Raw genomic sequence first — 57,671 nt, 5'->3', positions numbered from 1 at the left:
TTCCCCTTTATCGATATGCAGGGAAACATTATTTAGCGCTTTAACGTCTTTATACTGTTTCACAAGCTGCGTGACGCGTAATATATTTTTTTCTTTCATATCTCACTCCTATATCAACACTTTTTTCTGCGTATCTAACAATCGATCAGGCGTTTTCCGTAAAGAAGGAATGGCGTTAAACAGTTTTTTTGTGTAAAAATGACGCGGAGTGTGAAGCAGAGATTCGATACTGTTTTCTTCCACGATTTCTCCTGCTAGCATAATGGCTGCCCGGTCCGCATATTTCCGCACATGACGCAAATCATGAGTAATAAACAGAATGGCACAGCCAGCTTCTTCTTTCAGCTTATACAGCAGCTGAAGAACTTCAGCTGCTGCCACGCTATCTAAAGCCGTAGTTGGTTCATCTGCGATAATCAAGGCAGGCTTCATCACCAGCGCTAAAGCAATCGCTGCTCGCTGAAGCTGTCCTCCGCTCAGCTGAGAAGCATAGCTTTTATATACGCGTTCATTAGGTAAATTCACAGCTTTTAAAGCCTGAAAAATGGCGGCTTTCCTGTCTTTTTTAGACAGCTTACTATGTGTACGAATCGTTTCATCAAACTGCTTTCCAATTGTTAAAAAAGGAGTAAAAGCACTTCGATAGTCTTGAAAGATATACGAAATATCTTTTCCAAGGATAGGCGCCTCTCCTTTCTGCTTAAAGATAATAGATCCTCCTTTAAGCGTTACACCTGAAGGCAGCAGTCCTCCTATCGAAGCAGCAGTGATACTTTTACCGCTTCCGCTTTCTCCAACAAGCGCCATCCACTGTCCTTGCTCGATTATAAAAGAAACGTCTTTTACGATTTGTTTTGTTTTATTATAAATGGCTAAATGCTTTACTTCTAAAACGATGACGGCCACCTCTTTTATCGATTAACTTGATATTTCCCTCGAATATATTCACCTAAAGCTGTAAACGTCAGCACAAATAAAATAATGGTCACACCTGGTATCAACATTAGCTGCGGAGCATTGTAAAAGTAAGCCCTGCCTTCATTTAGCATCGTTCCCCATTCCGGAGTAGGCGGCTGAGTCCCTAGTCCAATATAGGATAATGAGGCCATCATTAAAATGATTTTCCCTATATCCAGCGTAGCAAGAACAAGAATATGTCCCCCGACGTGAGGAAGAAAGTGGCGAAAGATTAAAGGTAGTGTTCCCACTCCGTTTAATTTAGCGATCAGCACATATTCTTTTGACTTTTCTTGAAGCACAATACTCCGCACTACCCTTGCATAACTAACCCACTTTACAATAACCATCGCAGCAATTAAGTTCAATAATCCAGGCCCTAACAGTCCGCTTAAGACAATGGCTGCAATATAATCAGGAAAAGCTAAAAAAGCATCTACAATTCTCATTAAAAAGCGATCTATCTTTCCTCCAATATACCCTGCAACTAAACCAACCGGGACTCCAATCAAAAGAGAGAGCCCTAAGACAAGACAACTAGTTCCAATTGTAGTCTGAGCTCCAGCTATGATTCGTGAAAAAAGATCTCTGCCTAAGTGATCAGTTCCTAACCAGTGATCACCGGTGGCTTTTTGAAGCCGGTCTTGCATATTGACTTGTGTGGGGTCCATTGGTATTAGCTGACTTCCAAACAGACAAAATAAAATAAGCACAATACCACACATGCTTATTACTACAAAAAGAAGCTGCGGCTTTTTCACGTTTTATCCCCTCCCTTTACATAGAGCTGGGGATTTACATATTTGTAGCTCAAATCCACAAGTGAATTGATTAAAACAACAAACAGGCCCATCCACAAAATATACCCTTGAATCACAGGATAATCACGATTCATAATCGCATCAATAACTAATTTTCCAATTCCAGGATAAGCAAAAAGCACTTCAATAATAACCGTTCCTCCAAGTAAACTCCCTAAGCTTGTCCCTAAAATGGTAAGAATGGGTGTTAAGCTATACCGAAACGCATGGAAAATAAAAATGCGGCTTTCACTTATTCCTCTTGCTCGAGCAGATCGTACAAAATCTTGTTTCAATCCTTCTAGCAGACTAGCTCTAATCATTCGCATATACACAGCGGACATGGCAAAACCAAGTGTTAAAGAAGGCAGCACAAGATGGGCTGCTGTGCCTGTACCCATTGAAGGAAGCCATTGAAGACGTACAGAGAACAGCTGTATAAACAAAAGACCGAGCCAAAAGCTTGGAATAGACGCTCCAATTAAAGAAATACTTCTGCTGAGATAATCAATCCACTTATTTGGATATAGTGCTGACAGCGTTCCGAGTGGCACAGCTATTAACAGCATCACAACCAAAGATGCAACCGTCAAGCGCAGCGTAGCCGGAAACTTCTCTACCAATTCATCAATGACGGGCTCTTTTGTCATATACGAAGATCCTAAATCAAACTGAAAAAAACGCGTCAGCCATTTTCCATATTGAATATATACAGGTTCGTTAAACCCTAGCTCTGTTCTCAAACTATTTATTTGTTCCTCAGACACTGCCACGTCATCTACGCGAAGCATTTGCTTAACCGGATCTCCTGGAGCTAGCTTCATTAAAACAAAGCTGAGAAACGATAGTATAACTAAAAAGATGAGTAATTCTATTATTCTTTTACCAATTAATTTCATATCTACTTCACATCTAAATCCTTTGTTATCACATAGTATTCACTTTTGGCTGTAACCCAATTTTTCACATTGTCTCTATAGGCTACAAAATTGTTCGGGTGAACAATCGAAGAATGCAGCGTTTCCTTTTCTGCTATTTCTCCGGCTTGTCTTGCTAACTTATTGCGCTGTTTTTGATCAACGGTTTTATTAAGCTCATCAATAATGGAAGCTAATGCTGGTTCATGAAAATGTCCAACATTAAATGCCCCTCCCTCCGTATAAAGAGCATTAAAGAAATATCCTGCATCTCCTCGCGGCGCGGTTACTAGGCTGTATGTAACGATTCCCCAATCATCTTTTGTTGTCATATACTCATCCATATTTTCCACTTGTTGAATGTTTATTTTTACACCAATCTTTTTGGCTTCTGACTGAAGCATTTGTGACATTAAAGGCAGTTCTGGACGATAAGGGTATGTAACAAGCTTAAAGGAAAGCTGTTTTCCATTTTTTATTGCTTTTCCATCCTTGAGTATATAACCGGCTTTTTCTAAATATTTTTGAGCCTCACTTGGTCCATAGGTTTTCGTTTTTTGATCGTTCGAAAAATCCAAACTATCTAAAAATGGACCTGCTGCTGGTGAACCTTGACCTGCGAGCGCTGTGTTGACAACATCCGTGGGATTTAATAATACATCAAACGCTTTTCTCACATTTTTATCTTTAAACGCTTCTTGCCTTGAATTATAGAAAAGCATTTGATTTCTGAGGCTCGGCTGTATATCTACTACAATAGATGAATCTTGTTTTAAAGTATTTAAGCTTTCAATTGCCGGACGATATACAATATCAGCTTCACCTGATTGTAAAGCAGACGTGCGTGCATTTTCATCATCATTAAATGTTAACACAACTTCATCCAATTTTGGTTCCCCGCCCCAGTATTCTTTATATTTTTTTACTTTCATTTCATTATCAGGTTTAAACGAAGCTACTTTAAATGGCCCTGTTCCCACGGGTTTACTTTTTGTATCTGGAGCATCTACATCAATAATTGCTGTGTTTGGATGAACAAGTTCAGAAGGCAGCGTGGCAAGCGGCTCTGTTGTTGTAATGGTTAAGATTTGGCCACTGGCTTTCATTTCTTTAATTTTAAGTGCACTTTTCATTGCTTCGCTTTCTTTTATCGTTCTTTCTAACGAATGTTTCACGGCTTCAGCATTCAGATCCTTGCCATTTTGAAACGTAATCCCGCCTCTAATCTCAAATATCCAGGTCGTCCCATTATCTTCTGTTTTCCATTTCTTTGCGAGCCATGGTTCAATCTGTAATTGCTCATTCACTTTGACTAGTGTTTCCGCAATGCCGGCTCTTACAGTGGTGTAATTTAACTGTGGATCGAGCGTGTCACTTGGAAAATTCGATACAAAAGTAAGTGATTTTGTTTCCCTCTCTTGTCCGGTACTCGCGGATTTACTCGAACATGCCGCTAGCATACCTATCGTAGCAAGCGTTAAGCATAGCAGACTTATCTTTTTTTTCATATAAACCCTTCCTTTATTAAAAGCTATCCTTTTTTATGTACGGTCTCTAACTATAATTCCCCTCCTTTAAATCGTAACGATTATTATTATCATAAAAAGTTTAATTTGTTTACCTTACTTTGTCAACAAAGGTTTTTAAAGGATACAGGTGCTCTAACATCTGTTTTCATCCGTTATGATGATTGAATTTATTGATAACGTATACAAATGAGCAAAAAAAAACAAAGCCTTCTCGAGGCTTTGTTTATGCAGGGTATTTTTTTCTTTTATATTTCCACATCATGTATCGATAACGAATCGTGCAGCCTATACAATACCCCATCAGCGCTACACCTGCAGCAAGAATCACCATTATACTAAATACATAGCCGACAAGCGTATAACCCATTAAAAAGGAAATGAAAGCAATCCCAATGCATATCGTTGCAATCCATTGATTAAAAAGCTGCTGAGCCCGGTCTTCCATTTGATAAGAAGAAGCAGGCTTTCGGAGAAGAGTTTTCCCTGCCATAATTACGGGATTACGCTTTGTTGCAAGTGTGACTACTCCAACGAGAAAAGGCAAAAGTAAAAGCCACTTTGCCGCAAGTAAAGCGATCAAAACCGTTATAACGATAAAGAGTTGATTAAGCTGAACTAATGGTTTGGGAATGCTCATGGAACTCCTCCTTCTTAAAACCTATTATACAAATTGGTTTACTAATTTAAAAGAAAAAGCACTCCAAATGAGCGATAAGACTTATATAAAAAAGTTACATAATTTCACTAACGTACTTTAAAATCAGTATCGTAAATAAAATAAAGACAACGTATCGTAAAGAACGGATTCGACGTTGAAGAAGACGTTTTACATGCCTTTTATTACGCATATGGGTTCTTCCTTTCGTATATTGAATTGTCTTTAGACACACTTATATCATACTTTTTAGGAAAACACTAACGTCAGAAAAAATTGCCAAGAATTGCGGCTTTATGCGCTTAAAAAGCCTTTTCCAATTACATCTCGTACATCGTGTACAATCACAAATGCTTCATCATCAATTTTTTTAATCAGCTTTTTAAGCTTAATAAGCTCTTGCTTGTTAATAACGACATACAAAATTTCTTTTGACTCTTTTGTATAGTTCCCTCGACCGTTTAGAATCGTTACACCTCGATCAAGCTGTTCATTGATTTGGTCCGCTACTTCGTTTTTGTTGCTTGAAATAACGGTAACGGCCTTTTTGGCATCAAATCCTTCAATAACGAAGTCAATTACTTTTGTTGTAATGTAAAGCATGACGATCGTAAATAGTAACTTTTCGATTCCAATAATAAAATAAGAAGCCAATACCACTAGTAAATCAACAATTAAAAGTGCACGACTGACTTTCCAGTTTAAAAACTTATTTAGAATTCGAGCAATAATGGCTGACCCTGCTGTTGTTCCACCAACTCGCAAAATCATCCCAATTCCAACGCCTAGCAGTACACCGGCAAAAACCATGCCAATGAGCTCTTCGCGAAGATGAAGACCCCAGCCTTCAGTTACGTGAAGAAAAATAGATGTAGTGATAATCGTAATCATTGTATAGACGATGGTTTTTTTCTCTAAAAATTTATACCCTACGATAAGCAAGATACCGTTTAGAATAAAGTTAGTGATGCCCGTTGAAAGATGCGTTGTATAATATAAAATAATGGATATACCCGTAACGCCGCCTTCACCCAGTCCTATTGGAATGACGAACATGTTAACTGCAAGTGAAAATACAAACGAACCTATTAATAAAAAGATGACATCTTTTACTGTTTTACTCATCAATTAAACCCTCCTCGGCATAAAAATTCACATAAAAAAGCCCCTTCTCCAAAAGAGAAGAGACGCTTATGTTTAGTTTTTATATTACGTATTCTTAAATTGCCATGTATGACTATAATATGTTCACATACGTTTGTCAAACGGAAAGTTTATGCATTATGTGTAACCAAGGCTATGAGTCATTTATCTTTTATGTATACTAGGAATGTTTTAATTTATTTAAGCAAAGACGGATGCAGGAATTAGTCGACTCAATTAATTCTTTATCGCCTTTTTTCAATCGAATTTCTAACGCGCGTTGAAAATAGTGATGTGCTCTGGAAACAACCCGCTGATCAAGTAAACATTTTCCATAATGCTGATAGACAAAGTCTTCATATATGTGAAGGTCTTCATCTGCTTTTAATTGTTCAATGAGTAGCTGAAACGTTTCATTCGCCTTATCCCACTGTTCTTGCCAGTGATATGTATGTCCAAGTCGGATCGTATTCAAAAATTCACCTATTGTATCAGCATGTCGGTCATATAGATAAATGGCCAGCTGCAAGTGTCTTTCACTGCTCGTTAATTCTCCAAGTATGCGCTCATATACACCAATATGTCCATATGTTTTAGCAGCGGCACACTCATCCTCTTCTTCAAGAGCTCGTTTCTTTAAATAGATGATTCCCTGCTTCATTTGGTGTGGGTTAACCGGAACTTCTCGAAGCTGTTCATTAAATCGATAACTCATATTAAACGGAAGATCTCTGATGTTCATGCACGCTCCTTTCATGTGGCACATCAGCAAACATACTTTCATGACCGCTTGCTTATGGTCCATTGGATGTAGGATTCTTTCCATTTTGATACGTTTACGCGATTTACAGGAAAGCTCAGCAAAAGTGCTGAGCTGTTGGTTCTTATTATTTTACTTATATATCCATTTTATCACAAAAAATACTACCGTAAAGATGATCAGGCAGTCTTCATATAAAAAAATGGTTTTTTATCAATAAAAATGGTTTTATGCTCTTGAAAGCCTATACGCTGATACAATTTTTTGGCTTCTATGTTATTGTATTCAACGTTTAACGATAAAAACATCTTACGCTTTTTGGCTTCTTGCTTGGCTACATTTAAAAGAGCCGTTCCTATCCCTTTTCCGCGGTAATCTTCGTCTACACATAGAGAATCAATATAATAATCTCCATGTTCCGTTTCTATATCAATTTCCCACGCTGGATTATTAAGTTTCGCACGCACAAAACGCTTAACTGGTTCATAAAGCGTTTGTAACATACTTCCTTCGTAGCAAAGCATAAGTCCAACTACCTTCTCATCGACTTCTGCGACTGTAATATGATGATAGCTATAGCGATTCTTCTCAGACAGAATAAACGCTTTAAGTCTTAAAAGCGCTTCTTCATTCGTTGTAGCCGCCGTATGAGAGCGTGCAATACTCCCAAGCATGTCATAAAGTAATTCCGTTACAGCAGAAGCATCTTCTTTTCTTGCTTTCCTTATTTTCACGATTTTCAAACTCCCTTTATTCTCTTCGCTTGCGTTATTTGTAGCAAAACTTCTTACCTATCTACTTTAACACGAAAAAGAAAAGAAAGAAAAAAATTAACTCCTAATCTTCCTTTCATTGTATAATTAATGTATATTTTCAAATGAATGGATGATGACTATGAAAAAACACCGTCAGCAGAAAGATACTACGGTAAGTGGATGGGGATTTTTAGCAGAAATTCTTTTACAAGTGCCTCAGCTGCTCATATGGCCCCTGCGTCTTCTTATACGGATTGGTCGCTCTTTGTTGGATGGTATTTAGCCACTCCTATACAAATACTTACTTAACTCAAAAAAAAAGAAATTCAGCAGTTACTGAATTTCTTTATTAGTTTTTTGCTTTTTTGTATCCTGCTTCTTGTGCATCTTTTTCAGTACAGAACCAAATGACGTTGTTCATTGTTTGATTGTAGTGTGCCCCTGTTGGCACGTGATAAATTTTAGAGTTTTGATTTCCTTTTATTTTACCTTCGCAGCTTGTGGCAGATTGAGTATCTTTTTGATTAGAAGAGGACTGATTTTTTATAGCATCCGTATTATATCCTTTTTCTTGGGCATAGTTTTCAATACTCCAGATGCCTTTTTCGCTTTTTCGAGCCTGCTCCTGTATTTTCTTAAATTCGTCTACGTACTTTGTGTTAGGAGGAAATACCGCTACGCGGGCTAGCCCTTTTGCTAGCAGCTCTTCATTGTATAGCTCATTGTCTATCCATATATACGCAAGTAACCGTCCATATTGATCACGTTCTTGCACATCAAATTCAAGAGTGATCTCCTTCCCTTCTAGCCTTTTTTTCGTGTAAGCAGATGCTTCTGGACCAAAGGGCTGTACGCCTAGTTTGGGATGCTTTGTTTCTGGGGTATCGACAAGAAGTAGTCGTACGCGATCCGTCTTTCCGTTCAGCATTTTTACTTTAAGCGTATCGCCATCCACCACTCTTTCTACCGTAGCTGCCTCACCTACTACGTCTTCACGACTTGCTTTAGAAGGACTATGGTCTTCTTCTTGATCTGATGAACCTTCTACTTGAACTTCTTGTTTTGTATCCGTAGAAGGTGTGCTTGAATGACTTGCCTGCTCATCACTGCATCCAGTAAGAAGCAGCATAAACATCGCGATCATGATGTAAATAATTGCTTTTATTTCTTTCAAAACCCGGGTCCTCCTTTAACACATTCCCTATCTACTATATAAAAGTAAAATGATTTTATAAATAGTGTAAATCACCTAAAAACAAAAACTCGTGAAAATACCTTTCACGAGTTTTTCGCGCAGCCTGTTTTAAAGTCATTATTTTAAATAGCATCTATTTTATTTTTATTTCACGAACACATTTTTCGTTTTTGTGTATCCAGATTTTTAATCATGAAGATATTTTACACTACAAATACATTTATCGTCTACCGGCTTATAAGAATAAGGAATAGCCGCACAAATAGAATAAGTGTGAATATTTCAATATCATAACTGACTGCCATGATGACTATTTTTTTGTAACATAAATAAGAGCCCTTACTAACAATAGCTAATAGGACTCTTCAAACCTTTGTTTTTACGATCGAATTTTTTGTTTGCGCATCCACTGGGTAGCGACCCACTTTTCTCCTTTTATAACAGGAGCTCCTCCGTGGAGAGTACGGTCATTAAGTTCAGCATCACTATAAAAATATTCAAAGTACACGGCCATTCCCTTTGTCGGAGATACGGAAAGACCCAGCTTAGGAAAATAAGTTTCTCCTCCTTCTTCCACATTATTTAAGTACATAACCAATGTACTAATACGGTTATTTTTAGATGCTTTACTTGCAGAAGTGAAATAGTCGTGATGCGCTTTGTATTCTTGATCAGGCAAGTATTTTAAAACTTGAAGGCCTTCAGCATATTCAATAGACGGTCCCATTATCTTAGAAAGTCTCTTTTCAATTTGATGTACAAGCTCGTTTTCACTTTCTTCAAAAAACATGCCGCTGCTCGTTCGAATACTGTTTACTTCACGTTCAGCTCCAATTTTTGATCGCTGCATTTTATCTTTGGATAGCTGTATAAGTTCGTCACATTCTTCGGTACTTAGGACATTTCCTAAAACTAGAACAAGAGGCTCTTCAAATCGAGCAACAATATTGATCTCTCTGTCTTCTAATTTAATTTTATTCCCTGAATGGCTAAAAATCGTTTGTTCTTTCGTTAGTAAAGATGTATTAGTTGTAATCATCTTTTATCGGCTCCTCAAAATAGCTATTTTCCAATTCTTCACTCTATTATATGTAAACGCTTACTAATAAGAATTATATCATGTATACGAAGTAAATTCTGCTAGCAAAGGAAATAAATAAAAAGAAGCCCGTTATATAACGGAGCTCCTTCATTTTTTCTTATAGATTTCACTTATATTTTAAACACTTTATAAAGCAGCCTAAAAAAATTCTTTTAATCTAAAGCATACGTGCCAAAGGCCGCCTAAAATCATCGGTACGCAAGTTCTTTTTTACTTAAATTCAGCGTTTGTGCTGTAAAAGCATGAATTTCGTTAAAAAGCGCTGGATTTTCTACCAGTGACAAGCCGTAAGAAGGAATCATTTCTTTTATTTTTGGTTCCCAGTTCTTCATATGCTGCGGGAAACATTTTTCTAACACTTCAAGCATAACATGAACGGCAGTCGAAGCGCCTGGCGAGGCCCCGAGCAATGCAGCAACGGAACCATCCGCTGAACTCACAACTTCTGTACCGAATTGAAGAGTTCCTTTACCTCCGGCTTCCGTATCTTTGATTACCTGTACACGCTGACCCGCTACGACGATATCCCAGTCTTCGCTTTTTGCGTTTGGAATAAATTCGCGAAGTTCTTCCATACGCTTTTCATTTGACAATAGCACCTGTTGAATTAAGTATTTCGTTAAGCCCATCTCTTTGACGCCTGCTGCTAACATCGTTAAGATATTATTCGGTTTTACAGAATTGATTAAATCCAAATTTGAACCCGTTTTTAAGAACTTTGGTGAAAATCCGGCAAAAGGTCCAAACAGCAGTGTTTTGTTGCGGTCGATATAGCGTGTATCAAGATGTGGAACCGACATCGGCGGAGCGCCAACCTTTGCTTTTCCGTACACTTTCCCGTGATGCTGCGCTACAACTTCGGGATTATTGCATACCATAAATAACCCGCTTACCGGGAACCCTCCAATATGTTTGGACTCAGGAATACCCGTTTTTTGGAGTAAAGACAGACTTCCGCCTCCTCCTCCGATAAAAACAAAGTTCGCCGTGTGATATTCCTGTTTGCCGCTATGAATATCATGTACTTTTACTTCCCACGAGCCGTCTGCGGTACGTGTCAGATTTTCAACGCTGTGGTTATAGTTTATTTCTACGCTTTTACTTTTTAAATGTGTAAACAACATACGAGTTAAAGCTCCAAAGTTCACGTCCGTTCCTGAGTCAATTTTGGTTGCCGCAATTGCTTCAGTCGATGTACGGCCTTTCATAACAAGCGGCATCCATTCTTTTAACTTTTCAGGACGATCCGAATACTCCATCCCTTGAAACAACGGATTATTTGATAGCGCTTCAAAACGTTTTTTCAAAAAGGATACGTTCTTTTCTCCTTGTACGAAACTCATATGAGGGATTGGCATAATAAACTCTTGCGGATGATGAATTAAATTACTGCTTACAAGGTACGACCAAAACTGTCTTGAAAGCTGAAACTGTTCATTAATTCGCACTGCTTTCGTAATATCTATAGATCCGTCAGCTTGTTCAGATGTATAGTTCAACTCGCACAGGGCAGCATGCCCAGTCCCTGCATTATTCCATTCATTGGAGCTTTCTTCTCCTGCATCTGCGAGTTTTTCAAATACTTTGATTTCCCATTCCGGCACTAACTCTTTTAGTAAAGATCCCAGCGTTGCGCTCATCACTCCGGCCCCAATTAAGATAACGTCTGTTTTTTTATATACATTGCTCATCACAATCTTCCTTATCTTTTATATTTTAAAAAAGCACCTTTTAGCAACACGCCTGTTCTACCTGACTCTCTATAAATTGAGTATGTCTGACAAGTTGTCTGTCTTACATAATGGGAGTTTTTATACATACCCTTTCACCTTGTCCTTTTTTAACATGCTCAATATCACTTCAGCGGTTTCTTCAACTGCTTTACCTGAGACATTAACAATAGGACAACCAATGCGCTTCATAATTTTCTCAGCATAGTCCAGCTCTTCAAGGATTCGATCTACATTGGCATAATTGGCTTGAGACGCTAAACCTAAATTTTTTAATCGTTCTTTTCGGATTTCATTGAGCTTATCCGGTGTAATAACTAAACCAATACATTTATTTTTTGGAATAGTAAAAAGTTCATCAGGAGGCGTCACTTCTGGAACTAACGGTATATTCGCTACTTTAAGACTTTTATGAGCTAAATACATAGAAAGTGGCGTCTTAGATGTTCTCGAAACACCAATCAACACTAAATCAGCTCGCTTGATGCCTCTGAAGTCTTGTCCATCATCATATTTAACAGCGAATTCAACTGCTTCTACTCTTCGAAAATAGTTATCGTCTAATTTTCTTGTTAATCTCGGTTGAAGATTAGGTTCTTTATTAAAAGTTTGGCTAAAGGCACTCATAAGAGGGGTCATCAAATCAATGGCTACAATTCCTTCTTCTTGTGCCGTTTGGTCAAGATACTGTTTTAAAGGTGGGATGACGATAGTATACGCAATGATGGCTTCGTTACACCTTGCTTCGGCAATGATATTATCAATATTTTCCTCATTTTCTACGTAAGAAGTATTTTGAATTTCAATATCTTCTCCACTAAATTGAGTTAAAACTGCTTTTACCATCAGCTCAGCCGTTTCACCTACTGAGTCGGAAACTATATAGACAATTTTTCTTTTATTCACATTAAATCTTCCTATTCTTTGATTTTGATAGTTTAATAACGCTAATATTTTTATTTAGCAGCTTACAAGATACACAATTTAATAGTAATGAATAGATAAATATGCTGGTCACTGTGATTATAAACACTTTAACAAAACAATTAAATTAAGAATTTATGTCATACTAATTATGAAATAAAGATAAATATGTTATACTATTTTCATTAAATGTTATATTAGCATTAAATATACGGAGATACAATCCCTTTTCTGCGCATTTTATAAAAAGTTTGAAGAAAGAAAAAGTTTAGATTTTAAAATGTTTTATGCTTTGGCATGGTGGCACTCATCAGGGCTGAGAGGTGTTTTGCAGGGATAGGTACGAGGATAGTTATATAATTATGTTGTTTATAAATAAAAATAATGAACGGTTTACTTTTCACCTTATGTATACTAAAAACATCGCCTAAAAGACGATGTTTTGAAGAGCTGGTTATAATGCATTGTCGTGAAATAGATTCATTTTTATAAAACGGGATTACTTCTAGTAGATTTTTGTAATAAAAATTTAGAAAGATAATGAGATACGCCGTTTTCGTCACAGTTAAATTCCGTTATGTCATCGACAATTTCTTTAATATGATCCGGCGCGTTTTTCATAGCTACAGCGTAGCTGGCAAACTGAAACATTGGTAAATCATTGTTGCTGTCGCCAATTGCTAGAATGTCTTGCTCGGGCAAATTAAAATGTTTTAGCATTTGCTGAATTCCCGTTGCTTTATTTACGTTTGCCACCATCACTTCGACATTGTGTTTAGATGAAGTAGAAGTTGTAAAGTCTGTTTCTTGCTTGAGTTTTTCAAGCTCTTCTTTCCATTTATCGATATGCTCGTGCGTTCTTGCAAAGAAATAGAACTTTGAAAATTCACTTCCTTCTACGGAATCTTTCCAGTCAATTTCTTCTTTAATTGCTTGTTTACGAGAAAGCCATTCGTTAATTTCCACACTGTCTGGCTTTGGCTCTTTAATTTCATTTTCAACATACGGCTGATCTTGTTTTAACGTCACGCGAGGTGTGCCATACGGGAAAAGCTCGTAGTATACCTTGTTCGCTCTTGCTTTTTCAATAATAGTTTCCACCAATTGAAGTGAAAGCGAATGCTGAAAGACTGATTCTTTTCCTACGTATCCTGCCATACCATTTGATGTGATAAATCCATCTACTTGAAAGCCTTCAGGAACTAACTCTTCTATTTCATCAAACGCTCTTCCCGTAGCAATAAAAACAAAAATTCCCTGTTTGCGTAGTTCGTCAACGGTTTCTTTTGTTTGAATACTTACTTTGTTGGAGCGATTTAATATCGTACCGTCCATATCTAAAAAAATTGCTTTAGGTTTTAACAACATATTTATTCCCCCTATTTGTAAAAAGAGTGTACTTGGCAAGTATAAACTTTTCCATTTTCAAACTCAATGAATGTACTTTGCTTTTCTCTTTTATAAAGCTACTATAATACTCTCCTTACATCTAAAATTGTACAAGCGCTATAAAGAAAGAATTTTATATTTGCAATAAGCCTTTATATACTAATAGCTGGTTAGGCTAATTTGATATAAAACAGCATTCACAAAAACGAATTTTCCTTTTAGCCTTTAGAGTATCGTTCAAAAAAGATATAATAAGAGTGTTATAGATTAAATACATACAGAGGAGGTCAACATGAACGAACCATCCAATTTTTCTCCTTACCTTATTAAACAAATCAGCGATGCAATCGATGACAATATCAAAGCAAAGTGCATAGACTTTTTATATGATTCTCATTCGTTTTTTTCGAATGAAAAAGATTTTATAGAAGACTACATTTTAAATATATTGCAAGATACGTTTGTTTTAGAGAATAAATTAATAAATCCTAAGGAAATACGAAACCCAGCCTACAAAAGAAGACAATCAAATAAGAAAAACTGGCTGCAAACATTAAAAAAAGATATTAAAGCAGAAAAGCCTAATCCTATTTTTGAAGACATTGAATTAGCCAAAAAAGTGATGGATAAAAAAGTGGATACCGAACACTTAAAAAAGCTGTTTGGCGTGGAAAAACCTGAAGATATTTTAAAGATAAAGTTAAAAGAAGTAGAGGCATGGGCTAAAAGCAAAAAAACAAACATTACCGATTTTCCTTATTTAGATTCAAAAATGAATTATCAAATAGAGAAAGCATTTCACACGGACTTTACTTTTTTAATTGCGGAAATCATCTTAGAAAAATACAATGGAAATTTAAGCAACTGGATTGATAAACGATTAAATTCGTGGGTAGAGGCGCCTATCTTCTCAAACGAAAGTCATTCTCTTAAAACCAATATGGAAGTTAAAACAAACTCCCAAGAAGTCGTTTTATATAATGACTATAAAGTTGATGAAGAATATTTCATTCGCACCATTATCCCTGTGAATGATAATCAAACGGTTCTTTCCAAACGAAATATGGTTTTAGACCCAAAAGATTCCCAAATTATCCAGTTTGCTCTTTCACAGCGCGACGAGATGTTTTATAAAGAAAAAACGGTGACTCTTGATTTAGCGGATATCGTGAAAGAAATTTATAATTCAAAAGGTGTAAAAAACTATGAAGCCGTTGAAGCCCGCATTATGAAAATTGCCAGGTATCACGTAGAAGGTGTAGCAAAGAAGAAAAATTCCAGAGATACAAAATTTGCGATCAACTTCTTTCAAAAGGCTGTTATTGAAACCGATGAAGTAACGGGCAGACGATATGCAACGATTGTATTTAGCGATGATACGCATCAAGGCTTTTTAAATCAGCAGTTTGTACAAATTTACAGTGACGTTATTAAAAAGTTTAAAGATAACTCGCTGTCTTCTTTACTGCTTTATGCATTTCAAAAAGAGCGTTTAGACTGTTATTTACAAGAAAAGTCTTACACTCATTTTTACCCGTATCAATATTTTGCTTCAAAAGTTCGTTTTCGTTCAAAGAAAATTGATGTAAACCTAAAATTAATTAATGAATCTCTAGCAGAATTTGTTAGCAATCAAGTACTGATCCAAAGTTATCAGCAAAAACTTCAAGGATTTGAAATCTCTTTTATTCCTCTTCAAAATTATGAAATTCAAGACTATTTTGGAGGAGAACATAGAGAAACATTGGAAGGGTAAATCATTCCCTTCCTTTTTTATTTGACATTTTGCCATTTTCGTCTTTTTGATACAAAATCTCCCTCTATTTTCATTTCATAGTTTGGAAGTTTTGTCATTTTTAACGTACTACACAAAAGCTTTTGCCGTTTTTGACGTACTCCTCCGCTACTTTTGCCGTTTTCTGCGTACTAATTACTGTCTTTTGCTGTTTTTGACGTACTACTTTGCTTCTTTTGCTGTTTTTGACGTACTAAATTCATTTTATTTACCCGTCATCACTTATTAAGTGTTAATTATTCTCTTTTTTTCGTAAAACAATCCTACCTTTTGCCGTTTTTGACGTACTCCTTCACTACTTTTGCCGTTTTCTGCGTACTAAACATTGCTTTTCCCTTTGTTATGTCATTTTCAAACCCCATTTTTTATTTTTTTCGCAGCATATATAAAGCTTTTGCCATTTTTGACGTACCAAACGATAACTTTTGCTGTTTTTAGCGTACTACCAGGTCGTTTTTGACGTTTTTCACGTACTAAAAATAGCTTTTGCCATTTTTGACGTACTATTGAAATTCATTGTGTTATTTACAGCGATCAGAGAAGTGATTTTTTTCCCTTTTTTTAGGTGAATCGAGATCACTTTTGCTATTTTTGGCGTACCACTCTTCACTTTTGCTATTTTCGGCGTACTATATTGAGCCTTTTGCCGTTTTTTACGTACTAAAACGCATAAAGTTTTTTTTGATTTTTACTGATCGTAACAAACACTGTTCTACCGGCGCTTGCTTGCTTTTGCCGTTTTTGTCGTACTAAAAAACCTATACGCTGAATCCCTTGCTATGACAGCATTCTTTGAACCTTTTGCCGTTTTTCGCGTACTACTCGTTCGTTTGCGATTCTGTTTCTTATTGATATAATTTTCACAAGGTATTCTTTGTTATTTTACCCTAATAAATTATTGTTGATATGAAATAGATTGGAGGGATTCTCATGATAAAAAAAGAATTTGCGAAAATTGGAAAACAAATTATTCGCCAATTGTCTAGCACCGTAGAAAAATATAAAGATATTGAAGATCACATGGACCTAGACGCTCATGGGAACCCTACAATCAAGACAGTGGCAGAACATCACCGTTTATCTAAATCTCAAATTTCACAATTAATTTTTTATCACTTCCTTCACGTTGATGAAAGAGGTATTATTTGTGATGTTTCTGAAAAAGAGATTGCAGCCGCTTTGAATTGTACAGTTCGAACAGTTCGCAACAACAATGTAGTATTAGCAGAAACAGAATTAATTTCCTATTCTCGCAGCGGCAAAGGAATCAATATTTGTATTGTTCCCTACCCTCAATATTTTGAAGAACACGGCTTTGGGTTTATGGAATTAGAATATACTCGCTTTGAAGAACTTATTCTAATTGAAAACGTAAATGCCCTTCGCTTAGAGCTGCGCAAAGAATTGGTTTATGACAACGATACGATTAAGCGTCAGTTTAATCCTGGAGAAAACACTTCAAAAATTAGCTTTAATGACTATAAAATTTTTACGCCGAAATATACTCACTACAAAGGTATGATGCAAAAAATAGCTGAAACGCAGGCGAGCGCATTTAAAACCGTTGTCCAAGGATCTACTATTTTCTTTGTTTTAAAAGACGGAGCTAAAAATGGCAAGATGTCAAAACAAGAAAAGAGAGATCAATACGATGCGGCGATTCGACGTACTATTGAAGAGACTTTTGTAAAATTATCTGGACACAGCACAGATTCTACAGGAATTGTTATGTCTTCATTCCAAAACGAAGACATCGCTGATTTGGTTCAGCTTTCTTTTGAATATGGTATTGAACGAGTGAAGTCTGCCCTTTATACATTGATTGAACAGGCCTTCTTCAGCCATGATGCTCAAGTCGTTGAAAATTACGGTGGGAAAATCCGTACGCTCATTCGAAAAGAGCTTTCAAAAAATCTTCAAGATCAAGTCCCTGCCGAACTTACAGCTTCATAAGGGGCTTCTTTGGCATGCCTTTTTTTTATTTTCTATCCCTTCTCCTCTCTTTTTGATACAAATAGTACAAACAAGCACCCATTTTTTCAGCTCTCCAATTCCATTATCCTATCCATATAAACGTAACGAGTTTAAATAAATGATATTTCTTGTGTATAACTATGGAATATTACTAAAAAAACACCTTCATACTTATCCACAAAAGAAAGAAAACATATTCAATGACTGTTATATCATCCTCTTTATTAATAAAAACATCCCTTTTATTTTTTTATTAACGATAATTTCAAGGTTATTTACTCTTTAACATAACTACTTTTATCCACAGTGGAAATAATTCATACTTTTAACAGCAATCTTCATACTATTGATTTTAAAATCCATCTATTGTAGAAGAAAAAACATAGTAAATAAAATAGATTTCATATCTACTACGATAAAAAACATCCTTTAGCCAAAGGATGCTGTTCACAAAAAAGGGCTATTTTCCACACAGTTATTTATTGAAAAGCTATTTTCTTTCTAACCCTTGATATCATTGGGTTTTTAGAGGATTTTTCTTTCTTTAATATCTGTATATAATGTTTGCTAATAAGATCTATACTAATCTCTGCTATAAGATTTTATTTAATATTTGTATAAAGAAATGTTTTAAAAATATCTATACCTGAGGATTTTCACTTTTTCTAAATTAAGGAGTTTTCATTACATATACCAAATACAAATAAATTAAAACAATAGTTCAAACGCCTCTTAATAAATTCTAGTAGTATATTTTTTAAAATAAATTATACTATTCAGTAGAGAAAAATTTATAAAGCAAGAAAGGGACTTAGTCATGAAATACATACAGTGGGTACAGCAAACTTTATTTAATACCGGTAGGTGGATTGACATTAGTGAAGTAATCATAAAGATTATCCTCATTTTTATCATTGCTCAAATTGTCATCCGGTTTGCTCGCAGTGTCATTAATAAAATCTTTGATTTCAGATTTAAAACTAAACTGCTGAGGTACAACGAACGAAAAGAAATAACGCTGAAAAAACTTTGTCTGAGCATTGTCATGTACGTTGTGTATTTTATTGCACTTATTACGTCTTTAGAGGCAATCGGAATTAATATGAAAGCACTTTTAGCTGGTATTAGCGTAGCAGGGTTTATTACAGGCTTAGGTGCACAGAATTTGATTAAAGATATTTTAAATGGGTTTTTTATTCTATTTGAAGATCAATTCTCAGTAGGAGATCACGTATCTATAAATGATACGAAAGGAACTGTTGAAGAAATTGGATTGCGCACGACAAAAATTCGCGGAGTTGACGGAGAGTTTTATTTTTTTGCTAATAGTAACATTACAAAAGTAGCGAACTACACGCTCGGTGAAATCCCCGAAATACATACACCTGAACAAATAAAAACTCGTGAAGAATAGCTTCACGAGTTTTTATTTACGACCGTTGTAAAGAATTGATTATATGATGTAAGGTGATAATCTGCTTCAATATCGTTATTTTGAAATGCACATGTTTTAATTCCCAGTTCACGGGCAGGTTTTAAGTCGAGTTCGCGATCCCCAATTACTAAATCGAGCTGATACTTATCGTGAAGATAGGCATAAGCTCCGCTATCAGGCTTTCGTTTGTAGCCATCATCCTTTGTAATAATCTCCGTGAAGTAGTGCTCCATATTAAAAAATGCCAGGATATCAAGCGTAGATTGTCTAGACTTGTGCGTAACAATTACATTTGTATCCGCAAAGCTCAGTACGTCTTCTACGTGAGAAAAAGCAGGCTTATCTTTAGGATTGATTTTTTGTTCGAGCACATGGAAGTGTTTATCAAACAAAGACTTTTCAATATCAAAATGCTTGATTGCTACGTCAGAAGATATTTTCATTTGTTTTAAAATATCATCTTCTGAAATCGTTTGATCTGTTAGTAATTCTTTGAATGCTTTCACGATAGTCGGATAGGTATCAAAGATGGTTCCATCAAAGTCCCATAAAATATTCATTTTCGCTGTCTCTCCTTTTTAAAAACGTAACGATTATACCAAATTTTTCACCGCTTGTCAGTGAATCATTTTGTCGTCGTTGCATTTAAAGTAAAAAAACTCGTTTTATACAAGTTTTTTTACTTTATTAGCTGCTGCTGCACCCACTCCCGCAGCTAGAGCTTGAACAGCTTGAACTGCTGCAGTTTGAACTCGAACAGCTGCTGCCGCTGTCATGATGGTGATGACCTCCATCGTTGTGGTGATGGTGGCGGTTGTCTTCCCAGGGGCTTGAACAGCTATACCCACTGTAAGAGGCTGTCTCTCCCGCATACATCGTCTTTTTATATAGCAACAGTTCATTCATATGGCTTGAAAAGTTGGTGGCTTTGTAGAGAGAATAAAAAACAAAGCCTTGAAGAAGAAGTTCGTTTGATACATTTCCTTTTTTAGCCGCTTTTTTAAAATAAGTTGATCCGCCCGTTTTTTTTCTTTTTCGTGCAGCAGTGACTTCTTCTTTTAACGTTTGAATCAGGGCTCTCTGCTGTTTTTCCCATTTGCCGTTTCTTAAAAAATAGCGATCTAGTAATTCATCTTCTGATAATCTTTGAAAATCTTGAAGCGTACTTTTATCAAGCGGATGCTGAAAAAATTTCCCCCAAAGCAGTCGGCTGTTACCCGTTATGTCAAACAAATGAGCATACATCCAATCGAAGAACGCTCGCTTATCCGGCTGTGGGGATGGAGCTGTTTCTACATTTGGCTGGTGATGCAAAAAGCGGTTGAAAAAGTGTTCTGTAAAACGCTCATAATCTACTGTAAACATAATCATTTCATGCCATACTTCATCCACTTTTGCACTAAACATCGGTACGTCTTTGATGACTGCATTTAATAAAAAGTAGCGCTTCATCTCAAAAAACGTCCATTCCACTTCATCGTCTTTTGTATTTTTTCCTTTCATGCGCTGTTTCACTTGCTGAACATAGGCTACCGGTAAAGAATCTTCTAGTGAATGAACAATATCTTCAAAGCCATTATCTTTATGTATTCCGAGCTCATCTGGAAGCTCCTCTTTATAGAAGCGAAATCTTCTCGACTTTGCAACCCCTTTAATAATCAAAACTAAAAGAATTACCGCTACTACTATAATTGCTGCTATCATCTTCTTCCCCCTGTATCGTATCTATATATTCAATATTTTACCACATTCGTAAAACACAAAAAAAGAGCTCAATTAACTTGAGCTCTCGTCATCATCGGGTATCTCGTCTACCTTTTCTACTTTGACTAGACCTTTCGTGCTATATTCAAGATCAAAGTATGCTTTAACGATATCCCCTTTTTTCAAATTGCTTGGAATCGGTTCATTTAAATTTTTATCGGAAAATTTAATGCCCGTTCCTTCTTTTGTTGTTCCGCTGTATGTACCATTTTCGATTTTTTCAATAGTAATATAATACACTCGATATTTGTGCGCTTCCTCGTCGCCTTTCGCTTTTTCTTTAACGGTTTCTTGTTCAGGAAGCTTACTCAGTGTTTCTTGGGCCTGTCCAGAAGTCGGCTCTGCTGATCGATTTATGAATTGCATCACAACTAACACTAAACATATAACTACTAAAACTAATAATAATATCTTTTTTGCTGATAAAGACAATGAACTGTGCCTCCTTACACCTTTATGTATATCATGCTGCACACAAGAGATTATACACGATAAAGGATTAGAAATTGGAATAAATTCTATAAAAATAGTAAAAATATGAGAAAGTACCTAGAATTTTTTACGCTTTTCTGCACTTTTTTGAGATAGAAAAGAAATTTGGTACCTTATCCTTAAATTGTAACTGATTCACTTCATTTTCGGAAAGAGTTTTGCCCATTTTGTCGTAAAAAAGTCATAATAAGAAGGAATATCACACCATATTGTCGAACGTATGTATATACTTATAATGAACTGCCGAACTGCTTTTCTCTATCCTCATTGTTGAGGCAATATGGCAACTGAAACAGCTTGCTGTTAAATTCAGATTACACATCTATACTCAGGAGGTGGAATGCAAAATGATGTTTGCACTTATTGTTGTGGTTGGTATCGTAGCACTTGGCGTAGCTAGCTTCTACGTCATTAAGCGACCTCAAGGCGCTGTTGATCCTGAGGATCGCAAACCGCTTGTTTCTGTAAACGGGCATGTTAAATTTGCAGAAGGAATTAATCAAATTTCCATATCTAAAATTGACATGTACGATCAGCGTCTTGTTATCAATCAAGTAGCTATTATTCCATTTAACCGTATTCAACGAGCAGAATTTTCAAAGGTTGTCAAAAATGAAAAAGGCCTTCACGGAGCTCCTGTTCAACGCTATTTCGGTGAGTTAACCATCCATTTCACAGACAAGAACGGGCAAGAAACCTACATTCGCTGTGAAACACCGAAAAAAAATCAATTTCACCTCATCTACCAGTACGATTTAATGAAAAGACAATTAAATAAGCGTCTTGGTCTTGAAGATCAGCAGCCTTACCTTACTCTTCAAGAACCATACGAACTATAAGAGAAAACCTCCCTTTTTCACATATTATTTCACTTCCCTGTACATACTAGAAGCGAAACTGAAAATGGGAGGTCATTTCAATGGATTTCGTCCGTTTTTTGCAATATTTTTGTTCAATCGCCGGCGCTCTATGCTTGGGGTTTACCTACTATCACATGTTCAAGCGTGACGCTCCGGTTAAAAAAGAAGAATCACAGCAAGGTGGAACTGAGTGAAGTTCGCCTGCCGTGATTCTTCTTTTTATTTATATATTATTTATTTTTAGCCCAACAATAATTTTTGGTAAGTATATTTGTAATAATATTCTATTTAAATCAATTTTTACGAATTCATTCACTTAACGTATTACTCTCCTCTTTATATAAAAAAACTTATAGCCACTTCCATAAACTGAGAAGTGGCTATAAGTTTTTTATCTTGATTATTTTAAAGACTTCATAGATTAAACTGTTTATTAAAACGCCCAGTTCCCTTTTCTAAACACAGGCTCGCTTGTACCGTCAGCTTTGATGCCGTCGATGTCCATTTCAGCTGAGCCAATCATGAAGTCAACGTGGGTGATGCTGTCGTTTGCTCCGTTTTGTGATAGCTCTTCTTTAGACATCGTTTTTCCGCCTTCTAAACAGAAGGAATACGAGCTGCCGATGGCTAAGTGGTTGGATGCATTTTCGTCAAACAGCGTGTTGTAGAAAATGATGTTTGACTGAGAAATTGGCGATTGATGCGGTACTAAGGCTACTTCTCCTAAGTATTTGGCACCTTCATCTGTTTCAATTAAGTGCTTTAACGTTTCTTCGCCTTCTTCTGCTTTTACATCCACAATTTTTCCGTTTTCAAATGTTAGCGTGAAGTTTTCAATTAAGTTTCCTGCGTAGCTAAGCGGTTTTGTGCTTGTTACTTGACCATTTACGCCGTCTTTTTTTGGAAGTGTAAATACTTCTTCTGTTGGCATATTGGCCATGAACGAGTTGCCGTCTTCATTAACACTGCCTGCGCCCACCCAAATATGTTTGTCAGGAAGTTCAATTGTTAAATCTGTTCCTGGCGCTTTATAGTGAAGCTTAGAAAATCTTTTTTCATTTAAAATGTCTACTTTTGTATGTAATGAAGCATTATGCTCTTCCCATGCGGCCACTGGATCTTCTTGGTCTACGCGCACAGATTTAAAAATAGCTTCCCATAGTTTTTCTTGCTGCTGTTCTTCTGGAACGTCAGGAAATACTTTAGCTGCCCAGTCTTTTGAAGGAACAGCTACGATGGACCAGCTGATTTTATCAGATTGGATCGCTTCACGGAATTTTTTCATTGCTTTTCCGCTTACTTTTTGGAACGCAGCAATACGTTTGCCGTCTACTCCTTTTAATAAGTCAGGACCGCTTGAAATTACGGATAAAACAGCGCCTCCGTTTTTCACAAGCTCTTCTCTTGCCTGAGCTTTCCAAGCAGGAAATTCATTAAATACAGATTCATCCGCTTTTTCATATTTCAAACGAACTAAATGATCGTCATGCCAGTCTACATCAACAGACTTTGCTCCGGCTTCGTACGCTTTTTTCGCAATCTCACGAACAAAATCAGCGGAAGAAATATCAGCATTAATGTTTAATACTTGCCCTTTTTGAATGTTTACACCGACTTTTACAGCTAGCTCGGCGTACTTTTCAATATTGCGCTCAAACTGTTCCATAATTTATCTCCTTTACGTATATATTCTAACAACTTTATTGTATCACGAATAAAACATCAATTAAAAATCCTAGCCTATAGTTTACATAATACAATTACGTTATTTTACAGATTATTATATAGAAAAAGTTTGTTCTCTAAGAATCAGAACAAACTTTTGTCTTTCACAGATTCCGTTTTGTAGCCGAGCCGCTCCGAAATGTTCTTGCCTATATCAACCATGCGTTCTTGAAGGTACGTTAATCGCTCATTGGTCATACGCATCGTAGCACCGGAAATGCTGACTGCAGCAACGACTTGACCAAGGTGATCAAAAATAGGGGCTGCGATGCAAGTAATTCCGTATTCATTTTCTTCTAAATCCAGCGCATATCCCTTTTGCTTCACTTCTGAAAGTTCCCGGAGAAAGCTTTCTTCATCTGTAATGGTGTGATCGGTATGAGCTGGTAAGCCTTTTCTTTCAAGAATGCTTGTTACCGTGTTAAGCGGTAAAAAAGCTAGGATAGCTTTACCGACAGACGTACAGTGCATAGGCGCTCTTTTCCCCACTTTTGAGTGCATGCGCAGCGTCTGATTTCCTTCTAGCTTTTCAATATACACTACTTCACCTTGATCGTAGACAACAAGATGAATAACTTCATTTGTCTCACTTTCAAGTTCTTGCAAAAACGGCTTTGCTTCCGTTCGTAGATCAATAGAATCTAAAAGCTTTGAACTTACTTCTAAAAACTTATACCCAAGCTTGTACCGCCCGCTTTCTTGATCTTGTTCAATATAGCCATACTGAGCAAGAGTAGTTAGAATACGGTATACGGAGCTTTTATTAATGTCCATTTGCTTTGCAATTTCTGTGACGCCTACCCCTTCTCTTTCCATGCTGACAATTGTGACAATGTCCAATGCCCGGCTTACAGACTTAACCATATTTTCTCGCTCCATTTTTCCTCTCTCCTCTATGTGTCATTTTACTGCCGGGCATTTTTTATCACTTTTATACGTTTACACGTTCTTTTTCTGCAACAAACGGATTTTGGAGGGTCCCAATTTCTCGGATGGTGCATGCAATAACATCGTTTGCGCTCACCAGTTCCGCGCCGACCGGACTTCCTGTTAAAACCACATCTCCCGGCTTAAGGGTCATAACAGTAGATAGGTAAGCAATCATTTCTCCAACCGAAATAATCATTAAATCTGTCGAGCTGTTTTGTTTTTCAACGCCATTTAAAAACGCTTTTACATGAATCGACTTAAAATCAAGCTCTGTTTCGATTACGGGGCCAAGAGGCGTAAATGAATCAAAGGATTTTCCAATGGTCCAGTGCCCGTCTTTATGAAAATAATCCGGAGCCGTTACATCGTTTCCAATTGTATACCCAAATATATAGTCCTGTACGTCTTCTACTGCGATGTTCTTCGCTTCTTTTCCAATAACAACTGCAAGCTCAGACTCAAACTTGACGTGCTTAATGGCAGTTGGAATGACAATGTCTTCGTTTGGACCAATCACAGAGGATGTGGGCTTAAAAAAGAAGACAGGAATAGAAGGCATTTCTTTTGGCAGCTCCGACTTTGCAGCTGCATAATTAGCGCCTATTCCAATAATTTGATTCGGCTCTAAAGGAGCCAAAAGCCTTACTTCACTCGGTGAAAAAGTCTGCCCTGTATAGTCCCACTTCTCAAATATATTTCCTTCAATAACGCTGATCGTATCCTCTTTTAGTACACCTGTATGACGGCTATCTTGTATAGCAAACCTTACAAATTTCATGACATAACTCCTTTTCCCATTTGCTTTGTTTTAATAAGGATCGTAGGTAGTCAGGTTCTTAAGATGTAAGTACAGCCTGCCATCTCTATGCTGACAGGCCGTTTTTTTACTGTTTTATAGCTGCTTTTGCCTTTGCTTCGATACGACGGCGGTGTAAAATGGGCTCCGTATAGCCGTTTGGCTGATCATAGCCTTGAAATACTAAATCGCAGGCTGCCTGAAAAGCAATGGATGCGCTGTAGTTCGATGACATTGGCTGATACAGAGGATCATTTTCATTTTGTTGATCCACTACTTTTGCCATTCGCTTTAGCGTTTCCGTTACTTGTTCTTTTGTACAAATCCCATGATGAAGCCAGTTGGCTACGTGCTGACTGGAAATACGAAGCGTTGCCCGGTCTTCCATTAGCCCTACATTATTAATATCCGGTACTTTTGAGCACCCTACTCCTTGGTCGACCCATCTTACTACATAGCCGAGTATTCCTTGAGCGTTGTTGTCTAGCTCCTGCTGGATTTCATCTTTGCTCCAATTTGGTTTTTCGGCCACAGGAATTTGCAAAATGTCATCTTGTAAATCAGTGGACTTAGTAAGCAATTCGTTTTGAACATCTCTTACATCAATTTGATGATAGTGAAGAGCATGAAGCGTTGCTGCGGTTGGTGAAGGCACCCATGCCGTATTCGCTCCTGCTTTTAAATGCCCCACTTTTTGTTTCAGCATTTCGGCCATCATATCCGGCATTGCCCACATTCCTTTTCCGATTTGAGCGCGGCCTTGGAACCCGCTTGCTAACCCTACATTTACATTAGACTGCTCGTAGCCTTGAAGCCATTTAGACGCCTTCATATCATTTTTACGAATAACAGCGCCTGCTTCCATAGAAGTGTGAATTTCGTCACCTGTTCGATCCAAAAATCCAGTATTAATAAACGCCACTCGGTCTTTTACTTCTTTGATGCACGCTTTTAAATTAAGCGTTGTGCGGCGCTCTTCGTCCATTACGCCAATTTTAATCGTATGACGCTCAAGCCCTAGCATATCTTCAATTGAATTAAATAACGTGTTGGCAAAAGCCACTTCTTTGGAGCCGTGCATTTTCGGTTTAACGATATAGATAGAGCTCTTTTTAGAATTTTGATACGTACCGTTTTTAAGCAAGGTGTGTTTGGCAATTAAACTAGTAATCACGCTGTCTAAAATACCTTCATAGATTTCGTTGCCATTTCGATCTAAAACAGCGCTGTTTGTCATTAAATGCCCAACGTTTCGAACAAACATAAGCGAACGGCCAGACAGTGAAATCTTTTCCTTGTGGGGAGAAATATAGGTACGGTCTGGATTTAAACGCCTTGTCATGTTTTGACTTCCTTTTTTAAAAGTAGACGTCAAATCACCTTTCATTAATCCCAGCCAGTTGCGGTAAACGTCTACTTTGTCTTCTGCGTCTACTGCCGCTACTGAATCTTCACAGTCCATAATCGTCGTAAGAGCTGCTTCCATTAAAATATCTTTTACACCCGCATCGTCTGTTTTACCAATCGAATCCGTACGATCAATTTGAACTTCAAAATGCAGGCCGTTGTTTTTGAATAAAAGAGCATCAGGGCTTTCTTCTTCTCCTTGATACCCTACAAATTTATCTTCTTCCTGTAACTCTGTTAAACTGCCATCGTTTAATTGAGCAACAAGCTTTCTATTTTCAAGACTGTACTGAACCACTTCTGCATGAGAAGACTGAACGAGCGGAATAACTTCATCAAGAAAATTCTTTGCAAACGCAATAACTTTTTCTCCTCGAATTGGATTATAAGAACTCGTGCGCGAAGCTCCATTTTCTTCACTGATTGCATCAGTGCCGTAAAGTGCATCGTAGAGACTACCCCAGCGTGCATTAGCAGCGTTAATAGCATACCGAGCGTTATTCACTGGTACCACAAGCTGTGGTCCCGCTTGATAGGCAATTTCGCTGTCTACTCCTTCTGTACCAATAAGAAAATCTTCTGCCTTGTCTTCTAAATAGCCAATTCTCGTTAAAAACGATTTGTATTCGTTAAAGTCACCGTCAGGATTTTCTTGATGCCATGCATTAATTTGAGCTTGAAGCTGATCACGCTTTTCTAACAAACGTTTATTTACGGGTGTTAACTCAGTTACTAACGCTTCAAAATCAGACCAAAAATTTTCTGTACTTAGGCCGCTGCCCGGGAGAGCTTCCTCATTAATAAATTGATAGAGAACTGGAGCTACTTTCAGATTTCCAACTTGTTTGTAATTTGTCACCGTCTGTTTCCTCCTCTTACTTCTTTACATTTTTAAATTTGGACGCGCTTTCAATTCTTTTTGCCAAAATGGTTAAGACGAACATATGCGGTACTGTTTCTTATTACAAAACAGCGTTTTATTTTTGTTAAAAAAATCATATCATCGAGCGAATGTATTTTCAAGAATTTTCTAAAAATAATCCACTTTTTTCTTTTCTTTTTTGACTTCAGCGCAGCGGCTGGGACTTGGAAAAAGCTTTCCTGCATTTAATAGATTTTTAGGATTAAATACTTCTCGTATATTCGTTTGTGCTTGAATTTCATCTTCATTAAAAACAAATCGCATTTCTTCTTTTTTTTCAATGCCCACACCGTGTTCCCCGGTAATCGTTCCTCCTACTTCTGCACATACTTGCAAACATGCGCTTCCGGCTTCGAGTGCTTTTTCAGTTTCCCCCGGCTTTCTAGCATCAAATAATACAAGCGGATGCAAGTTCCCGTCTCCAGCGTGAAAAATATTGGCAATGCGAAGGCCAGATTCTTCGCTAATTTTGTTGATTCGCTTCAGCACTTGAGGCAGTTTACTTCTTGGAATAACGCCGTCTTGTACGAGGTAGTCAGGGGATATAGCTCCCATCGCTCCAAATCCTGTTTTGCGATTTGCCCACCACCTGGCGCGCTCTTCTTCACTTTCAGCTACTTTCACTTCCCGTACGTTTTGTTTTTTGCATACGTCTAAAATACGTATGATTTGCTCTTCGATACCGGCTGAAATGCCGTCTACTTCAATTAATAAAAGAGCTTCAATATCTCTAGGGTGTCCGACTGGAAACGCAGCAGCTTCCACTCCTTCAATGGCGTTTTTATCCATCATTTCAAGCGCAGCGGGCACAATGCCGGCTGATATAATGTCGGATACCGCTTGACTGCCGTCTTCTACGCGGTCGAAATAGGCAAGTACCGTTTGTTTGGCTTCGGGGTTTTTCAAAATGCGCACCGTAATTTTTGTAACGATTCCTAACGTCCCTTCTGATCCTGTTAAAAGTCCTAATAAATCATATCCCGGTTCATCTGGAATACCTTGCTTGCCAAGTTCAATCACATCTCCATTTGGAAGCACCACCTCTAGCCCTAAAATATGGTTGGTAGTTACGCCATATTTTAGACAGTGTGCCCCTCCCGCGTTTTCCGCTACATTTCCACCAATGGTGCAGCAATACTGACTCGAGGGATCGGGTGCATAATAATATCCTTTTTCAGAGATTGAATTAGTTAACTTAAGATTAATAAATCCGGGCTCTACAACGGCACGTCTGTTTTCATAGTCGACGCTAAGCAGCCGCTTCATTTTCACTAAACTAATAACCACTTCGTTATTAAGCGGAATCGCTCCTCCGCTCAGTCCTGTGCCTGCTCCTCTTGCAAGAAAAGGCAAGTCATGTTCATTGCAGTATTTAACAATGCTAGAAACTTCTTTCGTATTTTGAGGAAATACCACTGCTTTAGGCAAATGTCTATGAATGGTAAACCCATCGCAGTCGTACGCAAGTAAATCTTCTTTATGATACAAAATAGAATGAGCATCTACTAGTTGAGAAAGGTTTTTTACGTGAAGATCTTTTATTCTATTTTTCTTCAACACGATGCGCTTCCTCCTCTTCTTTTTGATAGGCCCACTCCAAAAGCTGTACCGTGTGAACAATTTGCTGACTTCGTCCATATTTTTTTACTCCTACTGCCATCTGCAGCATACATCCTGGGTTTCCCATTGAAATCATTTCTACATCATCAGGGATATGTTCCATTTTATTTTGGAGTACGGCTCCCGCCATTTCAGGGTTTGTTAAATTATAAATTCCTGCGCTTCCACAGCATCTGTCTGCGTTAGCCATATGAACCATTTCCACTCCTGGAATAGAAAGCAAAATATCTCTTGGTTCTTCTCTGACTCCTTGACCATGAGCTAAATGACAAGCATCGTGGTACGTAATGCGCGTATACAGCTTCGCCTGCGGAGGGCGATATCCCGTATCGTGAAGGTATTTTGAAATATCCTGGACTTTTTCAGCAAAGACTTCGGCTTTTTCAAGCCACTCTTGCTCTTCTTCTCTAAATAGTTCAGGATACTCTTTTAACATGCAGCCGCATCCCGCAGCGTTTACAATAATAGTATCGGCATGTTGAAACGCCTCTATATTTTTTTTGGCAAGCTGCCTTCCCATGTCTCGGTCTCCTGCATGAACGTGCAAAGCACCACAGCACGTCTGAGACTGAGGAATAACAACGTCGTTGCCGTTTCTTCTTAATACATTAAGAGTCGCTTCGTTAATATCACTGAACATGACGTCCATAATGCAGCCCGTTAAAAAAGCAACTTCGGCTTTTCTTTCGGCTTTTGCTTTTAGAACGCGTTCTTTTTTATATTTTTTTCGAACAGAACGGGTAATTTTAGGCATTACATGTTCCATTTCTGCTAGATGTGTTGGCATCATATTTAACATGCCTGTTGTGCGAACCATTTTTTGCATCCCGCTTTTTTGATACAGCTTCAATAGACTTCCTGCAGCTTCTAAGCGATGAGAATGAGGAAAAAGTTCTTTTAGAAAAAACTTGCTGATCATTCCTTTCCATCCCGTCAAAGGCATCGCCTGACGAATTTGGCCGCGAGCTTCTTCAATGAGTCCGCCAACGTCTACATTTGCAGGACAAGCAGTTGTACAGGCACGGCAGTCCAAACAAGCAAATACAGGATCTGTAAACTGTTCATTCACGCTTATCTTTCCTTCTGCTACCGATTTGATAAGGTGCACGCGTCCTCTTGGTGAATGCTGTTCTTGCCCCGTTATTTCGTAGGTAGGACAAGACTCCAAGCACATTCCGCAGTGTACACAATCCGCCCATTTTTTTTCGTCTGGCGCGTCTTTCCACAAATAATTGCTAACGCTTTGACATGGAGCATCTTTGATATCCGCTTTCGCTGAATTCACTTAGATTCCTCCTATAAATCGTTTATAGTTAAGCACATTTTTAGCGTCCATCTTTGCTTTAATTCCTGCTAGTAACGGAAAATGAGAAGGTTTTCCCCCCCACACATTGACTTTTTGACGCAGTATAAAAGGCAAATGTTTAACGACCACATATCCTCCGTACGTTTTAGCAGTTTCAGTAAATGAAGTAATAACGGAAAGAATGGCATCTTCTGAGCCTTTTATGTAGACCGAGCAAAGACCGTGTCCAACTCCTCCATGTGCTTTTACCAGCATGGGAAGGGATGTTTTTAATGCAGTACTTTTGTTTATCACGTCAAGTACATTCATATTTGGTACGCCAATTTTTAGCGTGGCTTCCGTTTCCTCTTCGGAAGAACAGCATGCACCATTTGGACTAATGTTACTAAAAAATCCCCAAAATACCTCGGCTTCTTTTTCATGAAGCACTTTTAAAATCGTATCAGACGGCTGGATGCTTTTGATGTAATTCTCTTGATAATGAACGGAACTTTCCACATCTTCAAAGCTGATTACAAGCGTAAACAGATGCTGCCCTATTACATCTTCAGCTAGAGAAGGATTTAATAATTCCAAGGAAACGGGCTCTATCATGGAGTCTAAGACTTTGCTAACAAACGCATGAATTTCTTCGATATTGCCTGTTGAAAAAGAAAGAAAAAGAACGCTTTGATACTTGGGCAGCGGACGCAGCTTTAACGTTATTTCGGATATAACGCCGAGCGTTCCCATTGAACCAATAAACAGCTTATTCATATCATAGCCAGCCACGTTCTTGACGACTTTTCCCCCTGAACGAACAATGGTTCCATCTGAATATACGACTCTCATACCGATTACTGCATCTCGAGCTGATCCATAAGACAAGCGCTTTGGGCCACTTTCATTCGCTGCAATAACTCCGCCGATTGTAGCGTAGTCTCCTAGAGCTGGATCAAGTGAAACTTGCTGATTGTACGTTTTTAAATACGTTTGCAGCTCTCCAAACGGCGTACCAGCTTTTACAGTAACCGTCATATCGCCTACTGTATGTTCAACAATTCCGCTGTATTCAGTCAGCGAAAGCAAAAGATCTGCTGTGTCTATAAGCCCGCCAAAGCCTTTTTTGGTACCGTTCCCTTCAATGACGACTTTTTTTCCGTGTTCCGCCGCATACCTTAAAACGGCTGCTATTTCTTGTTCTGAAGTTGGCTTAACATGCACGGACCCGTTATTTCCAAGGAAGTGATTCATATGCTGTTCTTCAAGTGTGAAAGGATGAGATAAAATGGATTTTAAATGACCTGGAAGTTCTAACGTACTCAATAAATTGACTCCTCTCGTTTTGTAATAGCAAACAACGTTTCACTAATAACATACAGAAGTGCCATGTATAATACGACTGAAAGTAGTAGATTAATAAGAAGAATAATTAGTAGGATAGATGAAAAGATATATTTTAAGCGCTTACAATCATTTAATCACCTATTCTTGGGATTTTCAACCAGTATTTTCTTCTTATCAACAAAAAAATGTCCGTTCTTTAGAAAAAAAGTTTCTTTTAGTACTTGCCTATCACGAAAGTATTAGAATATAATGTAAGCGAATTCATTTTTACATAAGTCATCAGATGACCTTATCATCGTAGTTTTAATGGTTTCGTTTTACTAAATTCGTAGTTCACTAATTTGAAAATGAGGTGTTAGTTATGACATGGACACAGCAGTTCACTCCTGTAGGAAACAGCGTCATTTGGTCTTCATTAATCGCTTTAATTCCTATTCTTTACTTCTTTTGGGCTCTGGCTATTAAACGAATGAAAGGTTATATGGCTGGGATTACAACCTTACTGGTCGCACTTGCCGTTGCGATGCTTGCCTATAAAATGCCGGCTAGCATGGCTTTTATGTCAGCTAGTCAAGGAGCTGTATACGGTATACTGCCGATTGGATGGATTATCATTACATCCGTTTTTCTTTACAAACTAACTGTAAAAACCGGTCAGTTTGATATTATTCGTACCTCTGTCGTATCTATTACAGAAGATCGCAGACTTCAAGCTTTGTTAGTTGCTTTTTCGTTTGGGGCTTTTCTTGAAGGTGCTGCTGGTTTTGGTGCACCTGTTGCGATTTCAGCAGCTTTGCTGGTAGGCCTAGGTTTTAATCCGCTGTATGCCGCGGGCTTATGTTTATTAGCAAATACAGCACCCGTTGCTTTTGGTGCAATCGGTATTCCTATCACGGCTATGGAGGGTCCTACTGGAGTAGCGGCAATGGAAATCTCTAAAATGGTAGGCCGCCAGCTTCCTTTTATTTCTGTATTTATTCCGCTATATTTGGTTTTTGTAATGGCTGGATTTAAGAAAACAGTAGAAGTACTCCCTGCTATTCTAGTATCGGGCGTCTCTTTTGCTCTTACACAGTTTGTCAGCTCTAACTTTTTAGGACCTGAACTTCCCGATATTTTATCGGCACTCGTTTCACTTTTTGCGCTCGCTATTTTCTTAAAATTCTGGAAACCGAAAACAACGTTTCGCTTTCAATCTGAAAAAGCAGCACATGAAGTAGCTTCCGCTTCGGCTGAGCCAAGAGAAACTCAAGGTCAGCCCGCATTCACGGGGGCTCAAATTGCAAAGGCGTGGTCACCTTTTTTAATTTTAACGATCTTTATTTCCATATGGGGAATTCCTCAAATTAAAACCGCTCTGACGGGACATTATGAAGGAGCTAACGCTTTTTTGAGCGCTATCAATTCCGTCGGACATTATTTAACGTTTATGCCAGAAGTACCTTGGTTAAATAATTTAATTTTAAATGGAAATGGAGAACCAATTGCGGCAGTGTATAAGTTAGAATTACTAGGCGCTGCGGGCACAGCTATCCTGTTGTCTGCTGTTGTCACAAAATTTATCGTCAACATCTCTTGGAAAGACTGGTTTATTACGTTTAACGAGACGTGCAAAGAATTAGCGCTGCCGCTTCTTACCATTATGTCCGTAGTTGCATTTGCTTACGTGACAAATGCTTCTGGAATGAGTACAACCTTAGGTCTGCTGTTAGCTAAAACAGGCGCGTTATTTCCCTTTTTCTCTCCTGTACTCGGCTGGCTTGGTGTTTTTATTACAGGATCAGATACATCAGCCAACTTATTGTTCGGCAACTTGCAAAAAATCACGGCTACGTCTATTGGAATGGATCCGCTTCTTGCGCTTGCAGCAAACTCTTCGGGTGGAGTAACCGGTAAAATGATTTCACCGCAGTCCATCGCCGTCGCCTGTGCTGCGGTTGGGCTGGCAGGAAAAGAATCCGATTTGCTTCGTTTTACGGTGAAGCACAGCTTATTTTTACTGCTGATTGTCTGCCTACTAACATTTTTACAATCCAATGTATTATCGTGGATGATTCCTTAATCAAAAAAGCTTCCGCAGCTAGAGGTGAACCTCTGCACGGAAGCCTTTTTCTTTTAGTTAAGATCGATTAATGGCATATACAACAAATAAAACTATGTCTAGCAAAATCATGACAACACCGACAAGCAGCCAGATGTTTCCTTGCGTCTTTTTCTCTCCTTCTTGCATTTCAAACGCTCGAATAGCAAATACAATTCCAAGGGTAAACACGAGAAAAAACAGCTGACGGTAATCAAAAAACGACAGTACGACAAAAATTAAAGTGAAAAACACCATAATCATTTCTAAGATCCGATAAGGCTGCTTTTGACATGCTAATAATAGTTTCATTTCTTGACCTACTTTCATTCCGTTTCTAATAGCGTTATTTTACTATTAATTTTAAATGAGATGTTAGTGTTTCGGGCACTGTTCACTGTTTTGTAACAAAAAAAGCGTACGTTAGCTAAACGCACGCTTCTCCTTTTATTCATTTACATTTGGATTCATTGGATTATCCATCCCTGTTTTATCTTGAATTTTTTTATAGATAAAATACGTGTAGACGGCAATTAAAATGGAGAATGCCCACGTAACGGCCTGACGGAATACAATCATGTTCCCGTACCCTTCTACTCCGTACTTTTGAATCAATACGTATTTTACAATTGCTAAAAATACATAGCGACCTGCGAACAGTACTGTAAGCCAGTTCATCATTTTGAATAAATCAGGCTGGTGGAAGAGCTTAAGAGAATCTTCTCGCTTATAGCCCATTAAGTACGCCGTATCTACAAAAAAGTACAAACCAATTGGCTTTTTTATCACAATGGTAAAAAGGACAACTACAGCCAGTCCAATCATAAAGTATACTTGATTGTTTAACATCGTCGCTGCGTTTCCTGAAATTAAATCAATAATGGTACGTGCCAGCAGCGTAATGACAATAAACAATCCTGTTACGTTAAACTGGCGATCTTTAATAAATGTATAAATGGTATACACAAACGCTGGTGCTGTTGAAAGCAAAATGGCATAGTAATCACCAATAATGTCTTTTCCCTGATTCCATATTAGGTAAGGAATAGCGATATAAAAAAGTAAATCAAACCATACTCGTTTTGTATTGTTCATATATAACTCCTTTAAAAACGTTGTTCCTGCTATTATATGGGATACTACGCAAGAAAAAAAGGCTTTTACCTGGAATGTTATGAAATTTTAATCATTTATGTTTAGATCCAAAGCGACAGGGAAAACGATTTCTAGAAAGACTTCAAGAATTATAAACATCGAAACACTTGAGCAGCAATACATGTGCCACAAGTGAAAAATGCTGAAAGGATTGATTCATTATCGCACTTCACCTAACGTACACGTCAGAAATGGAAAAGGCCATGCAGCTTTCTCACGGCGTGGGGTATGCTGAATATAGCCGTAAACTAGACAAACGTCTACAGGTGGAAAAAGAACGGGAAAAAGATTATCAGGCTAGCAAAGATATACTTCGTGATATTAACCAGCATCGATAATAAAAAGCCGCTTGCTACCAAGAGTAGCAAGCGGCTTTTTATTTACAAATGAACCAAAATTATACATAATAAGGAAGTGCGTGTATCAAAGAAAGGAACTTACTTATTATGATGGAAAAATTACTGATTATTTGTGTATTTGTAGGAATTATTCACATGATTGAAACACTAGCCTACTCTGTGAGACTCGCGGGCTTGAAAACTGGAAAACTAGTCGTGGCCCTATCTCTTTTTAATATTATTGTCATCGTTTCAAGAACAGCTAATATGGTGCAAGCTCCGCTGACCGGCAAATTAGGAGATGCGGTCCAGTCTAAAGAAGATTTGCCCCTTCTACTTCATCAGCTTCAAACTATCTTGCTCGCGGCCTCTATTGGGACAATCGCAGGTGCTCTTTTAATTCCTAGCTTTGTATCAATCTTCTCTCGCATGATTTCACACTTAGAAGTAGCAGGATCTGTACCCAAAATGATGAAAAACATTACTTCCATACATACGCTGGAAAAAGCAAAAAAACACGTGAAGCGTCCTAGGTGGATTATGCTGTCTCAGCTGCGAATAGGCGGAGTGCCCAAGCGGTTGCTTCTTTTGAATTTAATGGCTACGACCATTTATACAGTAGGTGTTCTTTCCACTCTTTATGCTTCTACGCTCGAGCCTACCCTTTCTAAATCAATTCTGATGTCTTCTGGTCTTATTAACGGACTAGCGATGATTACCCTTGCTGTGTTTGTAGATCCGCAAGTAGCCATTTTAACTGAAAAGGTAATGAAAGGTGAATCGACTAAGCAATCTACGAATAAAATGGTTGGTACACTCGTCATCTCTCGTTTGTGCGGGACAGTATGTGCCCAGATTCTCTTAGTCCCCGCTGCTCTTTATATTGCGTGGATTTGCAAATTAATTCCTTAGAAAAAAGACTTCGTTTCAGAAGTCTTTTTATACATATTCTACTTTTTTATATCTATAAACAGCAGCAATTAAAAGAAGAAAGCAGCTCACTAATGTAACAACTACGGTATTGGTGACACTTTGTGACCAGTGCAATTGTTCAAGTATATGACCGGCGTATTGTGACAGCGCTGCAGGACTCCACTTTAATTGATTCGTAAACAAAGTACTCAAAAATGAAAGTGACGCAATGATCAATATGCTTACTCCAGCAATTCCTCCGCTTTGTAAAAGAAAGGTTCCAGCTGTCACTAAAACGGACAGAATAAAAATCAGCCACAGACTGTATAAAAGAAAGCTAACTAGCATATGAGTCCAATCCACATGTGAAAATAAAAGATTTGTATAATACCACGCTGCTATATAGCTTATAAACGTTGAGCCAATGACCAGTACGATTTGCGCAGCCCATTTACTCATAATGTATTGAATGACGCTCACCGGTCTCATCATAACAAGTACAGCCGCATGATTTTGTCGTTCATTTGAAATCATATTCATGCTTGCTAGTACAATCAATAAGATTCCTATTGTGCTATATTGTGAAAGGACACCTTGCAATACTTCTTGACCGGTGGGAGTAGGAAGTTGAATAATGGCTCCTTTTGGTAAATTTCCTGCCATATCAATGATTTGTGGCATATAATAATTCGTTAAAGGCTGTGTGATGCCTAGCAAAATTAGAGAGACAGGCAGCCAAATTCCTTTGCCGTTCGCAAATAATTCATGCAGTTCCTTTTTAAATAAGACTCCAAATGTGTTCATTTGTTCATCACCTCTAGATACACATCTTCGAGAGAATGCTGTTTTCGTTCAAATAAAACAAGATTTGCTTGTTGATCAACAAGCAGTTGAAGCAGCAGCTGCTGCTGAGATGTATCTTTTACACTTACAGTGGCTTTATAAGGAGAATGAAACAGCACCTGTTCACTTGGCAGACTGCCAAATGATGCAGGGAGCCTTTCTTCTGTTTCAATCGTAAAAGCAGGATCCGCAAACTCTTGGTGCAGCGAACTCTTTGTTCCATTCCATTTCATGCGTCCGTTTTTAATCATAATCATGTTATCGCATATTTGTTCTGCATCATGCAAAATGTGAGTTGAAAAAAGGATGGTCGTATCTTTTTTTAATGTTTCGATAATCATTAGGACATCTTTTCTGCCTTCAGGATCCAAAGCCGAAACGGGTTCATCTAAAATTAGCAGTTCAGGTTTATGTAACAAGGCTTGCGCTAAGCCCAAACGTTGTTTCATTCCTCCAGAAAAGCCAGCAATTTTCTGCTTTTCCTTTCCTTTTAAACCTACCGTTTCAAGTACTCCATCTATTCGTTGGGAAAGCACATTCTTTGAAATGTTAGATAAAAGACCTAAAAAAGTTAAATACTGCTGAGGCGTCATCCAATTAAAAAACGTAGGATGCTGCGGCAGAAAGCCAATAAATGATCGTACGTCTTGATGCTGTTTATCTTCAAAAGAAATTTTCCCTTTATTAGGTGCAGTAAGACCTGCAATCATATGCAAAGTAGTCGTCTTACCTGCACCATTAGGGCCTAACAATGCTGCACATTTTCCTTTATCGAGATTAAATGAAAGGTTATCTACAACGGTTATATTACGGTACGTTTTTGTCAGTCCTTCTACTTGCATAAACATCTTCGCTCCACCTCACTGTTTTTTACGTCCTAAAACAAAATATAAAACGGGACCGACTGTACTTACACATAAAATGATGAGTCCCCATAACCATTTTGGTCCGTTTGTCTCTTCTTGCTTTATGCAGCTTATTAACGCTGGAATCATTAAAAGCAATTGTAAGAATAGAATTGGAGCAATTAACAACCAGTTAATGTCCTTCATTTACATCCCCCTTTTTCTTCGTGCTGGAAGCCAAATAATAAAAAACCAATAAAACAGCGTTGGCATTGGAATTTGAATCAGCCCCCATATTCCCCAAAACCATGGATGGGCGCCGCGTTTTTTTGCATTGATAAAAAGGAGAAAGCTTTGAAGAAGAAGAAATGGCGAAATAAACAGAACCAAAATCCATTTTTCATTCATTATAAAAACATCTCCTTTTTCCGTTTATAGTGAAAGACGATAAAAGAAAGAGGCGCAACAATGATCCCGATCACTTCAATGGCGATAAATAAGGCAGGTATTTGTAAAATAGCCGTTGCCATTACTGTTAAAATAACAAGTGCTGTTAATGTAAATAAGCATAATTCTTTCCGGAAAGCTTTTTTCTGCTTTTGTTTTTCAATAAGAAGTTGTTCTTTAATTACATGAAGAGAAATATGTTCATGACTTGCTAAACTCTCTAGCTGCTCCCAATCTTTTTTTAAAGAATGCAAGGGCTGATTGTCATTTTCTTTTCTCATTCTTTCCACTCCTTTCTCAGTATGTTTACTCCTTTGTTTACTCTTGATTTGACCGTTCCTGCTCGCATATTCAGCATATGGGCAATCTCATCGTATGTATATCCGTAATAATGTCGAAGCAAGACAGGAATTCGAAAGCGTGAATCGAGTTCATTAAAATCGGAAAACATCTCACTCCATTCCACTCCTTTGTATTTAGCTTTCCACTGAAGCTGATGCGATAAAGACTGCTTTATTCGCTGAAGACTGCTTTTTTCACGTTTTTGCTTGCGCAAATAGTCCATGTACAGTCTTGAAGCAATAGATATCATCCAAGTCGAAAACTTTGCTTCATTTTTGTATGAAGAAAGATTCACGTAACACTTCATCATTGCTTCCTGACACAATTCACTGCATAAGTCCTCATCTAATGTCAGCTTTAAAAGGTATTTATATAAAAATGAATGATAGCGCTGAAATAATAATGAAAAGGCATCATCATCACCTTGTAATGCTTTTTGGACAAGGATGAAATCATCTTGTTCCAAAGCGGTCACCCCTCCTTTTTGTTTCATCACCTATATGACGCTTGAGCGATTGAAATCGTTCATTTTTTATATAAAAAAAACGCCCCGCAGGACGTTTTTATTTAGTACGAAGCATTTTTAATCCTTCTTCATCTTCTTCTAATGAATAGACTTCATCGTTTTTAGCGAATAAAACACCGTGGAAGATTTGAAGGTCATCATCACAGGCCTCGCAAAATTCCTTTTCGCCTTCGTTCCAAAAGCTAAAGAGCGCTAGTTCATCACTTCGCACGCTTGCGTATTTTTGATGAAATTCATAAATCATCATCGCGTAGTAGCGAAGCGCTTCTTCTTTTTTTTCAAATTCAATGGTTTCAATAATATCTTTTTCCCAGCCTTCTAAAAAAAGCCAAGGTTCACAATCACTTTTTATTTTATGAACTCTCCATTTATCTGTCATGATTGAACATCTCCTTACTTACAGCTTACTTCTAAAAATTCTCTTTTCCTTATTATTCAGCAAAAATAACTTTGAATCAAGTAAAACGGAAAAAAACGCCTATTTTTGGGAAATAGGCGCTAACAAGTTGGCTTAATCTGAACTTCTTTTTTATATTAGTAATAGCCCCTTAAACTATAAGGAACTAAACTGCCCGTATAATACTGGGTAACAGGAGGGAAAACGCCGGCTGAAGGCGTGATTTTCCCCCACCAAGATGGTTTTTTGCCCCACCAGTTATCCATCGCTCCATCAGGTGACACGACAAATCCAATTGGACGTGCAAAAGAAGGCATAAAATACGGATAAAACGAATACTGAAAAGGCGTGTAGAAAGAAGAGTAAAACATCTCTTTCCTTATCCGTTTCCGAAGCCGTTTTGGTCAGAACCATCCGGATCGAGCGTATTTGTATTAGAAAGTCCCGAATTTGTATTTACACAAATTCCTGTATTTGAAGACCCTGAACCTTGCGCAGTTTTACTGTTACTTTTTGGAGAAACATAGTACGTGTCGCCAAATGTAACGACTCCTCCTGTAACATTCGGAATCACTACATGATTAATAACAATCGGCATTATCCTCACCCTTTTTATTTTCATCGTGATGTAATATATGAATGATTTATCAAAAGGGTTATAAATTAATGGATATAAATAAAAAATCCCCCTGCAAAGTGGGGTATTTTTACGCTTTTACCTCTTTTTTAGAATGACTTAATTCATCTCGAAGAATATCAAAATCTCGTTCTGCTACTTCTTCAATTTTAGTATACAACTCATTCTCTGTTAGAAGTCCTTTTTCTTCAAGTATTTCGACAAGAGCCTTAAACTTTATTCTAGATAAAAGCATTTCGTTGACCGTGCTCTCTGTTGGACGTTCATTTTTCACTTGTTCTTTTTCTTTAACAGGTTCTTGCTGCAGCTTCACTCTGAAAACAATATTTGTATGATCTGTAATTTCAGGTGACTGATAAAATGTGCTATGCGAAATGTTTTTTAGTGTTAGCGTTTCTTTTGTCTCCATATTTGTTACTTCAAAGTACGGATCCTCAAAAAATGCATCATATTTATCATAAGCTGCTTTGCCTACAACCGAAAAAGAAAAGTTTAGCCTTTTCAACTCTTCACCTGTATTCGCATCAGTAATCATTTTTTCTTCAAACATATCAACGTGAAAATTTACGTTATTAATCATTAGTTGTGTCAATTCAATCGCCTCCTTCTTTATTAATACGACATGGAGTGACAAGTTCCCTGTTTTTTTATATAAAAAAACATCTCCCAAAAATGGGGATGTTTTTCAAAGAGCTAGAAAAATGCTTTTTTTAGCTCTACAATTCTTCTTCTGCTTTGTCATATTTGCGTTCGTGCGCCGTATCCTCTTCGTTATCACGAATGGTTTTTTGAAGCACAAAAGCGGACATCGTTAAGTATAATGTTCCAACAGCATAATAACCTTTTACCGGTAATGATGCATCTAAGGTATAAATTCCTATAAACATAGCTAATAGTGCTGTAATAAAAGCTGTCCATGCTAAAAATGTAAAAGCTGCTGTATTACGCTTTTTCATCGTATGACCTCCTCTTTTCCTTTTTCTGTTAAGCGTCGCTTTCATTTTACATTGTAAAATAATTGTTGTCATGGGTATTTATAGTCAGTTACCCTTTTAATCAGAACAAGAAACGGAAGAATTTAGGTCTTACATCCTGTTTTTATCATAAAGCTTTTTTTCGAAATGATGAGATATATGGAATTTCTCTTTAAAAGTATGTTCATTCGTTTTCATTAAGAAAAGCTCCATTTAATTATTGCAATAAAAAAATCATCGCCGAGACGATGATTTTTTTGTTTAGCCTTCAAAGTATTCTTTATAAAAGCCGCCGACTTGGCCAGTGTTATCAACAACAAAATAAAATTCTTCTGTTTCGTTTTTTACATCATATGTTTTTCCTGCTGTTAAAACATTTTCAACCACGAATTTTTTTGCATCTGTATGTATGCATTTTACTTGTTTAATTGTTGGACGATCGTTCCATTCTAAATGAATCATGTATGTACACTCCTTTGTTTTCATTCAAGATTCATTTTATCTTACTTGAAGTAAAAAAGAAACGGAGCGAATTTAAAAATTAAAAAATTCGCTCATGCACTTTTTTTTTGGCAACTGTTGCTTGTACAAACTGTGCCGTTTGTGCAACAATTGTGTCTTTATCAAAATCCATCGACGCAACATGGTAAGAGTTTCGAAGCATGTACTGTCTTTTTTCTGCTGATTGAATATGGTTTAAGATATAAGCTGAATTCTCAGGCGGTACTACGTTATCAACGGTTGATGTTAGTACTAAAGCCGGGCATGTTACATAAGATAAGCGTTCTTTTGTTTCGTCCATTAAAGAAAGCAGCTCACGCATAGAGCGCACTGGTACTTTGTCGTACGTAATTTCATGTGCGTTTGGATCCTTAATATCAGGATGATCTTCTTTTAAATAACGAGGCGTATGACGAGAGCGGTAAGGTTCCATTGAAGGAATGGACGTCATAGCCGGATTGATTGCAATAACTCCGTCAAGATCTAATCCTTGGCTTGCTGTATGAAAGGTGAGAGTGCCTCCCATGGACTGACCTAAGATAAATATATGACGGCATTCTTGCTTCAAACGCTGATACCCATTTAAAAAGTCTTGCTTCCATTTCTCGTACGTTGTTTGTTCAATATCATAGTAGTGAGTACCATGTCCCGTTAGTCGCAAACCGTACACAGTAAAACCTTTTTTAGCTAATTCTTTTCCGATATATTCCATACTTTGAGGAGTCCCCATAAATCCATGAGAAACAAGTATACCAATGTCGTTGCCTTTATAATAAAAAGATTCTGCGCCTTGAATTACGTCGTAACGTTCCATTTTCTTCACCCTTTACCACAAATTTTCTGACTAAATGAACTATCTTTATAATACACCTATAATTCCTATAAGTCAACTGGGTTATTTATTTTTTTACGATTCAAAAAGAACGAAGCAAGAATTATCTCTTGCTTCGTTCTTTTTGAATATGTGGAAATACTAGCTCAGCAAACGTATATGCTTCTTCTAGATGCGGGTATCCTGATAAAATAAACGTATCAATTCCTAGCTCTTTGTACTCTTTTAACCGATCCGCTACAATTTCAGGACTTCCAACAAGAGCGGTTCCGGCTCCTTCTCGTGCTAAGCCGATTCCTGCCCATAGATTCGGAGCAATCTCCAGTGCACCTCGATCTTTTGTGCCGCTGTGCAAACTTGACTGTGTTTTTTGGGCAGTGGAGTCAAATGACGCAAACTTATCTTGAAACGCTTTGATCGTATCATCATTAACATGTTTAATTAATTTATCTGCAGATTCCCACGCCTCGTCTTCTGATTCTCTTACAATAACGTGCAGGCGAATACCAAAGCGAATGTCCCTGCCTTCGCTTGCAGCTTTTTCTTTCATCTCATCAATTTTCGTCTTGATCACTGCAGGAGGCTCTCCCCACAGCAAATATACGTCTGCATGCTTTGCTCCTACTTCTTTTCCTGCTGGAGAAGACCCGCCAAAGTACAGCGGAGGATACGGTTTTTGGACAGGAGGCGACGGAATGTACGCACCTGTTACATCAAGATGTTCTCCTTTATAGTCCACTTTTTTTCCTTCCATTACATCTCGCCAAATCGTTAAAAATTCATCTGTTAACTCGTAGCGTTTATCATGGCTTAAATAGTTACCGTACGTTGCTTGCTCCACGGGATCTCCTCCCGTCACAATATTTAACATAAGTCGGCCGTTTGACATTTGATCAAATGTCGAAGCCATCCGTGCTGAAAGTGTGGGAGACATGACACCTGGGCGAAGTGCAATTAAAAACTTCAGTCGATTCGTAACGGAAGCAAGTGCCGATGCAATCACCCATGAATCTTCACAATTTGAACCAGTAGGCAACAAAGCACCGTCATATCCTAGATAATCCAGCCCGTGTGCGATTTGCTTTAAGTAGTGAATATCACTTGTTCTACTTCCTTCGGTTGTGCCTAGATAATGTCCGTCGCCTGCTGTAGGGAAAAACCATAAGATGTTCATTTCCATTTCCTCCTAAATATCCTCTCATTCTATATAAAGCGTTTTCATATTATTTGTTCAATTCTTGTTCGCTAATTATAGAGGTGCATTTTTATATTAGCGTATGTAATACTACTCTTTTTATTTATTAAATTAGTAAAATCATAATACCTGTTTCACCTATATGTCAAGTATGAATTGAAATAAAAAAACAAGAATTAAAAATAATTCTTGTTTTTTTATTTCCTCATACGTGAAGCCATCGCATTAGCAAGAGTTGATTTTGTGGATATATTTTCAAACGATAAACCTAAATGAGAAGCGGTAATTGCGATTTCAGGACGTACCCCAGAGATAGTTGATTCTACGCCTATTAATTTTAAGGCATCGATCAGCTGGAAAATCTGATGAGCAACCATCGTATCAACAATAACTACTCCTGAAATATCAATATAAAGGTGATTCACTTGCTGTTCAGCGCAGCGAGTTAACGTATTCTCTAAAATTCGTCGCGCTCTTGCCGTGTCGATATCCCCAACAAGCGGAAGAATCGCGATATGATCGCTCAATGGAATAACTGGCGAACTCAGCTCATTAATCAGCTCTTTGTGTGCCTCAAGCAACCGCTTTGAATGCTGATGGTGCTCTTCAACAAATTTATAAACGGTGATATCAAACACGCGTACAATCAATTCGTTCCATTCGTCTAGTTCTTCTTGCGTAATATCTTGGTCATACTCTTCTACAAATTGATTTAAATACGTTAAATACTGTTTTCTAACTCGGAAAAATTCTCGAATAATATAATGAATAGGCGTTCTTACATGCTCTCCGTCCTCGGCAATCTTTAAAATCCAAGTTTCAAAGGAATCAAAAAATTCTTTTTCACTTTTTATAAATACATCGGCTATGTATAAATGAAATTCATTATTTTGACCTTTTAATACTGAAATGACTTCCGGATGAGTAGATGCATAAACCGATTCTGGGTCATTGTCTTCAAGGCTCTCATACCATTCTTCCGTCAGTTGATCTGCATGTTTTAAGAAAAACATTCGAAGTGCTTCATTTTTATTCAAAACAATTCCCCTTTCCATACGAGCTACTACTATCATTATAATTCAACTTTTTCACCCTTACTAGTTTTATAAAAAGAGAAAAAAGAAAATTATTTTTTTAAATACGTGCAATTTATGATTTTATGCTACATTGAAAATAGCTATAAAAACACAAAGGAGTTTTCAAATGATACGAACGTTAGCTCTTACGAACGATAACAAACTTGTGAAACATATACAATTAGATCAGATTCACGATCCCTCTATTCAGTACTATTGGATTGACTTTAACTGCCCTTCTGAAGAAGAAGCGCTGCTGCTTCAATCACCTTTTCACTTTCATCCGTTAGCGATTGAAGATTGCTTTCATTTTCTGCAGCGTCCAAAACTCGATTATTATGAAGGATACAGTTTTTTTGTCCTTCATTCGTTAAATCGTCAAACGTTAGAAGCTGAAGAAGTTGACCTTTTTATCGGCGAAAATTACATCGTTACTTTTCATTTTCACCCGTCAGCTGCAATTGATAAAGTATGGGAAAAGTCGCTTCATACACCTTCGATTCAAGAAAAAGGGATAAGCTATCTTGCATATTCTGTGATGGATAAAGTGGTAGATGAATATTTCCCCACTGTATATCAGATTGAAGATGAGCTGAATGATATAGAAAACATAGATGCAAAGAAATCCATTTCTGTTTTAATGGAAGATGTATTCAAACTTCGAAGTGATTTGCTAAAAATCAGAAGAACCATTTTGCCCATGCGCGATTTATTGTACCGTGTTATAAATTCTGAACGCTTAGATGTTCATCCTGAACAAAAAAGGTATTTTAAAGATGTCTATGACCACTTATTAAAATTAGCCGATATGATTGAATCAAACCGGGAAATGACGTCTGATATGCGCGATAATTATCTTTCTCTTAATTCAAACCGGATGAATTCAATTATGATGACGCTGACTGTTATTTCATCTATCTTTATTCCCCTTACCTTTATCGTTGGCGTATACGGAATGAATTTTGAAAATATGCCTGAGCTAAAGTGGCACTATGGCTATTTCTTTGTGCTTGGCTTCATGGGATTGATAACGCTTGGTTTAATTCTATGGTTCAAGCGAAAAGGCTGGTTTAATGCTGATAAAGAGTAGAAAGATTGAGACATACCGAAATCAATCCAATGTAAAGATGAATAAATTGGATAAGTGAGCTAGTGCTATCAATTTCCGCGGGCGGCCGATGAGTCTCCTCGTCGCTTACGCTCCTGGAGGGTCTCCCCTGTTTCGCTTTTCCTGGAGGAGTCTTCGCCTTGCTCTCCCATCAACCGCTAGAAATCCTACATACATGAATCCTACGTTCATCCTATCAATGAAAAAATTCGAAAGGTTTCGATTTCTACTAAGAGCATGGATTGATTGTTCGGCTCTTCCTTCAACAAAAATATGTTTGCTTCAACCGCCTTTCTATGTGATGATAACTAGTTATTTCCCGAAAATATTTATAAACTAACGTGCTTGCGTTTCCTTTTTCTGAAAAATTTCATAAGATAGTGAAAATAATGCTCAGAAAGGAGGCTGAAGTAGTGGATATTAAAGGCGAACACTTGCTAATGGATGCGTTCGAATGCGATGAAGTGATATTAAATGATCCCTCACTTTTAAGGCAAATTCTTATTGAAGCTGCACTAGATGCAGAGATGGAAGTTTTGCACTGTTATTTTCACCAGTTTACGCCCCAAGGCATTACAGGTATTCTCGTATTAGCTACCTCTCACTTGTCTATTCATACTTGGCCGGAGGAAAACTACGCTTCATTAGATTTTTATACGTGCGGAGACAAAGAAATAATTGAAATTGGTTATGCGTTGCTGAAGCAATTAGCTTCAAAAAAAGCTGTTGTATATTCAATTTCTCGCGGAATTCAACACGCCGAAACTCTAACAAAAAATCGTCAGCATGCTGCAAGCACTCGTCTTCTCAATCGTGGAGATGACTCAGATCACGTTAGTCTACAGCAGATCTTATCAGGTCAGCATGACATTTTGTTTCATCAGAAAAACAGTATTCAAGATATTCAGCTGATTAAAGCATCTGATATTCGAATGTATTTGGATGAACAGCTGCAATTTAGTTCATTGGATGAACATGCGTACCATGAAGCTCTTGTGCACCCTATCTTTGCAGCTTCCTTAAGTCCTCGCCGCATTCTTATTCTAGGCGGAGGAGATGGTTTAGCTTTGCGAGAAGTTCTTAAATATAAGGAAGTTAAAGAAATAGACCTTGTGGAAATAGATGCTGACGTTGTAAATGCTGCGATAAATGTAGAAGAATTAAAGAAATTAAATCAACACTCGTTTGAAGATTCTCGTGTCACTGTTCATATTCAAGATGCTGTTGACTACCTCTCTTTGAATTCAGCGTGTTATGATATCATCATTATTGACTTTCCTGATCCTACTAACAAAAAAATAAGTGCTCTTTATACAAAAGAATTTTACACACTTCTCCAACGTTCACTATCACACAGAGGCTTAGTCGTATGTCAGTCAAATTCTCCTAGAGACACACCTATCGTTTTTTGGAGCATTAATAAGACGATGAAAGCTTCTCAGTTTTATACGTTGAGCTACCACACCATTATTCCCTCCTTTGGAGATTGGGGTTTTCACATCGGCTCGAAAACATCTTTGTCTGCCCCTATACTCTCTACTGATGTTTCATCTACTACGCTGCCATCAGACTTTACTAAGCTAATGCGTTTTTCTCCTCATTCTCTTTCTAAAAAACAGTTTGCGGTTGTGAACTCTGCTGAGCACTTGGTTCTGCATAAAATATTTAAAAAAGAAGGCTTATACTTGTAAAAAAGAAAGCTTGGCTTATACATTCCTTTTCTTTTGACATACTAAGATAGTCTCGTCATCACTGCGCGTTAGAAAGGATTGTTATGAGAAAAATTTCGGTTTTTGTTATCTTATTGCTAACTGTTATTTTCCCTTCCCCCGCTTTTAGCCAAGTGAAAGTACCTATACTGATTTACCACTCTATTGATTCCTACACAGGCCACGGGGAAAAAGAACTTTATGTGACACCTGAAAATTTTGAGAAACAGCTTCTTTATCTCAAAAAGCAAGGGTATACGCCGCTAACATTTGAAAAATGGCAGGAGCTGAAGCGCGTAAAAAAGCCTATATTTATTACATTTGACGATGGTTATAAAAATAATCTTACTATCTTGCCTATTTTTCAAAGAGCAGCCAGCCCTCAATTTCATCCAGCGGCTACAATTTTTGTGATTTCAGATTTTATCGGCCGTCCCAACCGTTTGTCGCCAGCGGATTTAAAAAAATTTGTTGATTCAGGATTTTTTTCTATTCAGTCTCATACCGCTACTCATCCGGATTTAACTAAGACGAAAAATTTATCCTATGAGCTAGCTGATTCAAAACGAAAAATTGAAGCCATTACGAGCCAGCCCGTTATTGCTCTTGCTTACCCCTATGGCAAGGTTAATAACCGCGTAGTGGAAGAAACAAAAAAGAATTATACATTTGGTCTTTCAACAATTCCAAAATTTTTCACTGAGAGCGGACAAAAGGATGAAAACTATCTTATTCCTCGTCTGTACGTCACCTATTCTACAACGATTGAAGATTTTGCTAAGCTATTAAAAGAAAGCTAAAAACCCTTTCCTTAAAAGAAAAGGGTTTTTAGAATTTTGTTATTTCCAGTCCTCGCTCTTGCTGCCATTCAGCATAAAAAACTTCGCTGTATTCCTTTATTTTCTTGATTGCAAGCTGTTTTTTTAACCACTTTTCATCTACGTTTGCTTCTTTCAAATTACCAGGCACTACTTTTCCATCCATGATTAACGCAATAGGTAAATTGGTTTGAGAATAAGGGATATTTAAATCATTTTTCGTCGGAGGGCCGAATTCGTGTTTAGGAGCGACGCTCACTTCTCCATTTGTTTCTAAAATGACATATTCTGCTTCATACAGTGAAAAATACCCTTGCTGTCTCATTAGATGCTGAAGCTGATTTAAGTCCAAGTTGTTTTTCTTAAGCTCTTTATAAAGGATTTTCCCTTTATAAATAATCATTGAAGGCTTGCCTTCAAGAATTCCTCTAAAACCTGTAAAGGTTTGAGATAGCTTTGTCACTGCATAGATCAGAAGCCCCCAAATCAAAACGCTGTAAAGAATTTCAGTTAACTCTACTCCTTTTTCAAGAGCCGCATCCCCCACAATATTTCCCAGGACAAGCGTGGTAATAAAGTCAAACGGAGTGATTTGAGCAAACTGCGTCTTACCTAAAAGCTTCAGCATAATAAATAGCGCTAAAAATCCACATATCAGTTCAATCGCAATATCTTTATACATCGATACCCTTCCTCTATAGCAAGCATGTTATAGTATCAGTTTGTATCATATGTGAGAGTAATAAACCTCCCTTTTCATTTTTCTTTCCTTCGTTTTCCAGCTATAGAACTTTTGATTAAGCTTTTTTCTTACTTGCATAGGTTTCTAACGTTATATATTGATTAAAAATGGATGAGGCTGCCTTTTTTCCTACATATCTAAGGTGCCATGGTTCGTATTTATAACCGGTAACTTGTTCTTCACCTTGAGGATATCGAATAACGAATCCGTATTGATACGCATGTTTTGAAAGCCAATGAGCTTCTAGTGTATCAGCAAAGCAGTCTGTCGCAGCACATATTCCCTTTCCTCCGGTGACATCGATTGCTAGTCCCGTTTCGTGTTCACTCGTTCCTGGGTAGGCGCTATAGGTGCGTGCTTGTTCTTCACCGTCTCGCTTTGCGTAAAATGCAAAAAGCTCTTTTTGCCGCTCGTGAGATCGATAACCAGATACGCCAAGTAAGCTGATCCCCTCTTTTTCCGCGTCTCGAAAAAGTTCTTCAAGAGCTTGTGCCGCAGGCTTTCTAAGCATTCGTTTTTCTATTTTTTCGTTAAAGATAAACGGAACGTCGGCATAGACTAAATCGGAAGGCTGGTAAGATTCAGGAAGCTGATGCTTCTTATTAACTAAAGCCGTAACCGATTCTGGATTGGCTATTACCACTGTTTCGTCTACATTAGATTTCATTAAAGATGAAGAAGCTGATGAGCTTTCTAGTTTTTGAGCCTGTCCATTTTTTGTGAATTCTCCGGCAGACTTTGATGAAGAATTGCTTGTGCCGCACCCTGCTATCATCAGCGCAAAAGCTAAAGAACAAATAAATAAAAAGTATTTCATGATGTCTTACTCCTTTCACATGGCTTTTGATACGCTATAAAAGCCTGTAAAGAAAGAATAAAACATAAATGTTTCTGTCTTTTATTCAGTTGTTTCAAACTTGTAAACACTCTTAAAGAAGTTTAGTATGCGTAAAAAAAAAAGACTGCCTAAGCAGTCTATTTCAAAAAGATAATATACGTATGAACTTGATTTTGCGTAAAGCTCGATGCAACTAGTTTATTTCCTGATTGACTCCAGGCAAGCTGATCAGCGGCATAGTCTAAATTTACGTTTAAGTGTGTAACATCTCCTGTTAATCCATCTGCTATGAATATCCCTTTATCTCCCTCTTTTTCAGAAATAAAATTATAAGCTAATTTCGAACCGTCGGGAGACCAGCTGACACCAAAAATTTGAGTGGACAGAGCAAGCTGAAAGGCCTCTGATCCTTTTAAATCTGTGATAGACAGCGTTCTCGTTTGGGCATCTTTTTGCTGAACGAGCGCTAATTGCTTTCCATTTGGAGACGGGATAATAGAAACCACATTATCTCGGATTTTTTCAGGGTCCGTCTGTTCGTTATGAAGAAAAAAAAGCTGGTTGTTTACACCAATATAATAAATGCCACCTATCCCTTTAACTGCATCTAAGATTCGATCGTCTCTGTGCAATAGAGGTTCTGCTTTTCCTTTTACATTTGCTTTAGAAAGCTTTCCTTCCATTGTAATAAACATTACTTCTGAATTATTAAGCCACTCTCCGCTTGATGGGTAGAGAAGAACATTCTTGATTTCAACTGTTTTTTTTGTTTGAACGTTCATTATATAACCAAATGTATCTTCGCCTTTTGCAACTTTATAAAAAAGATATTTGCCATTTGGAGAAAGCTTCGCCGCATGTTGAATTTCATTGCTTGGATGCAACACAAAAGTAGACTTGTTTTTTAGATTATAAGTAGCTAAATTCTGCGCATATACCTCTTTGGGACCGAAATCGTGCGACCGAAATTGTTTATTTTCTTGACTAACAATCACTGTGTTTTCATTCAAAAATTGAAACGCTCTTACTCCGTTAATATCTTGAACGTCTTTCACTTCTATTTTTCCATCTTGATTTACGTGGTCCAATACAGTAATTTTCTTGTCTGGTTTTTCAACCGTTTCTCTATGACCTTCTCCTTGGCCGCATGATGCTAAAATAAGAAAAGTGCTTGCGATATATATCATTAATCTATACCGTTTCAATAACGGTTCACTCCTTTTAGCTAACTCAGTTCTCGTTTTTTAAAGGAAACGACACTTTAAAAGTTGTCCATGTAGAGTCAGAATGATGCAGCTTGATAACACCGTTTTGTTTTTCAGTTAAATCTTTGGCTAATGCTAAGCCAAGACCTGTTCCTCCGGATAAACGCGACCGATCTTTATTTACGGTGAAAAATGGTTGGAATAATTTCTCTTCTGCTTCGGGTGGAATTCCTATTCCGGTGTTGGCTACATCTACAATGATAGAATTCTCTAAAGTATAAGATGCTACTTCCACTTTTCCTCCGGGTTCATTATATTTAATAGCATTGTCAATTAAATTAATAAAAATGTGTATTAAGCTTTCGCGATCAGCCCAAACAACCGCTTCTTTTATATTTGTATGAAGAGTCAAATCAAATTTAGCAGCTTTTCCTTTCATACGATCGCATATGTCTTCTAGAAGCCGTTTCAATTCAACTTGCTCTGGTCGCTGCTCGAAATCATATTTCTCAAGTGCTGAAAGCTTTAAGATTTTATCCACCATTTCATGGAGGCGATTCGTTTCTTTACGAATGTTCTGCACACCGTCTTCCATAAGCTGAGGATCATCTCGATACATATCAAGTAAGTCAACATAAGCTTTGATCGATGTTAAAGGCGTCTTAAATTCGTGGCTAATGTTACCGATAAACTGCTTTTGCTGCTGTTCGAGAGACTGCAGTTTCGAAATGGCGAACTCAAGCTTTCTTTTTTCTTTATTCATTTGATCGATGTTTTTTTCAATCGACGTACTCATAAAAAACAAGCCTTGACTGAGCTCTCCGAGTTCATCGCGCCGTTTGAAGGGCACATCAGTTAAATAATGGCCTTTTCGAATCTGCTGTGAAGTTTTTTGAAGCGTAGCGATGAGAGAAGCAATGCGATAAAAATAAGCATAGCCAATTAAAAAAGCTGCTGCCGCTGCAATCGTTCCCCCCATACGAAATAAGTGCCTAATGTCAGCTATAAACTGCTGATTATTTTTTAGGGAATGGTCAAAACGAAGGACGCCAATAAATTGATTCTCGATTGACACAGGTGCAAAGTAAATAAGGGAAGAACCCGAGATTTGATAGGCTATTTTTCCTTTCAAAGCATAGCTAAGCGTATCAGAAACATCCACATCTTTTTGGCCGATGGGAATAGAGCTTCCTGCTTCCTGTCCTTTTTGATTATATAGGACTGTTTGCATTCCGCTTTGTGATGCAATTGAAGATGCAAGGCGCTGTCCTTTTTGCTGAAGAAAGGAATCTGTATTCAGAGACGGGTCACCTGTTACATAACTTTGATGAATCGTTTGCTCCGCTGCTTTGCTTTTTTGAATAAGATCACTTTCTAGCTGATCACGCTGATTAGTCTCAATTCCTTTTAATACGAGTACGCTCAGTACGGTTACTGTTAAAATAATTAAAAAAGCAAGAACGAGTCCCATCTTAGCTTTTAGGCTGATTTTCATTCATTGATCCCTGCAGTCGCTTTATATCCAACCCCGTATACCGTTTGAAGCAAATAAGGCTCTGCTTCTCCTACTTTTTTTCGAAGGCGCTGCATGTGAATATCTACCGTACGTGTACCGCCTGCATAATCCATTCCCCAGACAAGATCTAGTAAATCTTCTCGTGTGTACACTCTCTCTAAATTGGCAAGCAATAAAGCAATAAGATCAAACTCCTTTGGTGTAAGCTTAACTAACTCATTGGCAACGTGTAACGTGCGCTGAATTAAGTTCACTTTCACTTTTCCCACCGTGATTTCTCCCACAGCTTCAGGAGCTTCATTTTTTTCTATTCGCCGAACAAGTGCTTTAGCTCTAGCTACAAGTTCTCTTACATCAAATGGCTTGGTCATGTAATCATCAGCGCCTAACTCTAAACCTAGAACTTTATCGACGATATCATTTTTAACCGTTAACAAGATAATCCCCATTCCTCTTCGATTCTCAAGTTTTCGGCATACTTCATAGCCGGTTAATTTTGGCATCATCACATCTAATATCATCACGTCAGCTCGAAAGCTTTTTACTTTTTCAAGTGCTTCTTCACCGTCAGATGCTGTGTCTACAATATATCCTTCGCGCTTGAAAGCATAAGATACCGCTGTGGCAATACTTTTTTCATCATCTACTACTAAAATCCTTTTATTCAATGTATCACGTACTTTCATTTGATATTTCTCTTCGTCTATCTTATCAAACAGCTTTAGCAAAAACATCTCCAAGTTGTTTCGAAATTGTAAACAAAAATAAAGAGATTGAGACATAACGAAATCAATTCAATCTAAAGACGCACAAATGAGATAAAGGAGGCTTAGTATGGATCGCTTTTGACACCGCGGTTGATTTCCGTACAAGGCTTCGCTTTCCGCGGGCGGCCGCTGAGCCTCCTCGTCGCTTGCGCTCCTGCGGGGCCTCACCTGTTCTGCTTTTCCTGCAGGAGTCTGCGCCTTGCCCTCCAATCAACCGCTTGAGTAAAATAAACAGATGAAATCTACGTTTACATGACCATAAAAAAATCCGAATAAAGTTGATTTTCCTTGAAGAGTCTCGATTCATCGATCCAATTTTCTTTTAGCTAAAATCATGTTGTCTTAGCTTTTTATTAGCGTTATTATTCATTTGTAAAAGGAAGGATTTTATGAGTATTCAAATATTGATAAAGAAGCTCTATACGCTGTTCGCTGCTAATAAAACCGATATACCCGTCCGGTCTAATAACATACAGTGCATCTTTTTGAAGCCCTGCTTTCTTCATATAGGGGTTCCAAGAAAACTCATGCAAAGAGAAGCCTTTTTCTCTCATGCTCTTTTTTAGCTTCTGTGCTGCTGTTCCATAGACGTGTATTTGCCAGTTTAAGGACTGTAAAGATTCAAAATTCCCTTCCACATAAGGTAATCGATCACCACTTTGCACATTTGTCCCTTGTCCGCTGCTTAGGTTACTATTTCGATATTTAATGCGGATTTGAGATAAAATTGTAAATGCTTTGTGACGGGGATAAGGAAAGCGAAATAAAAAGGACAGTACAGGCGGAAAAATATGCTTTCTAAAAAATTGACTCGTTTTATCTCTTGCCACCATTCGCTTAAAAGCGCGATCAGTTGTATTTACAAGCAGCTCTGCAAAAGGTAACCTTTCTTCTTCGTATGTATCTAATATGGAAAGTGCCGCTTTGTGTTGAAGGACAGCTGCTAATTTCCATGAAAGGTTGATTGCATCTCCAATTCCTGTGTTCATTCCTTGGCCGCCTGCAGGACTATGAATATGGGCTGCATCTCCACTTAGAAAAATACGCCCTTGTCGGAAACGACTTGCTACTCTGTGATGGATATTGTATGTTGAGAACCAATTTATATTTTCAATCTCAGCACCAAATGTTTGTTGAAGAAAAGTTTGAATATTTTCAGCTTTTATATCATTTTGATCCCCAAAAGCTGAAGGAATAATGCCGATCATTCGATACGTTCCTTTACTTCTAACAGGCATACAAATCAAAAATTCTTCATTGCTAAATGAAATACTGATTTTTTGATTCTTCATCACTTCACCAGAGCCGTGAACATCCATCACATAAAAATGCTGTTTATATTTTTCTCCTTTAAACTCTATATTCATTTGTTTACGAACTGTACTGTGTGCTCCGTCACATCCACAAATATACTTAAAATAAGCGGTTTCCTCTTGCTGGGCTTTTAATAAAGTTTTTATCCCTTCTCCGTGTTCAGCTAGAGATAGTAACTCCGTCTTCCATTCTACTTCAATCCCAAGATTTTTTAATTTTTCAAGCAGAAACCGCTCGTGGTCGTCCTGTGGAAATGTAAGAACAAAAGGAAAAGGACTTAATCCTTCTCCTAAAGATCCTAGATGAACTTTTGCTTTTATTTTATTCTTTACTCGGACGTATACATCTTCCATCTTAATCCCGCGGTCTATGACTTCATCTGCAAAACCGAACTGCTGATATAATTCAAGGGTTCGCGGTAAAATAGCCATTGCCCGGGAGGCTTGCCCAGGCCCTTCGTTTCTATCAATAATTCGAAAAGAAATGTTATGTCTTGCTAAATTATAGGCCATCACAAGGCCAGTAGGTCCGGCACCAACGATTAGGATTTGTGGCTTCATCATTATCTCTCCTTCTCATTCAGTTGCAGTATCTTTTATATTGAGCGAGACTTCTCTTTTTTTACAGAAGATGCAGGTAAAGCAGAAGCAAACAGAGCACACAAACTTATTAAAGAGATAAGAGCTAGAGCGGATACAGAATGATTCCATGTCAGATGTTCTCCAAAGAAAAATAGTTCTCTTACGCCATCTACCATAAACCTCATTGGCAGCCATGGATAAATCCACTCTCGATAAAAATCAGGCATAATTTCTGGGGCCATTGGAAGCAGCGGTGCGCCAAAAAATAGAATAATAACGAAAATCGGAAGTCCCTTTAGTCCTAACCATGAAAGTGCGGCTGATATCAAGGTAAAAAAACTGAAGTAAGCAATAGCTAAGAATAGTGCTGTATCCAAAAATGAAGGAACGCTTATTCCAACTACTTCAGCTAGCCACGCTAGCCCGAAACCTGCAGCTAAAGCAAGTGTAGCACCAATGATTACGAACCCTACTTGGTTAACAATTTTCTCTTTGCGAGAAGAAAACGTGATTTTGTGGATGCTGAGGAAGACAACTGCTGCCCCTGCTATGCTTGCCATCCACAGCGGCTGAAATAATGAAACGGGGGCATTTCCGTTGACACTATGAGTCCCTGTTTTATTGACGTTTATCACTGTCTTTTGAATCGGTGCAGCGAGTGCTAATGCTTGGTTTGCACTTAGTTGCGTTCCGCTTTGTTCAAATCTTTTCACTAGCTGCAAGCGCATATTTTCATTCATCTGATCAACTGCTCCGTTTAGCACCTGACTGGCTAGTGTTGAAGCAGCTGTATTCATTCCTTGGTTCACTAACAATCTAATAGCAGGTGCCTCAGGCTGAGCCGTCTGAAGAGTCGCCTGTTTTTTGGTGAAATCTTTTGGAATGATAAGCGCTCCGTAGTATTTTTGATTATTTAACCCTTTTTCAACTTCTTTAGTAGTTGATACAAAAATCCATTTAACCGAAGACTGTTCAGCGCTTGAACTCTTCATATTTTGTTTTATATGATCTCCTATATTTACCTTACCCTTTGCTGGAACTGTCATTCCTTCGTCGGCATTTACAAATGCGATTGGCAAATTCTTAGGTGCTTGGCTTACTGAAGGAATTAACGTTAGGGTAAAAATGAAAATAACTGCTACCACTATAATTGGTGAAAGATATATAAGCTTTTGGTTACTTAATTTCATATAGATATCCCCTTCTTTAAGCATATACACGTTGATGGAAAGATAATGTACATGCTGTTGATTAGTGATCACTATGTAAATTATAATAAATTTACCTGCATTCTCAATATGCAATAATCATGGGAATGTCGCTTACTTAACACAAAACACATAACTGTTCATTATTAAAGAAAAAAGTAGGTGTTTAAAAACTGTGGGGAATTCAAAAACAGATCGTAGAATTATTCGAACGAAGAAATTTATCCGAGATGCTTTAACAGAATTAATGGAAGAGAAAGGATTTGAAGGCGTAACGGTCAGAGATCTGACGAAAAAAGCCGATATTAATCGAGGAACTTTTTATTTACACTACCAAGACAAATACGATTTGCTTGAAAAAAGTGAAAATGAAGTCATTCAAGAAATAAAAGAATTTATCAAAAAAGCAAATCCAAATGAGATTGTATCTGCTAATTTGAAAGAACAGCCTTTGCCGTTTATTATTGCGCTTTTTGAATATATTCAAGAGAATGCGCGTTTTATGCAGGTTATGCTCGGTCCAAAAGGCAACCCTGGCTTTCATCTTAAAATTAAAG

The 57,671-nt window shown here is 37.6% G+C and carries 62 protein-coding genes (2 of these 62 cut by a window edge); 13 read left to right on the top strand and 49 right to left on the bottom strand.

Going from position 1 to position 57,671, the window contains the following annotated elements; translation table 11 throughout:
• The 9 genes from SCI76_RS26135 to SCI76_RS26095 form a co-directional block, all read right to left on the bottom strand.
• On the bottom strand, positions 1–99 hold the 5' portion of the coding sequence (locus SCI76_RS26135; RefSeq protein ID WP_033579363.1) for an ABC transporter ATP-binding protein. Its footprint begins 672 nt before the window's first position; 99 of the gene's 771 nt are visible here — the first part of the coding sequence; its start codon is at positions 97–99; its stop codon lies beyond the left edge, outside the window.
• A gap of 9 nt (positions 100–108) precedes the next feature.
• Complete coding sequence (locus tag SCI76_RS26130) at positions 109–906, bottom strand: ABC transporter ATP-binding protein (RefSeq protein WP_048019075.1); 798 nt, start codon at positions 904–906, stop codon at positions 109–111.
• 5 nt (positions 907–911) lie between these two features.
• Entirely contained in the window at positions 912–1,718 is an 807-nt protein-coding gene (gene nikC / locus SCI76_RS26125; protein WP_407544763.1) for a nickel transporter permease, read from the bottom strand.
• Positions 1,715–2,656, bottom strand: a complete 942-nt coding sequence (nikB, locus tag SCI76_RS26120) for a nickel ABC transporter permease (protein WP_028412916.1) — start codon at positions 2,654–2,656, stop codon at positions 1,715–1,717. The genes nikC and nikB overlap by 4 nt, the downstream gene beginning before the upstream one ends.
• Before the next feature lie 2 nt (positions 2,657–2,658).
• On the bottom strand, positions 2,659–4,182 hold the full coding sequence (gene nikA, locus SCI76_RS26115; RefSeq protein ID WP_407544761.1) for a nickel ABC transporter substrate-binding protein: 1,524 nt from the start codon (positions 4,180–4,182) through the stop codon (positions 2,659–2,661).
• A gap of 244 nt (positions 4,183–4,426) precedes the next feature.
• A complete protein-coding gene (locus tag SCI76_RS26110; protein WP_048019073.1) occupies positions 4,427–4,840 on the bottom strand; it encodes a DUF4395 domain-containing protein in 414 nt (137 codons plus the stop codon).
• Positions 4,841–5,152: 312 nt separating this feature from the next.
• The gene (locus tag SCI76_RS26105; protein WP_047750647.1) at positions 5,153–5,983 is read right to left on the bottom strand and encodes a YitT family protein; all 831 of its coding nucleotides are present in this window, start codon (positions 5,981–5,983) and stop codon (positions 5,153–5,155) included.
• Positions 5,984–6,182: 199 nt separating this feature from the next.
• Positions 6,183–6,743 (bottom strand): hypothetical protein, encoded by a 561-nt coding sequence (locus SCI76_RS26100; protein WP_028412912.1) that lies wholly within the window; start codon positions 6,741–6,743, stop codon positions 6,183–6,185.
• A gap of 197 nt (positions 6,744–6,940) precedes the next feature.
• Entirely contained in the window at positions 6,941–7,495 is a 555-nt protein-coding gene (locus SCI76_RS26095) for a GNAT family N-acetyltransferase (protein ID WP_047750646.1), read from the bottom strand.
• 160 nt (positions 7,496–7,655) lie between these two features.
• On the opposite strand from SCI76_RS26095, the gene SCI76_RS26090 reads away from it, so the two are divergent.
• On the top strand, positions 7,656–7,799 hold the full coding sequence (locus SCI76_RS26090; protein WP_221833045.1) for a hypothetical protein: 144 nt from the start codon (positions 7,656–7,658) through the stop codon (positions 7,797–7,799).
• Positions 7,800–7,865: 66 nt separating this feature from the next.
• Here the strand turns inward: SCI76_RS26090 and SCI76_RS26085 are convergent, their stop codons facing one another.
• From SCI76_RS26085 to SCI76_RS26065, 5 genes are all read right to left on the bottom strand, one after another.
• Entirely contained in the window at positions 7,866–8,690 is an 825-nt protein-coding gene (locus SCI76_RS26085) for a thermonuclease family protein (RefSeq protein ID WP_407544758.1), read from the bottom strand.
• 400 nt (positions 8,691–9,090) lie between these two features.
• On the bottom strand, positions 9,091–9,750 hold the full coding sequence (locus SCI76_RS26080; RefSeq protein WP_407544756.1) for a 2OG-Fe(II) oxygenase: 660 nt from the start codon (positions 9,748–9,750) through the stop codon (positions 9,091–9,093).
• A gap of 251 nt (positions 9,751–10,001) precedes the next feature.
• Positions 10,002–11,504: a malate:quinone oxidoreductase gene (locus SCI76_RS26075; RefSeq protein ID WP_338704635.1), complete on the bottom strand. Its 1,503-nt coding sequence runs from the start codon at positions 11,502–11,504 to the stop codon at positions 10,002–10,004.
• 120 nt (positions 11,505–11,624) lie between these two features.
• Entirely contained in the window at positions 11,625–12,449 is an 825-nt protein-coding gene (locus SCI76_RS26070) for a pyruvate, water dikinase regulatory protein (protein WP_063247765.1), read from the bottom strand.
• A 504-nt stretch (positions 12,450–12,953) separates the two neighbouring features.
• Positions 12,954–13,835 (bottom strand): HAD family hydrolase, encoded by an 882-nt coding sequence (locus SCI76_RS26065; RefSeq protein WP_048019069.1) that lies wholly within the window; start codon positions 13,833–13,835, stop codon positions 12,954–12,956.
• Positions 13,836–14,148: 313 nt separating this feature from the next.
• On the opposite strand from SCI76_RS26065, the gene SCI76_RS26060 reads away from it, so the two are divergent.
• The 3 genes from SCI76_RS26060 to SCI76_RS26050 all read left to right on the top strand — a co-directional run bounded on the left by SCI76_RS26060 (position 14,149) and on the right by SCI76_RS26050 (position 19,039).
• Complete coding sequence (locus tag SCI76_RS26060) at positions 14,149–15,612, top strand: hypothetical protein (protein ID WP_013083667.1); 1,464 nt, start codon at positions 14,149–14,151, stop codon at positions 15,610–15,612.
• A gap of 969 nt (positions 15,613–16,581) precedes the next feature.
• Positions 16,582–17,604 carry a hypothetical protein gene (locus SCI76_RS26055; RefSeq protein ID WP_033579375.1) on the top strand — a complete coding sequence of 341 codons (1,023 nt, stop codon included), beginning with the start codon at positions 16,582–16,584 and terminating at the stop codon, positions 17,602–17,604.
• 838 nt (positions 17,605–18,442) lie between these two features.
• Positions 18,443–19,039 (top strand): mechanosensitive ion channel family protein, encoded by a 597-nt coding sequence (locus tag SCI76_RS26050; RefSeq protein WP_028412904.1) that lies wholly within the window; start codon positions 18,443–18,445, stop codon positions 19,037–19,039.
• A 2-nt stretch (positions 19,040–19,041) separates the two neighbouring features.
• On the opposite strand, the gene SCI76_RS26045 is transcribed toward SCI76_RS26050, so the two are convergent.
• From SCI76_RS26045 to SCI76_RS26035, 3 genes are all read right to left on the bottom strand, one after another.
• The gene (locus SCI76_RS26045; protein WP_047750638.1) at positions 19,042–19,620 is read right to left on the bottom strand and encodes an HAD-IA family hydrolase; all 579 of its coding nucleotides are present in this window, start codon (positions 19,618–19,620) and stop codon (positions 19,042–19,044) included.
• Positions 19,621–19,747: 127 nt separating this feature from the next.
• A complete protein-coding gene (locus tag SCI76_RS26040; protein WP_048019067.1) occupies positions 19,748–20,764 on the bottom strand; it encodes a hypothetical protein in 1,017 nt (338 codons plus the stop codon).
• 72 nt (positions 20,765–20,836) lie between these two features.
• A complete protein-coding gene (locus SCI76_RS26035) occupies positions 20,837–21,256 on the bottom strand; it encodes a hypothetical protein (RefSeq protein ID WP_028412901.1) in 420 nt (139 codons plus the stop codon).
• 407 nt (positions 21,257–21,663) lie between these two features.
• On the opposite strand from SCI76_RS26035, the gene SCI76_RS26030 reads away from it, so the two are divergent.
• Together SCI76_RS26030 and SCI76_RS26025 are read left to right on the top strand one after the other, a co-directional pair.
• A complete protein-coding gene (locus SCI76_RS26030) occupies positions 21,664–22,155 on the top strand; it encodes a hypothetical protein (RefSeq protein ID WP_028409022.1) in 492 nt (163 codons plus the stop codon).
• Positions 22,156–22,235: 80 nt separating this feature from the next.
• Entirely contained in the window at positions 22,236–22,370 is a 135-nt protein-coding gene (locus SCI76_RS26025) for a hypothetical protein (RefSeq protein ID WP_014459590.1), read from the top strand.
• Positions 22,371–22,609: 239 nt separating this feature from the next.
• On the opposite strand, the gene SCI76_RS26020 is transcribed toward SCI76_RS26025, so the two are convergent.
• The 7 genes from SCI76_RS26020 to SCI76_RS25990 all read right to left on the bottom strand — a co-directional run bounded on the left by SCI76_RS26020 (position 22,610) and on the right by SCI76_RS25990 (position 32,187).
• On the bottom strand, positions 22,610–23,842 hold the full coding sequence (locus SCI76_RS26020; RefSeq protein ID WP_033579379.1) for an aminopeptidase: 1,233 nt from the start codon (positions 23,840–23,842) through the stop codon (positions 22,610–22,612).
• A gap of 143 nt (positions 23,843–23,985) precedes the next feature.
• The gene (locus SCI76_RS26015) at positions 23,986–24,780 is read right to left on the bottom strand and encodes an IclR family transcriptional regulator (protein WP_034268928.1); all 795 of its coding nucleotides are present in this window, start codon (positions 24,778–24,780) and stop codon (positions 23,986–23,988) included.
• A gap of 52 nt (positions 24,781–24,832) precedes the next feature.
• On the bottom strand, positions 24,833–25,609 hold the full coding sequence (locus tag SCI76_RS26010) for a fumarylacetoacetate hydrolase family protein (RefSeq protein WP_168760950.1): 777 nt from the start codon (positions 25,607–25,609) through the stop codon (positions 24,833–24,835).
• Between the two features lie 106 nt (positions 25,610–25,715).
• Positions 25,716–27,893 (bottom strand): malate synthase G, encoded by a 2,178-nt coding sequence (locus tag SCI76_RS26005; protein WP_407544750.1) that lies wholly within the window; start codon positions 27,891–27,893, stop codon positions 25,716–25,718.
• A gap of 171 nt (positions 27,894–28,064) precedes the next feature.
• Positions 28,065–29,516 carry an FAD-linked oxidase C-terminal domain-containing protein gene (locus tag SCI76_RS26000; RefSeq protein WP_407544747.1) on the bottom strand — a complete coding sequence of 484 codons (1,452 nt, stop codon included), beginning with the start codon at positions 29,514–29,516 and terminating at the stop codon, positions 28,065–28,067.
• Entirely contained in the window at positions 29,500–30,861 is a 1,362-nt protein-coding gene (locus SCI76_RS25995; RefSeq protein WP_243494811.1) for a (Fe-S)-binding protein, read from the bottom strand. The genes SCI76_RS26000 and SCI76_RS25995 overlap by 17 nt, the downstream gene beginning before the upstream one ends.
• Complete coding sequence (locus SCI76_RS25990; protein WP_243494812.1) at positions 30,862–32,187, bottom strand: FAD-binding oxidoreductase; 1,326 nt, start codon at positions 32,185–32,187, stop codon at positions 30,862–30,864. It lies immediately after the preceding gene.
• Positions 32,188–32,569: 382 nt separating this feature from the next.
• Between SCI76_RS25990 and SCI76_RS25985 the strand changes: the two genes are divergently transcribed.
• Positions 32,570–34,270 (top strand): L-lactate permease, encoded by a 1,701-nt coding sequence (locus tag SCI76_RS25985; RefSeq protein ID WP_257042614.1) that lies wholly within the window; start codon positions 32,570–32,572, stop codon positions 34,268–34,270.
• Positions 34,271–34,327: 57 nt separating this feature from the next.
• On the opposite strand, the gene SCI76_RS25980 is transcribed toward SCI76_RS25985, so the two are convergent.
• On the bottom strand, positions 34,328–34,600 hold the full coding sequence (locus SCI76_RS25980; protein ID WP_223260190.1) for a hypothetical protein: 273 nt from the start codon (positions 34,598–34,600) through the stop codon (positions 34,328–34,330).
• 135 nt (positions 34,601–34,735) lie between these two features.
• A complete protein-coding gene (locus tag SCI76_RS25975; protein ID WP_013057564.1) occupies positions 34,736–35,383 on the bottom strand; it encodes a VC0807 family protein in 648 nt (215 codons plus the stop codon).
• Positions 35,384–35,634: 251 nt separating this feature from the next.
• Between SCI76_RS25975 and SCI76_RS25970 the strand changes: the two genes are divergently transcribed.
• Positions 35,635–35,781, top strand: a complete 147-nt coding sequence (locus SCI76_RS25970) for a hypothetical protein (protein ID WP_014459567.1) — start codon at positions 35,635–35,637, stop codon at positions 35,779–35,781.
• 108 nt (positions 35,782–35,889) lie between these two features.
• A complete protein-coding gene (locus SCI76_RS25965; protein ID WP_407544744.1) occupies positions 35,890–36,693 on the top strand; it encodes a lipid II flippase Amj family protein in 804 nt (267 codons plus the stop codon).
• A gap of 27 nt (positions 36,694–36,720) precedes the next feature.
• On the opposite strand, the gene SCI76_RS25960 is transcribed toward SCI76_RS25965, so the two are convergent.
• The 15 genes from SCI76_RS25960 to SCI76_RS25890 form a co-directional block, all read right to left on the bottom strand.
• Positions 36,721–37,497 carry an ABC transporter permease gene (locus tag SCI76_RS25960; protein WP_168760955.1) on the bottom strand — a complete coding sequence of 259 codons (777 nt, stop codon included), beginning with the start codon at positions 37,495–37,497 and terminating at the stop codon, positions 36,721–36,723.
• Positions 37,494–38,384: an ABC transporter ATP-binding protein gene (locus SCI76_RS25955; protein ID WP_407544741.1), complete on the bottom strand. Its 891-nt coding sequence runs from the start codon at positions 38,382–38,384 to the stop codon at positions 37,494–37,496. The genes SCI76_RS25960 and SCI76_RS25955 overlap by 4 nt, the downstream gene beginning before the upstream one ends.
• 12 nt (positions 38,385–38,396) lie before the next feature.
• Entirely contained in the window at positions 38,397–38,588 is a 192-nt protein-coding gene (locus SCI76_RS25950) for a PLD nuclease N-terminal domain-containing protein (protein ID WP_013057569.1), read from the bottom strand.
• Positions 38,589–38,789, bottom strand: a complete 201-nt coding sequence (locus SCI76_RS25945) for a hypothetical protein (RefSeq protein WP_013057570.1) — start codon at positions 38,787–38,789, stop codon at positions 38,589–38,591. It lies immediately after the preceding gene.
• Positions 38,789–39,109: a YxlC family protein gene (locus tag SCI76_RS25940; protein ID WP_048019061.1), complete on the bottom strand. Its 321-nt coding sequence runs from the start codon at positions 39,107–39,109 to the stop codon at positions 38,789–38,791. Before SCI76_RS25940 ends, SCI76_RS25945 begins: the two co-directional genes overlap by 1 nt.
• On the bottom strand, positions 39,106–39,663 hold the full coding sequence (gene sigY, locus SCI76_RS25935; RefSeq protein ID WP_223260193.1) for an RNA polymerase sigma factor SigY: 558 nt from the start codon (positions 39,661–39,663) through the stop codon (positions 39,106–39,108). Before sigY ends, SCI76_RS25940 begins: the two co-directional genes overlap by 4 nt.
• Before the next feature lie 70 nt (positions 39,664–39,733).
• Positions 39,734–40,075, bottom strand: a complete 342-nt coding sequence (locus SCI76_RS25930; protein ID WP_013057574.1) for a DUF1033 family protein — start codon at positions 40,073–40,075, stop codon at positions 39,734–39,736.
• Between the two features lie 155 nt (positions 40,076–40,230).
• A complete protein-coding gene (locus SCI76_RS25925) occupies positions 40,231–40,464 on the bottom strand; it encodes a hypothetical protein (RefSeq protein WP_028412882.1) in 234 nt (77 codons plus the stop codon).
• A gap of 8 nt (positions 40,465–40,472) precedes the next feature.
• Positions 40,473–40,691, bottom strand: a complete 219-nt coding sequence (locus tag SCI76_RS25920; RefSeq protein WP_013083687.1) for a spore germination protein — start codon at positions 40,689–40,691, stop codon at positions 40,473–40,475.
• Positions 40,692–40,800: 109 nt separating this feature from the next.
• Entirely contained in the window at positions 40,801–41,322 is a 522-nt protein-coding gene (locus SCI76_RS25915) for a hypothetical protein (protein ID WP_028412881.1), read from the bottom strand.
• A 124-nt stretch (positions 41,323–41,446) separates the two neighbouring features.
• Positions 41,447–41,686: a YiaA/YiaB family inner membrane protein gene (locus SCI76_RS25910; RefSeq protein ID WP_013057577.1), complete on the bottom strand. Its 240-nt coding sequence runs from the start codon at positions 41,684–41,686 to the stop codon at positions 41,447–41,449.
• Positions 41,687–41,965: 279 nt separating this feature from the next.
• Positions 41,966–42,166, bottom strand: a complete 201-nt coding sequence (locus SCI76_RS25905) for a DUF6501 family protein (RefSeq protein ID WP_013057578.1) — start codon at positions 42,164–42,166, stop codon at positions 41,966–41,968.
• Positions 42,167–42,245: 79 nt separating this feature from the next.
• A complete protein-coding gene (locus SCI76_RS25900) occupies positions 42,246–43,019 on the bottom strand; it encodes a carboxylesterase (protein WP_063247751.1) in 774 nt (257 codons plus the stop codon).
• 121 nt (positions 43,020–43,140) lie between these two features.
• Positions 43,141–44,211, bottom strand: a complete 1,071-nt coding sequence (gene ssuD, locus SCI76_RS25895) for an FMNH2-dependent alkanesulfonate monooxygenase (protein WP_048019058.1) — start codon at positions 44,209–44,211, stop codon at positions 43,141–43,143.
• A gap of 218 nt (positions 44,212–44,429) precedes the next feature.
• A complete protein-coding gene (locus SCI76_RS25890; protein ID WP_168760960.1) occupies positions 44,430–45,305 on the bottom strand; it encodes an STAS domain-containing protein in 876 nt (291 codons plus the stop codon).
• Between the two features lie 130 nt (positions 45,306–45,435).
• Here SCI76_RS25890 and corA point away from each other — a divergent pair, with 130 nt between their 5' ends.
• From corA to SCI76_RS25875, 3 genes are all read left to right on the top strand, one after another.
• A complete protein-coding gene (gene corA / locus SCI76_RS25885) occupies positions 45,436–46,398 on the top strand; it encodes a magnesium/cobalt transporter CorA (protein ID WP_407544736.1) in 963 nt (320 codons plus the stop codon).
• Between the two features lie 431 nt (positions 46,399–46,829).
• A complete protein-coding gene (locus tag SCI76_RS25880; RefSeq protein ID WP_048019056.1) occupies positions 46,830–48,107 on the top strand; it encodes a polyamine aminopropyltransferase in 1,278 nt (425 codons plus the stop codon).
• 83 nt (positions 48,108–48,190) lie between these two features.
• Positions 48,191–48,925: a polysaccharide deacetylase family protein gene (locus SCI76_RS25875; protein WP_407544733.1), complete on the top strand. Its 735-nt coding sequence runs from the start codon at positions 48,191–48,193 to the stop codon at positions 48,923–48,925.
• Positions 48,926–48,953: 28 nt separating this feature from the next.
• On the opposite strand, the gene SCI76_RS25870 is transcribed toward SCI76_RS25875, so the two are convergent.
• The 8 genes from SCI76_RS25870 to SCI76_RS25835 all read right to left on the bottom strand — a co-directional run bounded on the left by SCI76_RS25870 (position 48,954) and on the right by SCI76_RS25835 (position 57,096).
• The gene (locus tag SCI76_RS25870) at positions 48,954–49,625 is read right to left on the bottom strand and encodes a DUF421 domain-containing protein (protein WP_063247748.1); all 672 of its coding nucleotides are present in this window, start codon (positions 49,623–49,625) and stop codon (positions 48,954–48,956) included.
• A gap of 115 nt (positions 49,626–49,740) precedes the next feature.
• A complete protein-coding gene (locus tag SCI76_RS25865) occupies positions 49,741–50,502 on the bottom strand; it encodes a D-alanyl-D-alanine carboxypeptidase family protein (protein WP_048019055.1) in 762 nt (253 codons plus the stop codon).
• Between the two features lie 158 nt (positions 50,503–50,660).
• Positions 50,661–51,728 carry a PD40 domain-containing protein gene (locus SCI76_RS25860; RefSeq protein WP_047750609.1) on the bottom strand — a complete coding sequence of 356 codons (1,068 nt, stop codon included), beginning with the start codon at positions 51,726–51,728 and terminating at the stop codon, positions 50,661–50,663.
• A gap of 25 nt (positions 51,729–51,753) precedes the next feature.
• The gene (locus tag SCI76_RS25855; protein ID WP_275211010.1) at positions 51,754–53,223 is read right to left on the bottom strand and encodes a cell wall metabolism sensor histidine kinase WalK; all 1,470 of its coding nucleotides are present in this window, start codon (positions 53,221–53,223) and stop codon (positions 51,754–51,756) included.
• Positions 53,220–53,912: a response regulator transcription factor gene (locus tag SCI76_RS25850; protein ID WP_407545248.1), complete on the bottom strand. Its 693-nt coding sequence runs from the start codon at positions 53,910–53,912 to the stop codon at positions 53,220–53,222. Before SCI76_RS25850 ends, SCI76_RS25855 begins: the two co-directional genes overlap by 4 nt.
• A 121-nt stretch (positions 53,913–54,033) precedes the next feature.
• Positions 54,034–54,318 carry a hypothetical protein gene (locus SCI76_RS25845; protein WP_407544730.1) on the bottom strand — a complete coding sequence of 95 codons (285 nt, stop codon included), beginning with the start codon at positions 54,316–54,318 and terminating at the stop codon, positions 54,034–54,036.
• Between the two features lie 55 nt (positions 54,319–54,373).
• The gene (locus tag SCI76_RS25840; protein WP_407544728.1) at positions 54,374–55,885 is read right to left on the bottom strand and encodes an FAD-dependent monooxygenase; all 1,512 of its coding nucleotides are present in this window, start codon (positions 55,883–55,885) and stop codon (positions 54,374–54,376) included.
• 35 nt (positions 55,886–55,920) lie between these two features.
• Entirely contained in the window at positions 55,921–57,096 is a 1,176-nt protein-coding gene (locus SCI76_RS25835; protein WP_275211007.1) for a DUF3533 domain-containing protein, read from the bottom strand.
• 193 nt (positions 57,097–57,289) lie between these two features.
• On the opposite strand from SCI76_RS25835, the gene SCI76_RS25830 reads away from it, so the two are divergent.
• Positions 57,290–57,671: the 5' portion of a TetR/AcrR family transcriptional regulator gene (locus SCI76_RS25830; protein WP_033579400.1), read on the top strand. The gene runs 227 nt beyond the window's last position; only the first 382 of its 609 coding nucleotides appear in the window; its start codon is at positions 57,290–57,292; the stop codon falls past the right edge of the window.

Source organism: Priestia sp. HNGD-A6, assembly GCF_045784335.1.
In the GTDB taxonomy this organism is placed as follows: domain Bacteria; phylum Bacillota; class Bacilli; order Bacillales; family Bacillaceae_H; genus Priestia; species Priestia zanthoxyli.
Note: the sequence above shows the minus strand (reverse complement) of the source record. Positions and strands in the feature narration are given on the sequence as shown.

Excerpts from the sequence above, each read along its gene's own strand:
- corA (WP_407544736.1), top strand. The coding sequence starts at position 45,436 with ATGATACGAACGTTAGCTCTTACGAACGATAACAAACTTGTGAAACAT.
- SCI76_RS25835 (WP_275211007.1), bottom strand. The coding sequence starts at position 57,096 with ATGAAATTAAGTAACCAAAAGCTTATATATCTTTCACCAATTATAGTG.
- SCI76_RS26105 (WP_047750647.1), bottom strand. The coding sequence starts at position 5,983 with ATGAGTAAAACAGTAAAAGATGTCATCTTTTTATTAATAGGTTCGTTT.
- sigY (WP_223260193.1), bottom strand. The coding sequence starts at position 39,663 with ATGAAACAAAAAGGAGGGGTGACCGCTTTGGAACAAGATGATTTCATC.
- SCI76_RS25955 (WP_407544741.1), bottom strand. The coding sequence starts at position 38,384 with ATGTTTATGCAAGTAGAAGGACTGACAAAAACGTACCGTAATATAACC.
- SCI76_RS26065 (WP_048019069.1), bottom strand. The coding sequence starts at position 13,835 with ATGTTGTTAAAACCTAAAGCAATTTTTTTAGATATGGACGGTACGATA.
- SCI76_RS25905 (WP_013057578.1), bottom strand. The coding sequence starts at position 42,166 with ATGATTCATTTAGAATGGAACGATCGTCCAACAATTAAACAAGTAAAA.
- ssuD (WP_048019058.1), bottom strand. The coding sequence starts at position 44,211 with ATGAACATCTTATGGTTTTTCCCTACAGCAGGCGACGGACATTATCTA.
- SCI76_RS25980 (WP_223260190.1), bottom strand. The coding sequence starts at position 34,600 with ATGAAACTATTATTAGCATGTCAAAAGCAGCCTTATCGGATCTTAGAA.
- SCI76_RS26030 (WP_028409022.1), top strand. The coding sequence starts at position 21,664 with ATGATGTTTGCACTTATTGTTGTGGTTGGTATCGTAGCACTTGGCGTA.
- SCI76_RS26080 (WP_407544756.1), bottom strand. The coding sequence starts at position 9,750 with ATGATTACAACTAATACATCTTTACTAACGAAAGAACAAACGATTTTT.
- SCI76_RS25945 (WP_013057570.1), bottom strand. The coding sequence starts at position 38,789 with ATGAATGAAAAATGGATTTTGGTTCTGTTTATTTCGCCATTTCTTCTT.
- SCI76_RS25920 (WP_013083687.1), bottom strand. The coding sequence starts at position 40,691 with ATGCCGATTGTTATTAATCATGTAGTGATTCCGAATGTTACAGGAGGA.
- SCI76_RS26025 (WP_014459590.1), top strand. The coding sequence starts at position 22,236 with ATGGATTTCGTCCGTTTTTTGCAATATTTTTGTTCAATCGCCGGCGCT.
- SCI76_RS25900 (WP_063247751.1), bottom strand. The coding sequence starts at position 43,019 with ATGGAACGTTACGACGTAATTCAAGGCGCAGAATCTTTTTATTATAAA.
- SCI76_RS26015 (WP_034268928.1), bottom strand. The coding sequence starts at position 24,780 with ATGGAGCGAGAAAATATGGTTAAGTCTGTAAGCCGGGCATTGGACATT.
- SCI76_RS25870 (WP_063247748.1), bottom strand. The coding sequence starts at position 49,625 with ATGTATAAAGATATTGCGATTGAACTGATATGTGGATTTTTAGCGCTA.
- SCI76_RS26010 (WP_168760950.1), bottom strand. The coding sequence starts at position 25,609 with ATGAAATTTGTAAGGTTTGCTATACAAGATAGCCGTCATACAGGTGTA.
- SCI76_RS25865 (WP_048019055.1), bottom strand. The coding sequence starts at position 50,502 with ATGAAATACTTTTTATTTATTTGTTCTTTAGCTTTTGCGCTGATGATA.
- SCI76_RS26045 (WP_047750638.1), bottom strand. The coding sequence starts at position 19,620 with ATGAATATTTTATGGGACTTTGATGGAACCATCTTTGATACCTATCCG.
- nikA (WP_407544761.1), bottom strand. The coding sequence starts at position 4,182 with ATGAAAAAAAAGATAAGTCTGCTATGCTTAACGCTTGCTACGATAGGT.
- SCI76_RS25925 (WP_028412882.1), bottom strand. The coding sequence starts at position 40,464 with ATGTTTTACTCTTCTTTCTACACGCCTTTTCAGTATTCGTTTTATCCG.
- SCI76_RS25940 (WP_048019061.1), bottom strand. The coding sequence starts at position 39,109 with ATGAGAAAAGAAAATGACAATCAGCCCTTGCATTCTTTAAAAAAAGAT.
- SCI76_RS26040 (WP_048019067.1), bottom strand. The coding sequence starts at position 20,764 with ATGATAGCAGCAATTATAGTAGTAGCGGTAATTCTTTTAGTTTTGATT.
- SCI76_RS25970 (WP_014459567.1), top strand. The coding sequence starts at position 35,635 with ATGGAAAAGGCCATGCAGCTTTCTCACGGCGTGGGGTATGCTGAATAT.
- SCI76_RS25950 (WP_013057569.1), bottom strand. The coding sequence starts at position 38,588 with ATGAAGGACATTAACTGGTTGTTAATTGCTCCAATTCTATTCTTACAA.
- SCI76_RS25845 (WP_407544730.1), bottom strand. The coding sequence starts at position 54,318 with ATGAATCGAGACTCTTCAAGGAAAATCAACTTTATTCGGATTTTTTTA.
- SCI76_RS26020 (WP_033579379.1), bottom strand. The coding sequence starts at position 23,842 with ATGGAACAGTTTGAGCGCAATATTGAAAAGTACGCCGAGCTAGCTGTA.
- SCI76_RS26055 (WP_033579375.1), top strand. The coding sequence starts at position 16,582 with ATGATAAAAAAAGAATTTGCGAAAATTGGAAAACAAATTATTCGCCAA.
- SCI76_RS25985 (WP_257042614.1), top strand. The coding sequence starts at position 32,570 with ATGACATGGACACAGCAGTTCACTCCTGTAGGAAACAGCGTCATTTGG.
- SCI76_RS26060 (WP_013083667.1), top strand. The coding sequence starts at position 14,149 with ATGAACGAACCATCCAATTTTTCTCCTTACCTTATTAAACAAATCAGC.
- SCI76_RS26100 (WP_028412912.1), bottom strand. The coding sequence starts at position 6,743 with ATGAACATCAGAGATCTTCCGTTTAATATGAGTTATCGATTTAATGAA.
- SCI76_RS26075 (WP_338704635.1), bottom strand. The coding sequence starts at position 11,504 with ATGAGCAATGTATATAAAAAAACAGACGTTATCTTAATTGGGGCCGGA.
- SCI76_RS26050 (WP_028412904.1), top strand. The coding sequence starts at position 18,443 with ATGAAATACATACAGTGGGTACAGCAAACTTTATTTAATACCGGTAGG.
- SCI76_RS25855 (WP_275211010.1), bottom strand. The coding sequence starts at position 53,223 with ATGAAAATCAGCCTAAAAGCTAAGATGGGACTCGTTCTTGCTTTTTTA.
- SCI76_RS25840 (WP_407544728.1), bottom strand. The coding sequence starts at position 55,885 with ATGAAGCCACAAATCCTAATCGTTGGTGCCGGACCTACTGGCCTTGTG.
- SCI76_RS25960 (WP_168760955.1), bottom strand. The coding sequence starts at position 37,497 with ATGAACACATTTGGAGTCTTATTTAAAAAGGAACTGCATGAATTATTT.
- SCI76_RS25910 (WP_013057577.1), bottom strand. The coding sequence starts at position 41,686 with ATGAAAAAGCGTAATACAGCAGCTTTTACATTTTTAGCATGGACAGCT.
- nikB (WP_028412916.1), bottom strand. The coding sequence starts at position 2,656 with ATGAAATTAATTGGTAAAAGAATAATAGAATTACTCATCTTTTTAGTT.
- SCI76_RS25875 (WP_407544733.1), top strand. The coding sequence starts at position 48,191 with ATGAGAAAAATTTCGGTTTTTGTTATCTTATTGCTAACTGTTATTTTC.
- SCI76_RS26090 (WP_221833045.1), top strand. The coding sequence starts at position 7,656 with ATGAAAAAACACCGTCAGCAGAAAGATACTACGGTAAGTGGATGGGGA.
- SCI76_RS25930 (WP_013057574.1), bottom strand. The coding sequence starts at position 40,075 with ATGACAGATAAATGGAGAGTTCATAAAATAAAAAGTGATTGTGAACCT.
- SCI76_RS26110 (WP_048019073.1), bottom strand. The coding sequence starts at position 4,840 with ATGAGCATTCCCAAACCATTAGTTCAGCTTAATCAACTCTTTATCGTT.
- SCI76_RS25975 (WP_013057564.1), bottom strand. The coding sequence starts at position 35,383 with ATGAACAATACAAAACGAGTATGGTTTGATTTACTTTTTTATATCGCT.
- SCI76_RS25890 (WP_168760960.1), bottom strand. The coding sequence starts at position 45,305 with ATGATAGTAGTAGCTCGTATGGAAAGGGGAATTGTTTTGAATAAAAAT.
- SCI76_RS25965 (WP_407544744.1), top strand. The coding sequence starts at position 35,890 with ATGATGGAAAAATTACTGATTATTTGTGTATTTGTAGGAATTATTCAC.